Consider the following 56,986-nt stretch of genomic DNA (forward strand, 5'->3'; position numbering starts at 1 on the left):
CAGATTGCCCACGTGTTACTCACCCGTTCGCCACTGATCCACCCCGAAGGGCTTCACCGTTCGACTTGCATGTGTTAAGCACGCCGCCAGCGTTCGTCCTGAGCCAGGATCAAACTCTCCGTGAATGTCTGCCGGTAATCCGGCTGGCACCCGCGTTGAGCGGCACGACGATCAGCGGAATAGGCCGACCCCGTGCACTGCGTCCTCGCTAGTGTTTTTACTACTAAAAGGAATCTCCAACCCCGATCAGTGATCGAGGCCGGGGATGTCAACATATCTGGCGTTGACTTTTGGCACGCTGTTGAGTTCTCAAGGAACGGACACTGCCTTTGAACCGCTTTTCAGCGGAATCTCCGGGTGCTTCGTTCTTTCGTGACCTCAGCGTATCACAGGAGTTTCGATCCGATTTCACCGGACATTCACTCAGCCGTGTCGCTGGATTCACCATCGCCCTGCGGCGACTCGAGCAACCATAGCCCGTCCGGGCCGGACCTCCTAATCGAGCCTCGCCCGTGCTCCGCCGTTCGGGTGGCGACGGCTGCGGACGGGGCGCGCCGGGGCGGCCGTAGGTCTCACTCGTATGCCGTAGAGTGCGGCGCGTCGACCAAGAGGACTAGACCACTTGTGGACCGGAGGGCCCTGACCGGCCTGGCATCGGGACCGCGAGCGGCGCCGAGGTGGCACTGCGGCCATCGGGGCCGAGGTGTGACCAGTCGGGCGGAAGGGACCTTACGTCCCTGGATGTCCGTAGTTGACATGATTTAGGCTCCAGGCGGCATCGCGCCCGCCGCACGTTCGATGTACTCCGCACCTGGGAGGCTCCACCATGACCACTGTGACGTCGCCGCTCGCCGGCCTCGCCATCGGACTCGCCGCCGTGCCCGACCCGGTGTTCGCGGGTGCGATGGTCGGCCCGGGCACCGCCATCGACCCGGTGCGTGAGCCCACGGACGCGGTCGCGCCGGTGGACGGCCTGGTCGTCTCGATGCACCCGCACGCGTTCGTCGTCGTCGACGCCGACGGGCACGGTGTGCTGACCCATCTGGGGATCGACACCGTGCAGCTGAACGGCGAGGGCTTCGAGCTGCTGGTCAGCAAGGGTGACCAGGTCAAGCGCGGCCAGCCGGTGATCCGCTGGAACCCGGCCGCCGTCGAGGCCGCGGGCAAGTCGCCGATCTCCCCGATCGTGGCGCTCGAGGCCTCCGCCGACTCGCTGAGCGGGGTCGCCGAGGAGGGTGACGTCGCCGTCGGCGGCCCCCTCTTCCACTGGAACTGACCGCCCGGTCAACCGAGTTCTGCTAGCTGGAGCGGGACAGCAGTCCCCGGCCCGAGGCGGGCGAAAGGAAACGAAGCAATGAACGAGACGCTGCGCGGCGTAGGTGTCAGCCACGGTGTCGCGATCGGCCAGGTGCGGCACATGGGTACCGCCGTGCTGGAGCCGCCGGCCACCCGGATCCCGACCGAGGACGCGCCGATCGAGCAGGTTCGTGCCCAGCAGGCCGCGGACGCCGTGGCCGCCGACCTGGTCGCGCGCGGAAACCTGGCCGGTGGTGAGGCGCAGGCGGTGCTCGAGGCGCAGTCGCTGATGGCTCAGGACCCCGAGCTGATCGCGGACGTCAGCCGTCGGATCGCGGTCGGCAGCAGCGCCGAGCGGGCCGTCTACGACGCGTTCGCCGCCTACCGCGCGCTGCTCGCCTCGGCCGGCGAGTACCTGGCAGGGCGGGTGGCCGATCTGGACGACGTGCGCAACCGGATCGTCGCGCGCCTCCTCGGCGTCCCGATGCCGGGTGTGCCGGACAGCGACGAGCCGTACGTGCTCTTCGCGCGGGACCTGGCGCCGGCCGACACCGCGCTGCTCGACCCGACGCTGGTGCTCGGCTTCGTGACCGAGGAGGGCGGGCCGACCAGCCACTCGGCGATCCTGGCCCGCGCCCTGGGCGTGCCGGCCGTCGTCGCGCTGCCCGGTGCGACCGAGCTGGCCGAGGGCACTGTGGTGGCGGTGGACGGCAGCTCCGGCGAGGTGCTGATCGAGCCGAGCGCGGACAAGCAGGACGAGCTGCGCCGACTGGCCGCCGAGCGGAAGGCCGCGCTGGCCGCGTCCTCCGGGCCGGGGCAGACCTCGGACGGGCACCGGGTGCCGCTGCTGGCCAACGTCGGCGGTCCGGCCGACGTGCCGGCCGCGCTGGCCGCAGGTGCCGAGGGCGTCGGCCTGTTCCGCACCGAGTTCCTCTTCCTGGACGACTCCAAGAAGGCGCCGAGCGAGGACGCGCAGGTCCAGGCGTACCGCAAGGTGCTGGAGGCGTTCCCTGAGGGCCGGGTGGTGGTCCGGGCGCTGGACGCCGGCGCGGACAAGCCGCTGGAGTTCCTCACCCCGGCCGACGAGCCGAACCCGGCGCTCGGCGTGCGCGGCCTGCGCACGCTGCTGGAGCACCCGGAGGTGCTCGGCACCCAACTGCGGGCGCTCGCCAAGGCGGCCGCCGGCCTGCCGGTGCACCTTGAGGTGATGGCCCCGATGGTGGCCGACCGGGCGGACGCCAAGGCGTTCGCGGACGCCTGCCGGGAGGCCGGGCTGCAGGCGAAGTTCGGCGCGATGGTGGAGATCCCGTCCGCCGCGCTGCGAGCCCGCGCGATCCTGCGGGAGGTCGAGTTCCTCTCGCTGGGCACCAACGACCTGGCCCAGTACACCTTCGCGGCGGACCGCCAGGTCGGCTCGCTGGCCCGGCTGCAGGATCCGTGGCAGCCGGCGCTGCTCGACCTGATCGCAGCGGCCGCGCAGGCCGCCCAGGCCGAGGAGAAGAGCTGCGGAGTCTGCGGCGAGGCGGCCGCCGACCCGCTGCTCGCGTGCGTGCTGACCGGTCTCGGGGTGACCAGCCTCTCGATGGGCCCGGCCTCGATCCCGTACGTGCGCAGCGCGCTCGCCAAGGTGACGCTCGCGCAGTGCCGGCGCGCCGCCGAGGCAGCCAGGGCCACCGACAGCGCGGACGAGGCGCGGGCCGCGGCGCAGCAGGTGCTCTCCGGCGAGTGAGCGGCCGAATGAGTTCGTGTGGCTGAATGACGAAGGGGCGCCCGGTTGTGGGCGCCCCTTCGTCATTCGGGGATCAGCCGCGGCGTTCGCGGCCGAGCTGCTCGAAGAACCGCAGGTGGTCGAGGTTGTCGACCGAGCCGGGGTTGACCGCCTGGTCCAGCGGGGTGCCGGAGAGCAGGCGCTTGACCGGGACCTCGATCCGCTTGCCGGTGAGGGTGTGCGGCAGGCCGGTGACGGCGATCACCTCGTCGGGCACGTGGCGTGGCGAGAGCTGCTCGCGGATCACGGTGCGGATCCGCGTGCGCAGCTCGTCGTCCAGCGCCGCGCCCGGGGCGAGCACCACGAAGAGCGGCATCCAGTAGCCACCGCCGTCCTCCTCCAGGCCGATCACCAGCGACTCGGCGATCTCCGGGAGGCGCTCGACGACCTCGTAGATGTCGGAGGAGCCCATCCGCACGCCCTGGCGGTTGAGCGTGGAGTCCGAGCGGCCGTGGATCACGACGGTGCCGCGCGAGGTGACGGTGATCCAGTCGCCGTGGCGCCAGGTGCCGGGGAACATCTCGAAGTAGCTGTCCCGGTAGCGGGTGCCGTCCGGGTCGTTCCAGAAGCCGGTGGGCATGGACGGGAGCGGCTTGGTGACGACCAGCTCGCCGACCTCGTCGGTGTGCGGCTTGCCGTGCACGTCCCAGGACTCGACGGCGGCGCCCAGACAGGGGGCCTGGATCTCGCCGAGGTGGACCGGCAGGGTGGGGACGCCGCCGACGAAGCAGCTGCACACGTCGGTGCCGCCGCTGACCGAGGCGAGCCAGACGTCCGGCTTGACCTCGTCGTAGACCCAGCGGAAGCCGTCGGGCGGCAGCGGGGAGCCGGTGGTGCCGATGCACCGGACGGCCGACAGGTCCAGGTCACGGCCCGGGTGCAGCTCGGCCTTGCGGCTGGCGATCACGTAGGCGGCGGAGGTGCCGAGCACGGTGGCCCGGCTGCGGGCCGCGACCTCCCAGAGCGCGCCGGTGGTGGGGTGGCCGGGGCTGCCGTCGTACGTCACCACCGTGGCGCCGACCAGCAGGCCGGCGACCAGGAAGTTCCACATCATCCAGCCGGTGGAGGTGTACCAGAGGAAGCGGTCCTGCGGCCCGAGGTCGAGGTGCAGCGCGGCCTGCTTGAGGTGCTCGACCAGGATGCCGCCCTGGCTCTGCACGATCGCCTTCGGCAGTCCGGTGGTGCCGGAGGAGTAGAGCACCCAGAGCGGGTGGTCGAAGGGGAGCTGCTCGAAGACCGGCTCGACGTCGTCGGCGACCAGGTCGGCCCAGTTGAGCGCGGTGTCGGGGGCCGCGGTGCCGAGCAGCGGGACGTGCACGACGGCGCGCAGCGTGGGCAGCTCGCGGCGCAGCTCGGCGACCACCTCGGTGCGGTCGTGGTTCTTGCCGCCGTAGTGGTAGCCGTCCACCGCGAAGAGCACGACCGGCTCGATCTGCTGGAGGCGGTCGAGCACGCTGCGGGCGCCGAAGTCGGGGGCGCAGGAGGTCCAGATCGCGCCGATCGAGGCGGTGGCGAGCAGCGCGACGATCGCCTGCGGGATGTTCGGCAGGTAGGCGCCGACCCGGTCGCCCGGGCCGACGCCCTGGGCGCGCAGCGCGGCGGCGAGCGAGCCGACCTGGCGGCGCAGCTCGGCCCAGGTGAGCGTGACGGGCTGCTCGGTGGTCTCGTCCAGGTGCAGGATCGCGGGGAGCTCGGCGTGCGTGCTGTCCTCGGCGAAGCGCAGCGCGTGCTCGGCGTAGTTGAGGCGGGCGCCGGGGAACCACTGCGCGCCGGGCATCTCGGCGGTGCCGAGGACGGCCTGCGGTGGGGTGCCGAACCGGACGTCGAAGTACTCGGTGACGGCGGTCCAGAAGCGGGTGAGGTCCTCGGTGGACCAGGTGTGCAGGTCCGCGTAGCGGGCGGCGGCCGTGGCATCGTCGGGCGCGGGCGCGAGCGGGGCAGCCGGGGCGCCGTACCGCTCGGCGGCCCAGGTCTGGAAGGCGACCAGGCGGGTGGCGGCGGCCACGGCGGGGTCCGGGCGCCAGAGCGGCGCGTCCGGAGCCGCGGTCACGGGGTCCTGGGGTGGGGTGCTCACGATGGTGGTCTCCCGGCCGGAGGATCGGGCGGGAACATCGCTTGTGGCGCGGCCCGCGTCGGTGCGTGCTGACGGTGCAAGACCCTGCCAGGGAATCGCCTGCCGCGCCAGGGGTTCCGGGACGCGCCGCAGCTGGGAGGGGGTGTGGTGGCGGACCATTGTGCGCGGATGGCGGCTGTGGCAGGCGGCGAAACGCCGCGCGGTGGCAGCGGCAGCGCGCCGGCCGGCGGCCCGTCGGACGGGCCGCCGTGGCGGGGCGGGCGGTCAGGCGGGCGTGAGCCGGCCGAGCGCGAGGGCGGCGAGCAGGGCGGCCGCGTCGCCGAGCACCGAGTCGTCGAAGGCGGCCTCCGGTGCGTGGTTGTAGGGCGCGCTGAACGGGTCAAGATCGGGCGGGCAGGCGCCGAGCAGCAGGTAGGCGGACGGCACCCGGGCGGCGACCTCGGCGAAGTCCTCGGAGCCGGCGATCGGGCGCGGCATCTCGACGTACCGATCCGAGCCCAGGAGTTGCGTGGCCGTCAGGGCGACGTAGTCGGCCTGACCGGGGTCGTTCACGGTGACCGGGTAGCCCTCCTCGATCACCGCCTCGGCGGTCAGGCCGTGCGCCTGTGCCACGCCCTGCACCACCCGCGGCGCCTCCACCAGCACGCGGGCCCTGGCCTCGGCGGAGAACGAGCGGATCGTCGCCTCGAACACCGCCTCCTGCGGGATCACGTTCGCGGCGCTGCCCGCGTGGAAGCTGCCGACCGTCACGATCACCGGGTCGAAGGCGTCGAACCGCCGGGTGACCATGGTCTGCAGCGCGAGCACCGCCTCGCAGGCGGCCGGGACCGGGTCCAGGGCCAGGTGCGGGCTGGAGCCGTGACCGCCGCGCCCACGCAGCGTGACGAGCAGCCGGTCGGAGCCCGCCATGATCGGCCCCGGGCGGGTCGCCACCCAGCCGGTGGGCAGCAGCGAGGCGGCGACGTGCAGCGCGTACGCCGCGATCGGCGGCTCGCCGGCGGCGGTCAGCACACCCTCGTCGATCATCAGCCGCGCGCCGCCTTGGTCCTCCTCGCCGGGCTGGAACATGAAGACGACCGAGCCGGCCAGTTCGGCGCGCCGCTCGGCCAGCAGCCTGGCGGCGCCGACCAGGGCAGCCGTGTGCAGGTCGTGGCCGCAGGCGTGCATCACGCCTGCGACGCGCGAGGCGTACGGGAGTTCGGCGTTCTCCTGGACCGGCAGCGCGTCCAGGTCGGCGCGCAGCAGCACGGTCGGCCCGGGCCGGGCGCCGCGCAGGACGGCGGTGACCGAGCTGAGCGCCTTGCCCAGGGTGACCTCGAGCGGCAGGCCGTCCAGCGCGGCGAGCAGCCTGGCCTGGGTGAGCGGCAGGTCGCGCCCGAGCTCGGGCTCCTGGTGCAGGGCGCGGCGCAGTTCGACGAGCTCGGGCCGCAGGCGGGTGGCGGACTCGCGCAGGGCGGTGTGGTCGACCGGCATGTCGGAACCTCCTGAGGGGGAACGGACTGAGGGGGTACGGACTGAGGGGGTACGCACTGAGGGGGTACGCACTGAGGGGGTACGCACTGAGGGGAATGGAACCACCGCCATGGTGCCCGGCGACCGGGCGCACCGGCACCGCTACTCTGACGCCATGTCGAACTTCGCGCAGCAGGAACGGCGTCGGCTGGCCGAGTTGCTCGCCGCCGCCGGACCGGACGGTCCGACGCTCTGCGCCGGCTGGCGCACCCGGGACCTCGCCGCCCATCTGGTGCTGCGCGAGGCCCGCCCGGACGCCGCCCCGGGCATCGTGGTGCCGGTGCTCGCCGGGTGGACCAGACGCGTCCAGGACGACTACGCGCGGCGCCCCTACCCGGAGTTGGTGCGGCGGTTCCGGTCCGGGCCGCCGCGGCTGTCGTTCTTCGCGCTGCCCGGCGCGGACGAGGCGGCCAACACCGTCGAGTACTTCGTGCACGCCGAGGACGTCCGGCGGGCCGGGCCGTGGCAGCCGCGGCCGGTCGATCCGGCGCTCGCCGAACTGCTGTGGCGGCGCACCGCGCTGCCCGCGCGGATGGAGCTGGGGCGCCGCACGCCGGTACGGGTGGTGCTGAGCCGCCCGGACGGCCGGAACCTGACGGCCGGCGCCAAGCGGCCCGGGACGGTGCGGGTGACCGGCGAGCCCGGTGAGCTGCTGCTCTTCGCCTTCGGGCGCGGCGCGCAGACGGAGCTGACGGTCACCGGTCCCCCGGCCGAGGTCGCCGCGCTGCGGGAGGCCGTCGGACTGCCCGGCTGAGCAGCCGGCGACGCGTCAGCGTCAGGAAGGACGCGTCAGGAGGGCACCTCGGCGACCACGGTGAAGAGCGTGAACGAGGCGAGGAACGGCCCGTCGAGCAGTCCGGCGAACCACGCCCGGCCGCGCTCCTCCTCGACGAAGCCGGCCTCGATGGCCCGCTCCATGTTGCGGCCCAGGGCCAGGATCCGGTCGGCGAGCACGGCATCCCGGAAGATCGGCGTGCTCGCCTCGACCGTGCGGACGGTGAAGCCCGCCTGCTCGGCCAGCCGGGCCAGCTGCCGCCCGATCGTCGCGTTGCGGACCGCCTCCGTGACGGTGAACCGGGTGAACGCACGGCTGGTCTCGAGATCGGCGGCGTCCACCAGCAGGGTGTCCCAGTCGGGTTCGGCCAAGCCGAGGACCGCCCCGGGGCGAACCACCCGGCGCAGCTCGGCGAGTACCCGGGCGGGGTCGGCGAGGTGCATCAGGACACGGTCGACGCGAGCCCGGTCGACGGTGGCGTCGGCAAGCGGCAGCGCGTGCGCGTCACCGGCGCGCAGCTCAACCCATGGCTGCTGGGCCGTGCGGCGGGCTGCCTCGGCGAGCATCTTCGGGTCGTGGTCCACACCGATCACCACGCCCTGCTGACCAGCCGCCTGCCCATCACCCGCCCGGTCACCGACCGCGGCCGCCAGCGCGGGCAGGTCGGTGCCGGGGCCGCAGCCGAGGTCCAGCACGGTGTGGCCCGGTCGGATGTCGAGTTGCCGGAGCAGCCGCTCCTTGTAGGCCCGGCCGGCCTCGGTGGCGGCGGTCTGGGTCAAGTAGGCGATCTGGTCGGGGCGTCGGGCACCGAGGGCCTGTGTCGTCATATCGTCAGCAAACCACAGTGGTGACGGAACTCGGTGCGTTTCGCGGGGCGTTGAGTCCGTGTGCTGAGCATCGTGAGTGTGACGGGGAGTCTGCTGCTGCCGGCCGGGTTGGTCGCGGTGTTCCTGCTGCTAGGGCCTGTCGTCAGACCCCCTTCTGCTCGGCGACGCCATGCACGCCCTCTCGCCGCACCGGGCACAGACCCAAGTACGACCCAGTACGAGGGCCCGCGCCCGGCACGCCGAATGGGGGCACCTCCCGGCCGAAGGCTGGGGGAACGCACCTGACGCCGCCAAGCCGCCCTCCGGGCGACGAAGGGGGTCTGACGACAGGCCCTAGGCGTGGTGCGACGGCTGCTGCGGCGGTGGCGGCCGATCCCGGGCGGTGGTGACGGGCGGGGCGCCGGCGGGGGTGCGACCGAGGAGCTGCACGCGCTGCTCTACGCCGGGAAGCGGGCACAACTGGAGCAGCGGCGGGTGGAGTTGGTGCTGCGCGAGGACGAGGATGCCGGCGCGCCGGGCGGTACCGGCATCGATCTCGACGCCGGTACCGCGGTGATCCGGCGCTAGGCCCTCTCTTTCGGATCTTGCCGGGCGCGCGACGCCGGGCATCCCTCCCCCAGCCTCCGGCCGGGAGGGGCCCCCACGGACGCACCGGCGAAGCATCCAAGTACGACCCAGTACGAGGACGCTCCGCCGGCACGCCCAGCCGGGCGCCCAACACCGCGCGCTGATCCGACAAGATCCGAAAGAGAGGGCCTAGGCGGGCTGAAGGCCGGTCAGTTTGCCGTTGAACCAGGCCTTCGTGATCCGGGTGTGGAACGGGAAGGCGAGCTCGATCGGGGCGTCGATCAGCTGCCAGCCCTCGGTCTCGTCGGTGGGGACGGAGGGCGGCAGGTCGGCGAGGTGCTGGGCCGGGAGCAGCGCGAAGAGGCAGAGGAAGCCGCCGGCGCTGTCGGAGTCGGTCGCGACCAGCGTGACGTCCGCGGCGTCGGCCAGGATGCCGGTCTCCTCGCGCAGTTCGCGGACGGCGGCCTGCTGCCAGCTCTCGCCGTAGTCCACGTAGCCGCCGGGGAGCGCGAGTTCGCCGTAGCCGGGCTCGATGGTGCGGCGGATGACCACCAGGCTCTGGCCGCCGTCCGGGCGGTCGACCGGCAGCAGCGCGACCGTGACCGGCAGCGGGTTGCGGTAGCTGATCTCACCGCAGCCCGGGCAGGTGCGCGGCCAGGTGCTGGTCCCGGGCGGGTAGGCGGTGCCGCACCAGTGACAGTGCGTGCCGGGGCCGAAGGTGCCTGTCCGGGTGGCCTGGTGAGTGGTCATGCGGTGGATGGTAATCCGGTCGGCGGCGGCCGGGCACGCCCGGGCGGATTACGCTGCCGGTGAGGGTGCCGGGAGGAGGCCGCCATGCCGTCAGTGCGCCAGGAGCCGTCGCCGTTCGGGCGGGTGCTCGCGGCCGGGCCGCCGCTGGTGCTGGACGGTGGGCTGTCCAACCAGCTGGTGGCCGACGGGCATGACCTCGGTGACGAGCTGTGGTCGGCGCGGTTGCTCGCGGACGCGCCGGGCGCGCTGCGGGCGGCGCACGCGGCCTATCTGCGCGCCGGCGCCGAGGTGCTGATCACCGCGAGCTATCAGGCGAGCTTCGAGGGTTTCGCCCGGCGCGGCATCGACCGGGCCGGGGCCGAGCGGCTGCTGGCGTCGAGCGTGCGGCTGGCCCGGGAGGCGGGCGAGGTGGTCGCGGACGAAGCCGGTGGGACGACGGTGGGCGGGCGCGGGCCGTGGGTGGCGGCCTCGGTCGGCCCGTACGGCGCGGTGCTGGCGGACGGCTCGGAGTACCGGGGCCGGTACGGGTTGAGCGTGGCGGCGCTGGAGCGGTTCCACCGGACGCGGTTGGAGGTGCTCGCGGCGGCCGGTCCGGACGTGCTCGCGCTGGAGACCGTCCCCGATCTGGACGAGGCGCAGGCGCTGCTGCGGGCCGTCGGCGGGCTCGGGGTGCCGGTCTGGCTGTCGTACAGCATCACCGGGAGCCGCACCCGGGCCGGCCAGCCGCTGGCGGAGGCGTTCGCGCTCGCCGCGCAGGCGCCGGAGGTGGTGGCGGTCGGGGTGAACTGCTGCGCGCCGCAGGACGTGGCGGCCGCGGTGCGGATCGCGGCGGCCGTGACCGGCAAGCCGGTGGTCTGTTATCCGAACAGCGGCGAGCGCTGGGACGCCGGTGCCCGCGACTGGCGCGGCGCGCCGACCTGGCCGGCGGCGCTCGCGCCCGGCTGGGTGACCGGTGGAGCGCGGCTGGTGGGCGGCTGTTGCCGGGTCGGGCCGGCGCGGATCGCCGAGCTGGCGCGGGTGCTGAAGCAGCAGGAGAAGGAGTAGGGGTACGTGGCGCGGCACCGGAGGAGGAATAGGACCAACTGTCCAAAGCACCCCGGAACGCCCCGGTGCCGTGCAGGTGGACCGCACCAAAACGGCCCTTGAACCGGCAGGCAACGTGCAAGGCCAGGGGTGGGCCTGGCAGACTCGGGGCGATGCCCCCCGCGGTCGGCATCACCACGAACTGTTTGACATTGTCGACCGCCTGCCAGTCTGCCAGTGGAGGTCCCCCATGCCCGGCCCGATCCAGTCGCTCTCCCGGGCCGCCGCGATCTTGCGCCTGCTGGCCGGCGGCGAGCGCCGGCTGGGCCTGTCCGAGGTGGCCACCTCGCTCGACCTCGCCAAGGGCACCGCGCACGGCATCCTGCGCACCCTCCAGATGGAGGGATTCGTCGAGCAGGACCCGGAGAGCGGCAAGTACCAGCTCGGCGCGGAGCTGCTGCGGCTCGGCCAGAGCTACCTGGACGTGCACGAGCTGCGGGCCCGCGCGCTGGTCTGGGCGGACGACCTGGCCCGGGCCGGCGGGGAGACCGTCTACCTCGGTGTGCTGCACCAGCACGGCGTGCTGATCGTGCATCACGTCTTCCGGCCGGACGACACCCGCCAGGTGCTGGAGGTCGGCTCGATGCACCCGCTGCACAGCACCGCGCTGGGCAAGGTGCTGCTGGCGTACGACCCGGTGGCGCGCGGCGAGCTGGGCGACGGCCCGTACGAGCAGTACACGCCGCGCACGCTCACCACGGCGCTGGAGGTGGACACCGAGTGCGCGCTGATCCGCGAGCGCGGCTGGGCCGACGCGATCGAGGAGACCTGGGAGGGGGTGGCCTCGATCGGCGCGCTGATCCAGGACCGCCGGCGCAACCCGGTCGGCGCGGTCTGCGTGAGCGGCGCGGTCGAACGGGTCTGCGAGGACGGCTTCGTCCGCTCCGAGCTGGTCGCCTCGGTGCGCGGCGCGGCGCGGGCGATCTCCCGGGACCTGGGCGCCGGGCGGTTCTGAGCCAGCGGGCACCCCTGACCACGTCAAACGCCTGAGGGTGGACAGTCAAACTGTCCACCCTCAGGCGTTTTTGTCCGATTTTGACCGCATCCAACCGGCCGTCTCCATGGTCGAACGCCGGACGCCGAGCCGAGGCGGCCGAGGGAAGGGTCACAGGGAGGTCACCCGCCCTTGACGTGGGCAGTCGTCAGGGTGAAAACTCCCGCATAGCGGTTCGACAATGTCGAACGGTGGCCGTCGGAACGAAACCCCAGGGTGGATCCGTCGCTCGCCGGTCGTCACCCCGGCACCGCGCAGGCGCCTCCCGGGGACGGGCGGCGCACGCAACCGCCGCGGTTCCCCCGTCGCGGCGCTCTCTCCCCCACCGACCTGCCACGGGCCGGCCCCACAGGCCTGTATCCCCGGCAACGGCCATATGGACAAAGGAGTCTTTGTGTCCGCCTTCTCGAACGGCGACATCTTCGTCGGCGAAACGCTCGGCACCGCCGCGCTGATACTCCTCGGTGGCGGCGTCTGTGCCGCCGTCACGCTCAAGAAGTCCAAGGCCCAGAACGCCGGATGGTTGGCCATCACCTTCGGCTGGGGCTTCGCGGTCATGATCGCCGCGTACATGGTCGCCCCCAAGTCGGGCGCACACCTCAACCCGGCCGTCACCCTGGCCCTCGCCGTCGAGAGCGGCGACTGGAGCAAGGTGCCGCTCTACATCGGCTCCCAGCTGCTCGGCGCGATGATCGGCGCCGTGCTCGTCTGGCTCACCTACCTCGGCCAGTTCCAGGCGAACGAGGAGCCCACGCTGGGCATCTTCTCGACCGGTCCCGAGATCCGGAACCCGATCCAGAACCTGCTCACCGAGATCATCGCGACCATGATGCTCTGCATGGCCATCCTGACCCAGGGCCTGACCAAGGGCGTCGGCCTCTCCGGCGTCGGCGTCCTGATCACCGCCTTCACCGTGGTCGGCATCGGCCTCTCGCTCGGCGGCCCGACCGGCTACGCCATCAACCCGGTCCGCGACCTCGGCCCGCGCATCGTGCACTCGCTGCTGCCGATCCCGAACAAGGGCACCTCGGACTGGAGCTACGCCTGGATCCCGGTCGCCGGACCGGTGATCGGCGGCCTCCTGTCGGGCCTGCTGTACAAGGGCCTCTTCTAAGGGCAACGTCCTTCGGGACAGCACCAGCGCGTCACCGCAAGCACTCCACCACCCACCCTCAGAGCCGAGGAACCCGACATGACTGCCACCCCCACGGGTAACTACATCGCCGCGATCGACCAGGGCACCACGTCCAGCCGCTGCATCATCTTCGGCGCCGACGGCCGGATCGTCGCGGTCGACCAGCAGGAGCACTCGCAGATCTTCCCGCAGCCGGGCTGGGTCGAGCACGACGCCGCCGAGATCTGGACCCGGGTGCAGTCCGTGGTCCGCGGCGCGCTGGAGAAGGCCGGCCTGACCAAGGACGACATCCGCGCGATCGGCATCACCAACCAGCGCGAGACCACCGTGCTGTGGGACAAGAACACCGGTGAGCCGGTGCACAACGCGCTGGTCTGGCAGGACACCCGCACCGAGGCGCTCTGCCGCGAGCTGGGCCGCAACGTCGGCCAGGACCGCTTCCGCCGCGAGACCGGCCTGCCGCTGGCCAGCTACTTCGCCGGCCCGAAGATCCGCTGGCTGCTGGACAACGTCGAGGGCCTGCGCGAGCGCGCCCTGGCCGGCGACATCCTCTTCGGCACCATGGACACCTGGGTCATCTGGAACCTCACCGGTGGTGTCAACGGCGGCAAGCACGTCACGGACGTGACCAACGCCAGCCGCACCATGCTGATGAACCTGAAGGACCTGGCCTGGGACAAGAGCATCGCCGACTCCATGGGCGTGCCGATGGAGGTCCTGCCGGAGATCCGCTCCTCCGCCGAGGTCTACGGCCACGCGGTCGGCGACCTGGAGGGCGTCCCGGTCGCCTCGGCGCTCGGTGACCAGCAGGCCGCGCTGTTCGGCCAGACCTGCTTCGACAAGGGCGAGGCCAAGTCGACGTACGGCACCGGCACGTTCCTGCTGCTGAACACCGGCGAGAAGATCGTCCACTCGTACAACGGCCTGCTGACCACGGTCGGCTACCGGATCGGCGACCAGGCCCCGGTCTACGCCCTCGAGGGCTCGATCGCGGTCACCGGCTCGCTGGTGCAGTGGCTGCGCGACCAGCTCGGCATCATCTCCACCGCCGCCGAGATCGAGACGCTGGCCAACACCGTCGAGGACAACGGCGGCGCCTACTTCGTGCCGGCCTTCTCCGGCCTGTTCGCCCCGTACTGGCGCTCCGACGCCCGCGGTGTGATCGCCGGCCTGACCCGGTACGTGACCAAGGGCCACCTGGCCCGCGCCGTGCTGGAGGCCACCGCCTGGCAGACCCGCGAGGTCGTCGATGCCATGCAGAAGGACTCCGGCGTCACGCTGACCGCCCTCAAGGTGGACGGCGGCATGACCTCCAACAACCTGCTCATGCAGAACATCGCCGACGTGCTGGACGCTCCGGTGGAGCGCCCGTTCGTCGCCGAGACCACCGCGCTCGGCGCCGCCTACGCGGCGGGCCTGGCGGTCGGCTTCTGGAACGACCTGGACACCCTGCGGGCCAACTGGCACCGCGCCGCCGAGTGGACGCCGCGGATGGACGACGCCACCCGGGAGCGCGAGTACAAGAAGTGGCTCAAGGCCGTGGAGCGCACCATGGGCTGGGTCGAGGAGGACGACCAGGAGAGCTGAGCCGTACGCCGGCCGGGGCACTGAGCCCCGGCCGGCTCGCGGGTTTTCCGACCCGCGGACTTCCCCGGCCTCCCCGGAGGCCGAACCGCATCACGAGAGGAGACCCGGGTCCGCCCGCACCGCGGCCCCGGAACACACACCATGGCAACCATCCCGACCCTGGGCGCCGAGCGCACCCCCGGCCGCACCGCTTCCCGCGCCGAGACCCGTGAGCTGCTGGGCAAGGCCACCTACGACCTGCTGGTGATCGGGGGCGGCATCCTCGGCACGGCCGTCGCCTGGACCGCCTCGCAGGCCGGCCTCAAGGTCGCGATGGTGGACGGCGGCGACTTCGCGGGCGCGACGTCCAGCGCCTCCTCCAAGCTGGTCCACGGCGGCCTGCGCTACCTGCAGACCGGCGCGGTCAAGCTGGTCGCGGAGAACCACAAGGAGCGCCGCGCGCTGGCCACCGACGTGGCGCCGCACCTGGTCAACCCGCTGACCTTCTTCGTCCCCGTCTACAAGGGCGGCCCGCACAGCGCGCCCAAGCTCGGCGCCGGTGTCTTCCTCTACTCCGCGCTGTCCGCGTTCCGTGACGGCATGGGCCGGGTCTCCACCGCCGCGCACGCCGCGCAGCAGGTGCCCGCGCTGAAGACCGAGGGCCTGCGCTCGGTCGCCGTCTACGGCGACCACCAGATGAACGACTCGCGCGTCGCCGTGATGACGGTCCGCGCGGCCGTCGACGCCGGCGCCGTGGTGCTCAACCACGCCGAGGTGACCGGTCTGCGCTTCACCGGCGGCCGGGTGACCGGTGCCGAGCTCAAGGACCGCCTGGACGGCACCGAGTTCGGCGTCAACGCCCGCCTGGTGCTGAACGCGACCGGCCCGTGGGTGGACCACCTGCGCGCGATGGAGGACGCCGGCGCCGCGCCGTCGATCCGTCTCTCCAAGGGCGCGCACGTCGTCGTCAAGCGCCGCACCCCGTGGCGCGCCGCGCTGACCATCCCGATCGACAAGTACCGCGTCTCCTTCGCGATCCCGTGGGAGGACCACGTCCTGCTCGGCACCACGGACGAGGAGTACACCGGCGACCCGAAGGACGTCCGCGCCACCGACGCCGACATCGACCAGATCATGGACGAGGCCGGCCACGCGATCAAGGACGAGCACCTCGACCGCGACCTGATCACCTACGCCTTCGCCGGCCTGCGGGTGCTGCCCGGCGGCCCGGGTGACACCGCCGCCGCGAAGCGCGAGACCGTGGTGACCGAGGGCAAGGGCGGCATGCTCTCCGTCGCCGGTGGCAAGTGGACCACCTACCGGCACATCGGCCGGACCGTGCTGGAGAAGCTCGCGCACGTACGCGGCACCGGCATCGGCGAGGACATCTCCCCGATCCCGGCCACCGTGCCGCTGCCGGGCGTCGGCGCGCCGAACGCCGTCGCGCACCGCCTGCTGATCGACCGTGAGCCCGGCTCGCGGATGGAGCCGCTGGTCGCCAAGCACCTGGCCAGCCACTACGGGACGCTCTCCTTCGAGATCGCCCGGATGATCGCCGAGGACCCGTCGCTCGGCGAGCCGATCCACCCGGACGGCCCGGACGTCTGGGCGCAGGTCGCCTTCGCCGCCGACAACGAGTGGGCCTACACCGCGGACGACGTGCTGCGCCGCCGCACCACCATGACGGTGCGCGGCTTCGACACGCCGGAGATCGAGCAGCAGGTCACCGACTTCCTGGCCAAGCGCAAGCAGGGCTGAGGGCGATCAGCGAAGGGCTGACAGCTGACAGATGACGTCATCTGTCAGCTGATCGCCGGCGACTGATGCCTGACGCCTGATGACTGGCGACTGACGGGCGGTCACCCCACGCGGGGTGACCGCCCTTCGTCTACTCTCGGACCGTCCCGTTCCTCGCCCCAGGAGGCTTCCGCAAACGTGATCAGGCCACCGCTTCCGCACGACTTCCAGCGCCAGGTTCCGGCCTTCACCGTCACCAGCACCGACCTGCCGTCCGATGGCGGCACGCTGCCCGACGCGCAGGTGCTGGCCGGCGGCAACATCTCGCCGCAGCTGAGCTGGTCCGGCTTCCCGGCCGAGACCAAGAGCTTCGCCGTGACCTGCTTCGACCCGGACGCGCCGACCGGCAGCGGCTGGTGGCACTGGGTGCTGTTCGACCTGCCCGTCTCGGTCACCTCGCTGCCGACCGGCGCCGGCAGCGGCGACCTCCCCGGCCTGCCGGTGGGCGCGATCCACGCCCGCAACGACTACGGCACGCTGAACTTCGGCGGCGCCGCGCCGCCGGCCGGCCACGGCCCGCACCGCTACGTCTTCACCGTGCACGCGCTGAGCGTCGAGAAGCTCGGCCTGGACGAGGACACCTCGCCGGCCGCGGTCGGCGGCACGCTGGGATTCCTCGCGGTCGGGCGCGCGACGACCATGGCGGAGTACGAGAACGAGTAGGCCCTGCCGGGTCGGTGCCGGAGCCGGCGGTCAGCCCTTGGGGGCGGCCGCCGGCTCCAGCACGAAGACCGGGATCACGCGCTCGGTCTTGGTCTGGTAGTCGGCGTAGTCCGGCCACGCCTCGACGGCCCGGGCCCACCATTCGGCCCGCTCGGTGCCCTCGGCCTGACGGGCCACCATGTCCTGCCGGACCGGGCCGTCCTGCAGTTCGACCTGCGGGTTGGCGGTGATGTTGTGGTACCAGACCGGGTGCGTCGGCGCGCCGCCCTGCGAGGCCACCACGGCGTACCTGCCGTCGTGCTCGACGCGCATCAGCGGGGTCTTGCGGATCATGCCGCTCTTCGCGCCGAGCGTGGTGAGGATGATGACGGGCTTGCCGCGCATCGTGGTGCCCTCGGTGCCGCCGGAGGACTCGTACTGGTCGACCTGGTCACGCACCCACTGCTGCGGGCTCGGCTGGTACTGGCCGGTGAGGGGCATGGTGGCGCTCCATCGTCTCGTCGGTTCTGGTTTACCCCATTTGAGCAGCCGAAAGGGGCGGTGGGCCGTTGCCGGGCCACCGCCCCTCGACGTGTCGTGACGACATGTCATCGGGTCGTCAGGTCGTCAGGTCGTCATTCGAGCACAGGTCAGATGATCAGGCTGAGCGGCAGGATCAGCGCGATAGCGGTCACCGAGATCAGCGTCTCCATCACCGACCAGCTCTTCAGCGTCTGGCCGACGCTCATCCCGAAGTACTCCTTGACCAGCCAGAAACCCGCGTCGTTGACGTGCGAGAAGAAGAGCGAGCCGGCGCCCACCGCCAGCACCAGCAGCGCCGAGTGCGTCGTGGACATCCCGGCCGCCAGCGGCGAGACGATGCCCGCCGCGGTGATGGTGGCCACCGTCGCCGAGCCGGTCGCGAGCCGGATCAGCACGGCGATCAGCCAACCCAGCAGCAGCGCGGATATGTGCAGCCGGCCGGCCCAGTGGCTGACCGCGTCGCCGACACCGACGTCGATCAGCGTCTGCTTGAAGCCGCCGCCCGCGCCGACGATGAAGACGATGCCGGCGATCGGGCCGAGCGAGGCGGCGACCGTGTCGGAGATCCGGGCCCGGTCGAAGCCGGCCGCCCGACCCAGCGTCAGCATGCCGACCAGCACGGCGGCGAGCAGCGCGATCAGCGGTGAGCCGATGAAGTCGAGGATCCGCTGCGGGCCGGCCTTGGGGTCGTCCACCACGACGTCCGCCAGTGCCTTGCCGAGCATCAGCACGACGGGCAGCAGGATGGTGGCGAGCACCGCGCCGAACGAGGGGGTCGGACGGCTGCGCTCGGCCTGCACGGTGCTGGTCGGCGGCACGGTGGCGGTCGACTGGGGCGTGGCGGGCTGCGGCAGTGCGAGCGGCCCGACCCAGCGCTCGGCGACGCGGGCGAACAGCGGCCCGGCGACGAGCAGCACCGGCACCGCGATCAGCAGCCCGAGCGCGAGCGTCACGCCGAGGTTCGCCTTCAGCGCATCGACCGCGACCAGCGGGCCCGGGTGCGGCGGCACCAGCCCGTGCAGCACGGACAGCCCGGCCAGGGCGGGGATGCCGACCCGGATCAGCGGCAGGTTCCCGCGCCGCGCGACCAGCAGCACGATCGGGATCAGCAGCACGACGCCGATCTCGAAGAAGAGCGGGAGCCCGAGCAGCGCCGCGATCAGCGCCATCGCCCAGGGCAGGGTGCGCGGCCCGGAGCGGGCCAGCACAGTGTCGGCGACGATGTCGGCGCCGCCCGAATCGGCGAGCAGCTTGCCGAGCATCGCACCCAGCCCGATCAGCAGGCCGACGCTGGTCACGGTGGCGCCGAAGCCGGTCGAGAAGCTCGTCATCAGCTGGTCGAACGGCGCACCGGCCACGGCCGCGAGGAGCCCGGAGCCGAGGGTGAGGGCGAGGAACGGGTGCAGCTTGAGCCTGCTGATCAGCAGCACGATCACGCCGATGGCGAGCAGCACGGCGAAGAGCAGCCGCCCGTCGCTGTGGGTGTGGTGGAGGACGGCGGCCAGGGGCAGGGGTGTCACGCGAGGTCTCCATTGACCGGCCGCAGCAGTGCCACGGCCATCTCGACGAGTTCGTGGGGGGTGCGCAGCGTGGCGTCCGCGCCGGCGTCGGTATCGGTGCTCGCGTCGGCATCGGCGCCGAGGTCCAGCACGATGCCGTGCTCGTCCGCCTGGAGCGGTTCGAGGAGGGCGTACTGGGAGTCGAGCAGCGAGGCCGGCATGAAGTGCCCGGTGCGGGCGGCGAGCCGGGCGGCGACCAGGCGGCGGCTGCCGGCCAGGTGCAGGAAACAGACGGCCGGGCAGGCGGTGCGCAGCGTGTCGCGGTAGCGGCGCTTGAGCGCGGAGCAGGTGACCACTCCCCCGCTGCCGGCGCGTTCGCGCTCGGCCAGCCAGCCACCGAGGGCGGCCAGCCACGGCGCGCGGTCGGCGTCGTCGAGCGGGATGCCGGCGGTCATCTTGGCGATGTTGGCGGCGGGGTGGAAGTCGTCGGCCTCGGCGTACGGCACGTCGAGCCGCTCGGCGAGCAGTCGGGCGACGGTGGTCTTGCCGACGCCCGAGACGCCCATCACCACGATCAGCGGTGCGGCGGGGGTGGTGGGCTCGCCGGGCGCGGCGCTCGCGGCGGCCTCAGCGCCGTCGGCGGGCGCGGCAGCCTCCTGGGGTGGGGAGGTCGGCTGGTTCTCGGCACTGAGAGCCATGGGTTCTGCTCCTGACACGTCGGGCAACGCCGGGTGAAGTCGCTCCCGACGGCTGCGGTGACGTCACTATCGCGCCAAAGGTATGACTTATTCAAGATGCGGACATGAAATCGTCATACTTGTCTGCAAGGTCACGTGGGTCACCCTGCGTACCGGCCGTGAAACGGCCGGTCTAGGGTGGACGGATGGAGATCCAGGGGCTGCCCGGCAAACTGCTCGCCGAGCTCGGACCGGCGATCGCCGCCGGCGAGATCCCCGAGGGGGCGGTGCTGCGGATCGAGGAGCTGGAGGCCCGGTTCGGCGTCTCCCGCACGGTGGTGCGCGAGGCGGTGCGGATCCTGGAGTCGATGCGGCTGGTGGCCTCGAAGCGCCGGGTCGGCATCACGGTGCAGCCCAAGGGCGACTGGGACCTGTTCGACCCGCTGGTGATCCGCTGGCGACTCGCCGGCGCCGACCGGTCGGCGCAGCTGCGCTCGCTCGGGTCGCTGCGGGTCGCCGTCGAGCCGGCTGCGGCGGCCCTCGCTGCGCGGCACGCCACGCCCGACCAGTGCCGCGAACTGAGCGCCTTGGCCGTGGAGTTGACGGTCACCGCACGGGCTGCGGACCTGACCGCGTTCCTCCGACACGACATCGCGTTCCACGCCACGGTGCTGCGCGCCTCGGGCAACGAGATGTTCGCGCACCTGGGGGACACGGTGGGCGCGGTGCTGACCGGGCGCACCGAGCACAATCTGATGCCGCATCAACCACGCGAGTACGCGGTGCGACTGCACCGGGAGGTGGCCGAGGCGATCTGCGCGGGCACCCCGGAGCCGGCCGAGCGGGCGATGCGCACGATCGTCACCGGGGCACTGGAGGAGCTGGCCGCCGAGCTGGCGTAGGCGGCGAAAATCCGGCGTTTGAGATCAACGGAGCCGGGCAGGCACTCGATCGGGGGTACACGGGGTAACCCCACGCAAAAGGGGGTCTCCGATGTCCGCTGCCCGTCGCCGGATGCCGGACGAGGTGCGGTCGGCGCTGGTACGCACCATGGTGTTCTTCGCCTTCACCGTCAACTGCCTGATCATCGCGCTGCTCGCCTCCTTCGCACACACCCCCAAGACCCTGACCTTCGCGCTGGTCGCCACCGGGTTCGGGGTGTTCGGCATCGTCTTCTGCCTCCTGGAGGTGGTGGTCTCCCGGCAGATCGCCGCCCAGCGCAGACGCGGGCCGGGGCGGGACTCGCCGATAGCCGCCAACCGGCAGCCCCGGCCGGCGCGCTGACAGATGGCAGATGGCGAATGACGGCTGACGACAGACGGGTAACAGATAGAAGCTGACAGCTGACAGAATCGCGATTCTGTCAGCTGTCAGCTTCTATCTGTTACCCGTTATCTGTTCTCGCCAGGCTGCCACCCGCCAGCCACCATCGGCCATCGGCCATCGGTCAGCCGCGGTCCCCCACCGCGACCGCGTACTGCGAGTGCCAGTTGCGCTCGGCGCCGAGCTCGCGCGCTGCCTGGTGTGCCCAGTACGGGTTGCGGAGCAGCTCGCGTCCGAGCAGGACCACGTCCGCGCGCCCCTCGGCGATGATCTCCTCTGCCTGGGCTGCCTCGGTGATCAGGCCGACCGCGCCGGTGGCCAGTCCGGTCGCCTCGCGCACCTGGGTCGCGAACGGGACCTGGTAGCCCGGCCCGACCGGGATCTTCGCGGTGCCGACCAGGCCGCCACTGGAGACGTCGAGCAGATCGACGCCGGCCTCGCGCAGGTCCCCGGCCAGTCGCACGGTGTCCTCGGGGTTCCAGCCGTCGCGCTCGTCCTCGGGGTTCTCGGTCAGCCAGTCGGTGGCCGAGATGCGGTACAGCAGCGGCAGTTCGGCCGGCCATACCTCGCGGATCGCCCGGACGACCTGGAGCGGGAAGCGCACCCGGTTCTCGAACGAGCCGCCGTACTCGTCGGTCCGGTGGTTGGAGTGCGGCGAGAGGAAGGAGTGCAGCAGGTAGCCGTGTGCGCCGTGCACCTCGATGGCCTGGAAGCCGGCCGCCAGCGCGCGCTCGGCGGCGGCCCGGAAGGCCTGGACGATCTCCTGGATCTCCGCGACGGTCAGCGCGTCCGGCTCCGGGTGGCTCTCGAACGCCCGGTTGCTCGGGCCGACGGTCCGCCAGGCGCCCTCGTCGCCGGTCAGCGGCGCGCCGCCGACCCATGGCGAGCGGCTGGACGCCTTGCGACCGGCGTGTGCGAGCTGGATCGCCGGCACCGAGCCGTACTCCTTGATCGCGGCCGTCACCCGGACCAGCGCGTCGCGCTGCCGGTCGTTCCACAGGCCGAGGTCGAACGGGCTGATCCGGCCCTGCGGCAGCACGCCGGTGGCCTCGACCATCACCAGGCCGGTCCCGCCGGCCGCCCGGGAGGCCAGGTGCGCGAGGTGGAAGTCGGTGGCCACGCCGGTCTCCGGCCCCTCGGAGGCCGCGTAGTACATGCACATCGGGGCCATCCAGACCCGATTGGGGATGGTCAGCTCGCGCAGGGTGATCGGCTCGAAAAGGGCGGACGCAGGCACAGCGGGCTCCTCACATCGGGTCTCATGTACGAGATTCACCGTACTACGAAACTCTTCGTACTACGAGGGGGCTCATACAATGGGCGGGTGACTAGTGACCGGGTGACCGATGAGACGCTGCTCCCCGAACCGGCGGCCGGGCAGATCCGGCTGGCCGAGCTGCTGCATGCGCTCGCCGATCCGCTGCGGCTGAGCATCGTGCGGGCGCTGGCCGCAGGTCACCAGGAGATGTCCTGCATCGCGTTCTCACTGCCGGTCAGCAAGTCGACCAGCACGCACCACTTCCGGGTGCTGCGCGAGGCCGGGGTCATCCGCCAGCACCGGCGCGGCACTTCGCGGATGAGCACGCTGCGCACCGCCGACCTGGCCGAACTCTTCCCCGGCCTGCTGGACGCGGTGCTGGCCGGCGCGCTCGCCGAAGAGGCCCGCAACCCGGACGAGTTGGCCGACGCGCCCACGATGGGGTGACGGCTTGGGCGTGGTGCAGCAGGCGGTGGTACCTCTGTGCGGGTGATCTCCCTGCGCATCCGCGCGGCCCTCGCGGCCGTCGCTCTCGCCTTCCTGACCGTGCCCACCCCGGCACAGGCCGCCCCCGCCGGGGCACCCAGCTACCTGCTGCTGACGATTCGCGACGACACCAGTGGTAACGAGCGAAGCGTCCAACTGTTCTGCGATCCGGCCGGCGGCAGCCATCCGATGCCCCAAGCCGCCTGCGACGCGATCGAGCCCACCGGCGGCGACCTCGACCTGCTGACCGGGACGCCGGGTGTGCTCTGCAACGAGCTCTACCTACCGGTCACGGCCTTCGCCGACGGCACCTGGCAGGGGCAGGACCTGCACTGGACGCACAGCTTCGCCAATCCGTGCGGCCTGCACACCAAGACCGACCCGGTGTTCCGCTTCTGAGGACGCCCGAATTCCGAGCACCCCCGGACCACCACCCGCACGAACCACCCCCGCACGGGCCTGGCCGGCTCCCCCGGCCAGGCCCACCCCTTTCACGCCCCCGCCCCTCCTGCGCCCGCCCCTCTCCTGCGCCTACCCCTCGACGGCGACCGCCGCAGCCGTCACCGCGGCGAGCCGGTCCAGACAGTCCCGCCAGCCGCGCTCGTGCTCCGCGGCCTCGTCGAGGTCGGCGATCCCGCGATGGGTCAGCGTGAGCAGGGTCGCCGCACCGTCCGCCGTCAGCTCCACCGAGAGCGCACTGACAGCATCCTCGCCCGCCCACTGCCAGCCGAGCTCCAGCAGCCGCTCCCGCCGCACCTCGCGCACCGGTCCGCCGACCGCCAGCCCGTCGCCGGCGATCTCGAAACGGCCGGCACCGATCCGCACCACCGGCGCCAGCCGCGGGGGCCAGAACCAGGCCGCCAGCCGCTCCGGCTCGGTGATCTCGCGCCAGAGCTCCGCCGGGGAGACCGGGAAGTCCTGACTGACACGGACGGTGACGGACATGCGCGCTCCCTGCGTCGACGGCCTCTGCCCCATCACTACCACCTGCCACCGACGGCGGACAGGCCCCGGCGCCCTGACCCGGAGCAACCCACACCCACACCCGCGCCCACACGCCCGGACGGCGGCAGCCGCCGTGCACCCTGCGCGACACACCGGTAGCGTTGTGCTCTGAGTCACATTCCGAAATCCGATCTGACGGACCGTCAATTTGTCTGACGGTTCATCAGTTCTCGTCCCTGGCAATGGACATATGAGCTGACGATCCGTCAGTTATGCGAAGATCTTGGCCAGTTGGCCGTCTTTCCGCAGCTGAAGGCACTCTTGGTTCGGCCCGCCACCGGGCTACCATCGATCGGGTTGTTGTGCTCCGTTCCCGGAACCCACGGCCCGGCCAGGCGGAAAATCCGCAGGTCAGTCCCGGTCCGGCCGGAGCCCCAGGTGGGGGAAGAGGGACGAGGACCGCATGGCAGTCATGGAACAGATCAGCGCACCGGGCGACGAGCGAGAGCCGGTCGCCCAGGTCGCGCCTGCGCCGGCACTGTTCGGAGCCCGATCCGCCCCGGCCCCGCGCACCCTGGTGGACGTGCTGGCCGCCAGCGCCCAGGCGCACCCGAACGAGCCCGCGCTCGACGACGGACAGCAGGTGCTCAGCTACCGCGCGCTGACCGCCGAGGTCGAGGCGCAGCGCCGCAAGCTGGCCGCCGCCGGCGTCGGCCTCGGCGACCGGGTCGGCGTCCGGGTCCCGTCCGGCGGCAATGACCTCTACGTGGCGATCCTCGCCGTGCTGGCCGCCGGCGCCGCCTACGTGCCGGTGGACTTCGAGGACCCGCAGGAGCGCGCCGACCTGGTCTTCGGCGAGGCCGAGGTGACCGCCGTGATCGGCGCCGGGCGCGAGCTGACCGTGCTGCGCGAGGGCAGCGGCCCGGCCGCGCGGCCGACCCCGGAGCACGACGCCTGGATCATCTTCACCTCCGGCTCCACCGGCAAGCCCAAGGGCGTCGCCGTCACGCACCGCAACGCCGCCGCCTTCGTGGACGCCGAGGCCGCGATGTTCCTCCAGGAGGAGCCGATCGGCCCGGGCGACCGGGTGATGGCCGGGCTCTCGGTCGCGTTCGACGCGTCCTGCGAGGAGATGTGGCTGGCCTGGCGCTACGGCGCGTGCCTGGTCCCGGTGCCGCGCTCGCAGGTGCGCAGCGGCGCCGACCTCGGCCCGTGGCTGGCCGAGCAGGAGATCACCGTGGTCTCCACGGTTCCCACGCTGGCCGCGCTCTGGCCGGCCGAGGCGCTCGGCGACGTCCGGCTGCTGATCTTCGGCGGCGAGGCCTGCCCGCCCGAGCTGGTCGAGCGCCTGGTCACCGAGGGCCGCGAGGTCTGGAACACGTACGGCCCGACCGAGGCGACCGTGGTCGCCTGCGGCGCGCTGCTGACCGGCGAGGGACCGGTGCGGATCGGGCTGCCGCTCGACGGCTGGGAGCTCGCCGTCGTCGACGAGGCCGGCCGCCCGGTCGCGATGGGCGAGAGCGGTCAGCTGGTGATCGGCGGCGTCGGCCTGGCCCGCTACCTGGACCCGGTGAAGGACGCCGAGAAGTACGCACCGCTGGAGTCGCTCGGCTGGGACCGCGCCTACCGCAGCGGCGACCTGGTCCGGGCCGAGCCCGAGGGCCTGGTCTTCCTCGGCCGGGCCGACGAGCAGATCAAGCTCGGCGGGCGCCGGATCGAGCTGGGCGAGGTGGACGCGGCGCTGCAGGCGCTGCCCGGCGTGCAGGGCGCGGCGGCGGCGGTGCGGACCGCGCGCGGCGGCAACCAGCTGCTGGTGGGCTACCTGGTCGTGCAGGAGGACTGGGACCGCGAGGCGTCCGTCGAGCGGCTGCGCGCCGAGCTGCCGGCCGCGCTGGTCCCGCTGCTCGCGCCCGTCGAGGAGCTGCCCACCCGCACCTCCGGCAAGGTCGACCGCAATGCGCTGCCCTGGCCGCTGGACCTGCCGGACTCCGGTCCGACCGAGCAGCTGTACGGCACCGAGGCCTGGCTGGCGGAGCAGTGGAGCGAGATCCTCGGCGTGCCGGTGGGCAGCGCGCAGGCCGACTTCTTCGCGATCGGCGGCGGCAGCCTGGCCGCCGCCCGGCTGACCACGCTGCTGCGCACCCGCTACCCGTCCGCCGCCGTGCTGGACATCTACCAGCAGCCGGTGCTGCGCAAGCTGGCCCGGCACCTGGAGCGCTCGGCGCAGGGCGACGGCGCGTCCCGGACGATCGCGGTCACCCCGACCCGGGCCAAGCTGCTGCAGCTGCTGATGCTGCTCCCGCTCTTCACGCTGACCGGCCTGCGCTGGACCACCGCGCTGCTCGCCTTCGGCAACGTGCTGCACCTGTTCGGCGCCTTCCCCTGGGCACCGACGGCCTCCTGGTGGCTGGTCGCGGCCGGCGGCCTGCTCTTCTTCAGTCCGGTCGGGCGGGTCGCGATCGGGGCCGGCGGCGCCCGGCTGCTGCTGCGCGGTGTGCAGCCTGGCAGCTACCCGCGCGGCGGCTCGGTGCACCTGCGGCTGTGGGCGGCCGAGCGGCTCGCCGAGGCGAGCGGCGCGACCGCGCTCTCCGGCTCCTGGCTGGTCCGGTACGGGAACGCGCTCGGCTGCCGGATCGCGGAGGACGTGGACCTGCACGCGCTGCCGCCGGTCACCGGCCTGCTGCGGCTCGGCAAGGGCTGCGCGATCGAGGCCGAGGTGGACCTGTCCGGCTACTGGCTGGACGGCGACCTGCTGGAGATCGGCCAGGTCAGGGTCGGCTCGGGCGCCGTGGTCGGCACCCGCAGCACGCTGTTCCCCGGTGCCCGGGTCGGCAAGCGGGCCGAGATCCTGCCGGGCTCCTCGGTCACCGGCCAGGTGCCGACCGGGCAGCGCTGGGGCGGCTCGCCGGCCGCCAAGCTGGGCCGGGCCGAGCGCGGCTGGCCCAAGCAGCGCCCGCCGCGCGTCGCGCACTGGGCGGCCGTCTACGGCGCGAGCGGCTTCGGGCTGACGCTGCTGCCGGTGCTGGCGGCCGCGCCCGCGCTGCTGATCGCCACGCAGTTCATCTCACCGGACTCCGGGCTCGGCTCGGCGCTGAGCGGAGCACTGCTCTCGGTTGTGCCTGCCGCTCTCGCTTTCGGCTTGACCTACGCCGCGCTGCTGGTGCTGGCGGTCCGGATGCTCAGCCTGGGCCTGACCACCGGCTACCACCCGCTGCACAGCCGGATCGGCTGGCAGGCCTGGGCGGTCAGCCAGCTGATGGACCTGGCCCGCGAGACGCTCTTCCCGCTCTATGCCGGCCTGATCACGCCGGTCTGGCTGCGCCTGCTCGGCATGAAGGTCGGCAAGCGCGCCGAGGTCTCGACCGTGCTCGCGCTGCCCAGCATGACCACCGTCGGCGACGGCGCCTTCCTCGCCGACGACACCCTGATCGCCCCGTACGAGCTGGGCGGCGGCTGGCTGCGGATCGGCAAGGCCGAGATCGGTGACCGGGCGTTCCTCGGCAACTCCGGGATGACCGCGCCCGGGCGCGCCGTGCCGGACCGGGGCCTGGTCGGCGTGCTCTCGGCGACGCCGAAGAAGGCCAAGAAGGGCAGCTCCTACCTGGGCCTGCCCCCGGTCAAGCTGCCGCGCTCCGCCGAGACCGGCGACCAGAGCCTGACCTACGACCCGCCGGCCCGGCTGTTCTGGGCCCGCGGCGTGGTCGAGCTGGCCCGGCTGCTGCCGGTCTTCTGCTCGGCGGCGCTGGCCGTGCTGACCGTCGGCGCGCTCTGCGCGCTCGGCCCGGTGTGGCTGATCGCGCTGCTCTCCGGTGTGGTGCTACTCGCGGCCGGTGGGCTGGCCTGCGCGGTGTCGCTGGCCGCGAAGTGGCTGCTGGTCGGCCGGTTCCGGGCCGTCGAGCACCCGCTGTGGAGCTCGTTCGTCTGGCGCAACGAGCTGGCGGACACGTTCACCGAGGTGCTGGCCGTGCCGTGGCTGATCGGCGCGGTGCCGGGCAGCCCGGTGATGGTGCTGTGGCTGCGCGCGCTCGGCGCGAAGATCGGGCGCGGCGTCTGGTGCGAGAGCTACTGGCTGCCCGAGGCCGACCTGGTCACCCTCGGCGACGGGGTCAGCATCAACCGCGGCTGCGTCCTGCAGACCCACCTCTTCCACGACCGGATCATGCGCATGGATACTGTGATCCTCCGCGAGGGCGCCACCCTCGGCCCGGGCGGGATCGTGCTGCCCGGCAGCACCATCGGGGCCCGCAGCACGCTCGGACCGGCCTCCCTGGTGATGCGTGCCGAATCGGTGCCCGCGGACACGCGCTGGCTGGGCAACCCGATCGAAGCCTGGCAGGCGTAGCAGCATGACCGTTACGGCAGCACAGGGAGCGGACTCAGTCGTGGGCAGCAAGGATCCGTACTTTCCCGACCACGGCGACCCCCGCTACCGGGTGCACCGCTACGAGCTGACCCTGGACTACCGCCCCGGCCCGAACCGGCTGGCCGGCACCGCCCGGCTCAGCGCGCTGGCCGGGCCGGAGCAGCTGCGCGAGTTCGCTCTGGACCTGGCCGACTTCCGGATCGGCCGGGTGCTGGTCGATGGCCGCGCCGCGCACTACACGCACCGCGGCGGCAAGCTGCGGGTCAAGCCGGCCAAGCCGCTCGCCGCGGGCGCCGCGTTCACCACCGAGGTGCACTACAGCGGCAACCCGCGCCCGGTCCGCACCCAGTGGGGCGGCCTGGGCTGGGAGGAGCTGACCGACGGCGCGCTGGTGGCCAGCCAGCCCGTCGGCGCGCCGTCCTGGTACCCGTGCAACGACCGGCCGGCCGACAAGGCCTCCTACCTCGTCTCGATCACCACGCCGACGCCGTACCAGGTGGTGACCGGCGGGCGGCTGCTCACCCGGGCCACCCGGGCGAGCAGCACGACCTGGGTCTTCGAGCAGTCCGCGCCGACCTCCAGCTACCTGGTCGGGATAGCGATCGCGCCGCTGGAGAAGGTGCTGCTGGTGGACGGCGAGCCGGGCGCGGTGCCGCAGACCGGGTACGTGCCGGCCGCGCTGGTGCCCCGGTTCGCCGCCGACTTCGGCCGCCAGCCGCAGATGATGCGCCTCTTCGAGGAGCTCTTCGGCCCGTACCCGTTCGGCGAGTACGCCGTGGTGGTGGCCGAGGAGGAGCTGGACGTCCCGGTCGAGGCGCAGGGGATGGCGGTCTTCGGCACGAACCACGTGGACGGCGCCCGCGGCTCCGAGCGGCTGGTCGCGCACGAGCTGGCGCACCAGTGGTTCGGCAACAGCGTGACCATCGCGGACTGGCGGCACATCTGGCTGAACGAGGGCCTGGCCAAGTACGCGGAGTGGCTCTGGGCCGAGCGCTCCGGCGGGCGCGGCGCGCAGGCGCACGCGGCCGACGCGTACCGGATGCTCGCCGGGCTGCCGCAGGACCTGCGGCTGGCCGATCCGGGCAGGAAGCTGATGTTCGACGACCGGCTGTACGAGCGCGGCGGGCTGACCGTGCACGCGGTGCGCTGCGCGCTGGGCGAGCAGGCGTTCCACCGGATGCTGCGCGAGTGGGCACCGGGCCGGCGCGACGGCGTGGCGACGACGGCGGACTTCATGGTGCACGCGCAGCGGTACGCCGGGCAGCAGTCGCTGGTGGAGCTGTTCGACGCCTGGCTGTACCAGGTGGCGCTGCCCGAGCTGCCGGTGCTGCCGGTGTCGGCGGGCCTGGGGAGGTAGTGCGGCCGGGCCGCGCCACCCTCCCAGGCCCGGGAGAAGTCACGGGCAGTCGTAGCTGAAGGACGCCGAGGCGGAGCGGGCGCTCGGGGTGAGCACCTTCGGGGTGAGCACCTGGAGCGTGGCGGTGGCCGCCATCGTCCCGTGGCCCTCGAAGGTCCAGCGGAGCACCACAGTGGTCTCGCGGCTGCCCTTCAGCACCGGCTGGCTGAGGTCGCCGGAGACGGTGCCGTCGCTGCGCAGCCAGCGGTAGGTGACCGTGCCCGCGCGGCCGTCCGTCTCCAGCGTGCCGACCACCGCCTGGGTGCCGCCGCAGGCCGGGCCGGCCGGGTCGGTGTGCACGGAGATCGCGGTGACCGAGAGCGGTGGCGAGTAGCGCTGCCAGGCCAGGTAGCCGAGGACGGCGAGTAGCGCGGCGAGGGCGAGCAGCAGGGCGAGCGGGCGGCGCCGGCGCTGCCGCGCGGGCGGCGTGCCGTGCCAGAGCTCGGCGACGCGCTCGGGGGTGGCGACCGGCGCCGCCGGGACGCCGGGGCCGAAGCGGCGCAGGCCGTGGGGGTACGACGCGAGGTCGGAGCTGCCCTCGGGCGGGGCGATACGCGTGGCAGCGGTGCCGGCGGCGCCGAGTTCGACGGTCGCGGCCGGGGTGCTCCACGCCTCGTCGGCGAGCAGCGTGGCGCTGTCCGTCTCGTCCGTCGCGTCCGTCCCGGTGGGGGTGGGCTCGGCGAAGCGCACGGTGACCGCCTCGGCATCGACCGCGTCTCCGAGCCGGACGGTGCGGAGCCCCGCCGCCGCCGGTGCGGCGAGGCGGACGGTGGCCGTGGCCGCGGCCGCCTCGGGGAGACGGACCGTCATCTCCTCGCCCGGGGCGCTGTCCGGTTCCACGGGTTCGTGTGGTGCTGTCATTGCTCTGTTCCTGGTTCCTGGGGCCTGAATGCTCAGCGAGGCGGGTTGCAGAGGTAGGCGGGGACCTGTTGGTAGCTGTTCTGGCCCCGGGCGGCCGCCGGGTCCGTCGCCACCCGCAGGCCCCACTCCGGCGCAGTGTCGTAGTAGCCGAAGTTGTGCGGGAAGCTGTGCCGCACCACGGTCTGGCCCTTCGGGAGCGTGATCCGCTCGGTGGCGACGACCTGCGCGCCCGTACCGGCGTCCACCCAGCTGAGCACCAGGACTCCGTCCGCCGCGCCGTTCGTGCGGACCGTGACCGTCCCGGCGGTGCTGGACATGCCGGCGCAGCCGTACGAGTCGATCGACACCGTGAGAACCCGCAGCACCGGCGCCGGCGTACTGGGTGCCGTGCTGGACGGGGTGCTCGACGGTACGGCGGTCGGCGGGCTGGAGGACGGGACCGCCGACGGAGTGGGCGGGACGGTTGCGGAAGGCGTCGCCGACGGGCCGGGGGTGACGGGCGCGGCGGTGGGCGGTGGCAGTGCGGGGGCGGAGGTGGTGGCCGGTGCGGGGGCGGAGGTGGGTGAGGTCGAGAAAGGGGACGAGGGGGAGGAAGTGAGAGAGAGGGAGGGGGAAGGCGAGGGCGAAGCGGAGCGGGACGACAAGAGCGAGGACGAGGGCGAGGGCGTCACCGGAGCGGAGGCGGGTGCCGACGGGGTCGAGGCCGTGGCAGCCGCCGCGACCAGTGGAGCGGCTGGTCCCCCGGTGCTGTCCGGGCCGAGCGAGGTGGTCAGTGCCGGCGCCGGCGCCGTGACCGCGTTCGTCGTCGAGGCGCTCGCGCCCTCCGCCAAGGCGAGCCGGGCCGTTCCGCCGGCCAGCAGCGCGACGCCGACCGCCCCGGCGAGCAGCCGGGTCCGCCGGCCGAGCCGTCGGGCCGTGCCCGCGGTGCCCGCGCTGTCCGTCGCATCCACGGCGTCCACGGCGTCGGCCGCGCCGAGTCGCGTCGTCGCCAGCGCCGTACCGCCCGCGCCCGCGCCGCCTGCGGACGGCAGCAGCAGCGGCAGCAGCGCGACCAACGCGGCGAGCGCCCGGCGGCCGCGCCGCTCCCAGTCCTCGCCGTACCCGGCGGCCGCGACCAGCTCCAGCTGCTCGACGAGCGCGGCCGCACTGGCCGGGCGCTCGTCCGGCGTCTTGGCCAGGCCGGCCCGGATCAGCGGCCGGACGGGTTCCGGCGCGAGGCCGTCGGGGATCGGGCTCTCGGTGTGCTGGACGGCCAGTTCGGCGAGCGTGGTGCCGCTGTACGGCTTCGCGCCGGTGAGGCACTCGAAGAACGTCGCGGTGGCCGCGTACACGTCGGCGCTCGGCGAGGCCGGCTCGCCCGCCCACTGCTCGGGCGCCATGTAGACCGGGGTGCCGGCGATCTCCGGGGTCTCGCCGCTGCGGGCGGCGATGCCGAAGTCCACCAGCTTCGACGAGCCGTCGGCCGCGACCAGCACGTTCTCCGGCTTGTAGTCGCGGTGCACGACACCCGCCGCATGGGCCGCCGCCAGCCCGAGCAGCGAGCCCTTGAGCACGACCAGCGCCGCCTCCGGCGTGGTCGCGCCCTCCTGGCGGAGCAGCGCGCGCAGCGCGAGGCCGTCCACCAGCTCCATCACGATGGCCGCGCCGTGCGCGCTCTCGACGTACTCGTACAGCGCGGCCACGTGCGGAGAGCTGAGGCCGCCGAGCAGCACGGCCTCGGAGCGCAGTGCGCTGGTGTCACCGACCGCCGCGCCGAGGTACTTGATCGCGACCCGGGTGCCGGTGGCGTCGTGCCGCGCGAGCAGCACCCGCCCGCTCGCGCCCGCGCCCAGCTCGCGCTCGTGGGTGTAGCCGGGCAGCGTCCACGGTCGGCGGTCGGCGGGGTCCGCCGCACTGCCGTCGGTCAGGCCGTTCATCGTTCGTCTCTCCGGTCGTGCTGGTCGGCGCCGGGGCAGGTGCGCCGGGTCTGTCGGGGCCGCGAAATGACGCGGCGTAGCCAGCGACGTGCACCGTACGGCCCCGGGTTCCCGCTCGACGATGATCGGAGATCACGATTCGGCAGCTTCGTATGCGGCCTCATTTCCCTTCGTGTGCTGCCTGGTTGGCCTGTTCCGGGGCTCGCTAGCCGATCGTGGCCAGGCGCGGCAGCAGCCGCTCGGCGAGCAGCTCGGCGAAGGTGACCGGGTGGCGGTCCGGGACCACCTGGATCTCGGTGACGCCGAGCTTGGCGTAGCCGTCCGCGTCGGCGAGGAATCCGTCCAGGTCCTCCAGCACCGGGCGGCGGGAGGCGACCACGGTCTTCTCGATGGCGTCGTAGTCGCGCCCCTCGGCCGCGCAGTGCGCACGCAGCACGTCGAGCTTGTGGGTGACCTCGTCCACGCCGGTGCCGAACAGGTTGCAGGCGTCCGCGTACTTGGCGACCAGCCGCAGCGTCTTCTTCTCGCCGCCGCCGCCGATCATGATCGGCGGGCGCGGGCGGGTCAGCGGCGCCGGCACGCAGAGCGTCTCGGCCAGCTGGTAGTGCTCACCCTGGTACGGCCCGTTGTTCTCGCTCCACATCTGCAGGCAGATCTGCAGCGTCTCCTCCAGCCGCTCGAAGCGCTCCGCCACCGGCACCACCGGCACGCCGAGGCCGCGCTGCTCGCGCTCGTACCAGGACGCACCGATGCCGAGCCGGGCCCGGCCGCCGGAGAGCACGTCGAGGGTGCTGACGATCTTCGCCAGTAGTCCCGGGTGCCGGTACATCACACCGGTGACCAGCAGCCCCAGCGTCATCCGCTCGGTCAGCGCCGCGAGATACCCGAGCGTGGTGTAGCCCTCCAGCATCGGCTCCTCGGCCGGGGCCATCTGCTCCATCTGGAAGTAGTGGTCCATCACGGTGAACGAGGAGACCCCCGACTCCTCGGCGATCCGGGCGGTCTGCGCCAGCGTCGGCGCGATCAGGGCGGGGTCGGCGGGAGTGGAGTAGTTCCAGTAGTGCAGGCCGAGCTTCATGTCCAACCTCCGGAGAGAGCGGGATGGGTGGCGTGGGTGGGGTCGGGTCCAAACGCCCAATGTGTCATATCACCCGAACGAGTGATGGCTTATCTGATCGACCGTCAACTCTCCTATGAGCTGAGCATGATGAAGCCACCACCGCAATTCTCCCCCGCACGGCAGCCTGCCCGGCTCGACCGGGCCACAGTGTCGTGCGCAGATCCCTGAGGAGTAGCTGATGTCCGCACAGCAGGACGGCCAGGCGGAGCAGCTCGACGGCAAGAACATCGCCGCGGATCCACTGAGCACCGCGCCGATCATCACCGTCCCGGTCCACCAGCGGGACACGGAGTGGGAGTTGCCGAACGGCTTCGCCTGGATCTACTACGGCGAGGGAAGCACCGGCATCGAGCGGCCGGTCATCATGGCCGACGGCTTCAACCTGGGCCGGAGCGACCTGCAGTGGCTCGCCCAGGGCCTGGAGACCGGTATCTCCACCGACTCCGAGCTGCCCTACAAGTTCCTGAGCGCGCTGCGGCAGCAGGGCCGCACGGTGATCCTGATCGGCTTCAACGAGCGGACGGCGAAGATCCAGGACAACGCCCAGGCCGTGGTCGCCGCCATCATGCGCACGAGGGACGAACAGCTGGACGACGCGCGCCTCGCGGTCGGCGGCTTCAGCATGGGCGGCCTGGTCACGCGTTACGCACTGCTCAAGCTGGAGCGGCAGCGAGTGGACCACAAGACCGCGGTGTACTTCTCCTACGACACCCCGCACCGCGGCGCCGTCATCCCGATCGGCCTGCAGGCCTTCGCGCACTTCATCCCGACCGCCAACGACTTCGCCAAGCAGATGAACAGCGACGCCGCGCGGCAGCTGCTCTGGCGCCACTACGACAGCGCCACCGACACCGTCCGGGTGGACCCGCTGCGCACCGCCTTCCTCAAGGAGCTGGACGACCTGGGCGGCTGGCCGGCGATCCCGTTCAAGATCGCGGTCGCGAACGGCAGCGGCGACGGCACCGGCGTCGACGTGCCGCCCGGTGACGTCGCACTGAAGAGCACCGGGCAGATCGCGTTCCCCGGCACCACCTTCTTCACCCAGGCCGCCGGCAACGACGTCACGGTCGCCGAACTGCGCCGCCTGATCCCGTTCAAGACCAAGACCGTCAAGACCACCGCTCTGCCGGAGCTGGACGGCGCGCCCGGCGGCACGCTCGACTCGTACAAGATCGTCGCCAACGCGCTCACGGAGAAGGGCGGCAAGGTCGAGCTGAACCACCCGACGGTCTGCTTCGTGCCCACCGTCAGCGCGGTCGCGATCCGGGACATCGACCGGCAGGAGGACCTCTACGCGAAGGTCGACGCCATCGACTCCGGCGAGAGCGAGCTGGACGAGTTCCGCTGCTCGTCCGGCACCACCGGGCACACCATCATCACCGAGGAGCTGTGCAGCTGGCTCATCGCGCGCCTGCCGTCCTGAGTTCCGACGGCAGTTGACTGCCACCGCCACACCGCGCCCGCCCGGACCACGTCCGGGCGGGCACCATCCGTTCTCGGCAGCCGCCTGGTTTGGCGACCGCCGATCGGCTGCCGTACAACTGTCTGATGCCCTCCTACACCCTGCACCACCGCTACCTCGCCGCCCGCACCTCCGCGCCGAGCTACCCCGAGGTCGGCGCGAGCCGGTTCGCCGCGCTGCCGGAGGGCTACTCGTGGGTCCGCCGCCGGGTGCACCTCGGGCAGGGCCGGGAGGTGCTGGAGCGCGCCGGGGCGTACGTGCTCGGCTGGGGCGCGCAGCTCGGCTCGGGGTTCGCGGTCTATCCGCCGCAGTCGCGCGCGGCGGCCGGCGCCACCGTACTGGTGCGACTCAGCCTGCCCGGCGTCCGGCTGCCACGACTGGTGATCCCGTGCCGGGTGGTCTGGACGGTCGAGCAGGACGACCGGATCGGCTTCGCGTACGGCACGCTGCCCGGGCACCCGGAGTGCGGCGAGGAGGCGTTCGTGGTGAGCATGGACGCGGCGGGCGACGTCTGGTTCGAGGTCGTCGCGTTCGCCCGGCTCGACGCCTGGTACGCGCGGTTGGGCCGCCCGGTGGCGGCGGCGCTCCAGCACCTGGCGATCGAACGGTATCTGCGGGTGGTGGCGCGCGCCGTCGCCGCGTGAACGATGACCTGACGCTGCGTCAACTACCCGTGGGTGCGGGCCTGCCGAGCTGCCAGACCTGCCAGTCGGCGGCCAGCCAGGCCTCCGGCAGGACGGCGTTGCGCACATCGACCAGGGTCCGGCTGTTGACCAACGGCGCCGCCTCGCGCGGCAGTTTGGGGTCCTCGGTGTACTCGGGCCACTCGGTGCCGAGCAGCACCAGGTCGGCGCCGGTCACCGCCTCGAGGGCGCTGGGCGCGTAGTCGAACCGGGGGTGCAGGCGGCGTGCGGCCGCGAGCGCCTGCGGGTCGTGGATCCGGATCGCGGCCCCGCGCTCGTGCAGCCGTTCGGCGAGCCGCAGCGCGGGCGAGTCGCGGACGTCGCCGGTGCCGGCTTTGAACGCGGCGCCGAGCAGCCCGACGGTCAGCCCCGCCAGCGAGCCGGCCGCAAACGAGCCGCCGGCCGCGCGCTCGACCAGGGCGGCGGCCGCTTCCAGCCGCCCGCGGTTGACCTCGTCGACCGCCGTCAGCAGCGCGGCCGCGCGGGTGGCGCCGAGTTCGGCGACCCGGTGGGTGAACGCGCCCACGTCCTTGGGCAGGCAGCCGCCGCCGTAGCCGATCCCCGGCCGCAGCCCGCCGTGGCCGATCCGCCGGTCGATGCCCATGGTGTGGGCGACCTGCTCGACGTCGGCGCCGGTGAGCTCGCAGACCTCGGCCATCGCGTTGATGAACGAGATCTTCGCGGCGAGGAACGCGTTCGCCGCCGACTTCGCGAGCTCGGCGGTGGCCGGATCCGTGACGATCAGCTCGACCTCGCCACGCTCCAGGATCGGCCCGAACACCGCTTCGACCGCCTCACGGGCGCGGGCCGAGGAGAGGCCGACCAGGATCCGGTCCGGGAACAGCGTGTCCTCGACGGCATGGCCCTCGCGCAGGAACTCCGGGTTCCAGACCAGCTCGACCAGCCCGGCCGCCGGGTGCGCGTCGATCAGCCGCTGCAGCCGCGCCACCGTGCCGACGGTGACGGTCGACTTGCCGACGATCGTGCACGGCTGCTCGATCAGCGCCAGCAACGCCTCGATTACGCCGACGAGTTGCCCGGTGTCGTAGCCGAAGCCGTCCGCGCGCAGCGGGGTGCCGACCGCGATGAAGTGCAACTCGGCGTGGCGCACCGCCACTTCGAGCTCTTCGGTGAACCGAAGCCGGCCACTGGCGGTGTGCTTGGCGAGCAGGTCGTCCAGCCCCTCCTCGTAGAAGTGGGCGGAACCACCGGACAGCACACGGCACTTGTCCGGGTCCGTCTCGACGCCGACCACCTCGTGGCCCAGTTCGGCCATCGCTGCCGCGTGTGCGGCCCCGAGCTGACCGCAGCCGATCACCGATACCCGCATGGGAGTGAACATCGTTGTCCCCCAGAGACATTGACGCACTATGGGCGCGACGCACCATGGACGCGCAGTCGCGTGGGACGACGCTAGCGGCCGTCGTGGGGGTCGGCGAGCGGCCCGCCCGGGCGTCACTCGAAAGGGGACACCCGGGTGGAGAGGAAGCCGTCGATCAACGCCGCGATCTGCGCGCTGTGCGTCTCCAGCGCGAAGTGGCCGGTCGGCAGGAGGTGCACCTCCGCCTCGGGCAGGTCGCGCAGGAAGGCGGTGGCGCCCGCCGGGCCGAAGATCTCGTCGTGCGCTCCCCAAGCGGCGAGCAACGGGACCTGGCTGCGGCGGAAGTACTCGTGGAACTCCGGGTAGAGCGCCACATTGCTGCCGTAGTCACCGATCAGCTGGAGCTGCACGCGGTCCAGCCCCGGCCGCTGGAGCAGGGCGATGTCGTGGCGCCAGGCGTCCGGGTTGAGCAGGCTCGGGTCGGCGATGCCGTGGGTGTACTGCCAGATCACGCCCTCCGCCGACTGGGTGGCCCGCACCGGCGCCTCGGTGACCGGGTTCCGGTCGGCCCAGTAGGCGCGGATGTCCGCCCAGGCCTCGGGGACCAGGCCGTCCTCGTACGCATTGCCGTTCTGGGTGACGATCGCGGTGATCCGCTCGGGGTGGGCGAGCGCGAGCCGCAGACCGATCGGCGCGCCGTAGTCCTGCATGTAGAGCGCGAACCGGGTCAGGCCCAGCTGCTCGGTGAACTCGCCGACCAGCGCGGCCAGCCGCTCGAAGGTGTAGTCGAACTCCTCGACCTGTGGGGCGGCCGAGTAGCCGAAGCCGGGGTAGTCCGGCGCGATCAGCCGGTAGCGGCCGGCGAGCAGCGGGATCAACTCGCGGAACATGTGCGAGCTGCTCGGAAAGCCGTGCAGCAGGAGCAGCACGGGGGCGTCCGGCGCGCCGGCCTCGCGGTAGAAGATCTCCTGGCCCTGCACGGTGGTGGTGCGGTAGTGGATCTGCGCGCTCATCTTAACCCCTCAAGACGCTTTTCCCGGTTAGCCGATGGCACCAGCCAAGCACTCCACCTACTAACCTGTCAATCGTTGATCAGAGGTTAGGCGTCGGCTATTGTTGAGACACCGGCGAACGAACACCAGTAGGGGGACCCACCATGACCCGACCCAGCGTCACCTATCTCGGCGGACCGACCGTGCTGCTGGAGTACGGCGGGCTGCGGATCCTCACCGATCCGACCTTCGACGCCCCGGGCGAGTACCCGATCGGGGAGCGGATGCTGGTCAAGACGGCCGGCCCGGTACTGACCGCCGAGCAACTCGGCGTCGTGGACCTGGTGCTGCTCTCGCACGATCAGCACCCGGACAACCTGGACGCCGGCGGCCGCGCCTACCTGGCCGCGTCGGGGGCCACCGTGCTCAGCACCGCTTCCGCGCAGCAGCGGCTCGGCGGCGCGGTCCGCGGCCTGCCGAACTGGGAGACGGTCGAGCTGCCGCGGCCGGACGGCGGCGTGCTGCGGGTGACCGGGGTGCCGGCCCAGCACGGGCCGGACGGCACCGAGCACCTGGTCGGCGAGGTCACCGGGTTCGTGCTGGCCGGCGAGGGCCTGCCGACGGTGTACGTCAGCGGCGACAACGCCTCGCTGCCGGTCGTGCGGCAGATCGCCGAGCGGTGCCCGGCGCCGGACGTCGCGCTGCTCTTCGCCGGCGCCGCCCGCACCCCGCTGGTCGACGGGCAGCTGACGCTGACCAGCGCGGACGCCGCGACGGCGGCCGAACTGCTCGGCGCCGGCCTGGTGCTGCCGGTGCACTTCGAGCACTGGGGGCACTTCACCGAGGGCGCGGACCGACTGGTGGCCGCGTTCGAGCAGGCCGGCCTGACCGGGCGGCTGCGGGTGCCGGCGCCGGGCGAGCGGATCGAGCTCTGAGCCCGACCAGGCTCTTGAGCCACGCGGCACCCGGGCGGACGAGCCCGGATGCCGCGTTCGGGTGCCGCGTTCGGTGCTACTCGGCTGCCGCCTGCGCCACCGGCTCCGCCGGGCGCTTGAACATCCGGGTGGCGGTGATCTCGCCGTGCACCGTCGGGCCGTCCGGGTCCTGCGGCGCCGGCAGCCCCGGACGCAGGTGTTCCTCGACCGAGATGTACTTCAGCCCGGCCCGCAGGTCGGCGTCGTTGCGCAGCCGGATCACCAGCGGGAACTCGGCCAGCGCCGTGGTGTCGAAGAGGCCGGTGGTGTAGATCAGCTGGACGCCCAGCGCATCGGCGACCGCGCGCTGGAGCTCCAGCAGGTAGGTCGCGTTGGCCCGGCCGATCGGGTTGTCCAGGAAGAGCGTCCCGGCGTGCCGCAGCTGCGACTGCCCCCGGTCGTTCGCCCGCAGCGCGGCCATCGTGCAGTAGAGCGCGATCGCCGCGGTGAGCAGCTGGCCGCCGGAGAAGACGTCGGACATCTGGCCGACGCTGACCCGCTCGGCGCGCAGCACCGCGTCCGGCTTGAGGATCTCCACCGAGACGCCCTTGGGCCCGATCGCCGCCGCCACCCCGCGCAGCAGCAGCGACATGCCGTCACGCCGTAGGTCGTTGTTCTTGCGGAGGGCCGAGCTGGTCGCCTCGTCGATCACCTCGCCGAGCCGCTCGGCGAGGACCGTCTGGTCCGGGTCGTCGAAACGGATCCGCAGGAACTCCTGACCGGACCACTCCCCCAGCCCCTCCGGCAGCCGGGAGAGCCGCTGGGCGGCGCGCAGGGTGGCGAGCGAGCTCTCCACCAGCCCGCGCAACCGGTCGACGATCGAGCCGCGGTTGCGCTCCAGCTGGGTCAGCTCGTCGCTGAGCACCCGCAGCCGCGGCGCGAACGCCCCGGCCCAGGCGGCCGCGTGCTCGGGCAGCGCGGCCGCCGGCAGCTCGCGGATCTGCTGGCGGGCCGGCGTGCGGACGGCCTCGTAGCGGGCCGCGTTGGCGTGCCGGACCAGCGCGTCCGAGGCGTCCCGGACGGCCAGGTCGGCGGCGGTCAGCTCGGCCGAGGCGGTGCGCAGCGCGCGGCGGGTCTCGGTCGCGGCGGTGCGCGCGTCGGCGAGCGAGTCCAGGTACGGCTCGGTGGCCTGCTCGCCCTCCTCCGGCGCGTGGTCCCGCAGGCCGTCGCGCAGCAGCGCCGCCGCCTCGTCGAAGTCGGCGGCGGCCGACTGCGCCGACTCCAGGGTGCGCAGCAGCTCGCCGTGCTCGATCCGGGCGCTCTCCAGCAGCTCGCGCCGCTCGGCGAGTTCGCCGGTGGCCACGCGCAGCAGCTGCTGCGCGTGCTCGGGGTCGGCCGGGACCAGCTCCTCGGGCAGCTCGGTGTGCGCCTCGCCGGAGGCCGGCGCCGAGCGCTCGACCTCGGCGCGCAGCCGGCCGAGCTGCTCGCTGGCCACCGCCGAACGCGCCTCGATGGTGGCCACCAGCTCCTCGGCGCGGGCGGCGGCGGCCTGGCGGGCCGGGCCGTCGGCGCCGTCGGTGCTGGTCAGCAGCTCCTCGGCGCGGCTGCGCACCTTGTTGGTGAGCCGGTTCAACTCGGCCTGGGCGGAGGCCTCGTCGCTCTCCGCGCGGGCCTGCTCGGCGCGCAGGTCGGCGCCGACGCCGACCTTCTCGTAGAGCTGGGCGGCGGCCCGGTAGGCCTCGCGCAGCGCGGGCAGCGAGGCGGTCGGCAGTTCGTCGGTGACGGCGACCGTGCCGGAGAGCTCGGCGCGCTCGGCGCGCAGCGTGCGGGCGGTGCGGCGGGCGTCGTCGGCGGCGCGCTGGGCGGCCCGGCGGTCCTCGTCACAGGCGCGGGAGCGCTCGGCGCAGGCCAGCTGACGGCGGTCGCACTCGGCGGCGTCCTCGGTCAGCTCGCGCACCTGGCGGTTCCAGCCGGCCCGCTCGCGCAGCCGGAACGCGAGACCGGCCAGCGCGTCGGCGCGGCGGCGGACCTGCTGGGCGGCCTCCCGGCGCTCCTCGTACGCGGCCGCGACGGTGACCCGCTCGGCCTCCGCCTCGGCGTGCTCGGCCCGGGCGGCGGCCAGCTGGGCGCCGGCGAGCTCGGCCTGCTCGGCGACGGCCGCGACGGTGTCGGCGAGCTCGGTCAGCGTGCCGGGCGGGCAGGAGGACTGCCAGGAGGCCAGCCGGGCGGCCAGCGCCCGGTCACCGCCGAGCCGGGCGGCCAGCTCGCGGATGTGCTCCTCGCGCGCGGTGGCCCGCGCACGCAGCTGGTGGCGCTCCTGGTCGGCGGCGGACTCGTCGTGCATCGCCGGGTTCGGCGGCACCAGGAAGAACGCCGGCTCGTCGGTGACCGGCGCGATCAGCGAGGCGGCTGTGCCGACGGCGACGGTCGAGCGCGGCAGCAGCGCGGCGGCGGCGAGCGTCTCGCGGGCCCGCTCCAGCGAGGACGGGTCGGTGACGACGACGCCGTCCACCAGCTCCGGGCGGGCCGCCAGGATCCGCTCGTGGTCCACCGGGTCGACGGACTGCGCGAGGTAGCGCCAGCCGGGCAGCGCGGGCACGCCGTGCTCGCCGAGGTACTCGACGGTGGCCAGCACGTCCGGGCCGGGCGGCAGCAGACCGCCGTCACCGAGCGCGGCGAGGATCCGGGAGTCGTCGGCGGCGGCGGTGCGCAGGTCGAAGAGGGTCCGCTCGGCGGAGGCGATCGCGGTGTCGAGCAGCTCGGTCAGGTCCTCGGCGGCGCGGTCCAGGACGGCCGGGGTGAGGCGGTCGTCGGCGCGCTCGTCAGCCGATGCTCCGTCTGATCCGTCGAAGTCGTCCCCGTCGTGCCCAATGCCGTCGTGGTAGGGACGCAGCGAGAGCAGTTCGGCCAGCCGCGGCTCGGCGGCCAGCCGGACGGCGGTGCGCTGCTCGGCGGCCAGCGCGCGCTGGGCGGCCCCGCGGGCGTCGACGGCCCGCGCGGCGGCGAGTTCGGCCCGGCCCTCGGCGGCGGCGGCCTCCCGGGTCCGGGCGGTGGCCTGCTCGGCGGCAGACCTGGCCTGCTCCAGAGCGGCGGTGGCGGCCTGCTCGGCGTCGGCGGCGTGCAGCGCGGCGCGGGCCGGGTCGATGTCGGCGGCCGCGTCGATCCAGCCGGCCTCGACGGCGGCCGTGGTCTCCCGCTCCACCTCGGCGAGCCGCTCGCGCAGGTGCCCGGCCTCGGACCTGGCCTTCTGCGCGGCGGTCGCGGCCGCGAGGCCGTCGCCCTGCGCCTGGGCGCCGTCGGCCTGCAGCTCGGCGGCCCGGTTCTCCTCGCCCTCGGCGATCTCCTCGGCGGTGCCCGCCGCGGCCTCCAGCGCGTGCGCGAGCGCACCGGCCGCCTGCGCCCTGGCGGCGAGCGCCGGTGCGGCGTCCAGCTCGGCCTCGCGGATCGCGGCGGAGACCCTGGCTGCCCGGTCGGCGGCGGCGCGGTGACGCAGCACCGCCTCGGCGGCCTGCCAGGCGGAGTGCAGCGTGCGCGCGTCCAGCAGCTCGCGGCGCAGGCCGGCCGCCTCGGCGGTGGCGGCGGCCAGCGAGAGCGTGGCGTGCCGGTGGGTGAGCTCGGCGGTGATCAGCGAGTGCCGGGTGCGGTCGGCCTCGGCAGCGGTCACCGCGCTCGCGGCGGCGGCCACCTCGATCGACAGGTCCTGGGCCCGGCCGCGCTCGGCGCCGGCCCGGGCGGCCAGCGCCTGGGCGAGCCGGCGGGTGCGGCGCTCGGCCGAGCGGTGCGCCTCGCGGACCGACTCGCGGGCGCCGGTCACCTCGACGATGCGCTGCAGCAGTTCCAGCGAACCGGCCGTGAAGTCGCGCTCCGCGGTCAGCTCGGCGCGCCGGCCGAGCTTGGCCGCGAAGCCGTGCACCAGGTCGGCCAGGCCGTCGGTGTCCCGGGTGTCGGTGACCGCGCGCAGCAGCAGGTCGGTGAAGTCGGCGTCGTGCTTGACCGCGAAGAGGCCGGCCGCCTCGCCCTCGTCCGCGTTCATCTCGCGCTGGTAGCGGAACAGCTCCGGGTCCAGACCGAGTTCGCCGAGGTGCTCGGTCCACCGGTCGTGGCCGTCCTCGAAGGTCAGGTCGAGGTACGGGTAGGCCTTGCCCGCCTCGGTGAGCGCGTCGCGGAAGCCCTTCATGGTGCGGCGGCGGCCGCGCGGCCGGGCGGTCGGGTCGCCGAGCGCGGCCCGCTCGGCGACCGGCAGCGAGTCGAGCGTCAGGCCGGGGCCGGGGCGGAACGAGTACCAGGTCTCGGCGAACTTGCGCGGGTCGGAGGAGACCTGGCGGCCGCGCCACTCGCTGACCTTGCCGACCACGATCAGCTCGCCGGTCACGGTGTGCTGCCACTCCAGCGCGACGTGCCCGCAGTCGTCGGCCAGCAGGAACTTGCGCAGCACGCCGGAGCTGGCGCCGCCGAGCGTGTTGCGGTGGCCGGGCAGCATCACCGAGAAGATCAGCTTGAGCAGGACGGACTTGCCGCCGCCGTTCTCCAGGAAGAGCACGCCGGCGGGCGCCGGGCGGCGCTGCGGGCCGGCCGGCTCCTCCCCGAACAGGCCGGGCTGCCGCGGGGCCGGGTTGGCCACCGGCTCGCCGACGCCGCGCAGGTCCAGCACCGTGTCGGCGTAGCGGGCGCCGGCCGGTCCGATGGAGTAGAGGCGGACCCGGTTGAGCTCGTACATGAAGTCTTGGCCTTACAGGGTGTCAGGAGACAGCCGCGCTGGTGAGCGGCTCTGTCAGGAGGCAGCAGGGGCAGAGGCAGCAGGGTCGAAGGCAGCGGGGTCAGAGGGAGTGGAACGGCAGGCCGGCGTCGGCGACCAGCTCTTCGCTGTGGTCGGCGGGCAGCAGCGTGGCGCTGCCGTCGCCGACCGGGACCACGCCGAGGTCGAGCAGCTCGGCCATCGCGGCGCTGCCCGCCAGGTCGCGGACCTGGAGCTGGTACCGGGCGGTGGTGCGGTAGGTGCCGCCGGCGTCGTCCGAGGCCTTCTGCAGGAAGCCGGAGTCGACCAGGAAGGCCACCGCCTTGCCGGTGATGCCGATCGTCGAACCGGAGAGCCGGCGGGCGTCCTTGGTGGCGCCGGTCGCGGAGCGCCGGGCCCAGACCCGCCAGGCCGCCTCCAGTCCGGGCGCCTCGCTGGCCGGGTCGGTGTTCGCGCCGTCGGCCTCGGCCTGCTCCTCCAGCCTGCGGCAGGCCTGCCGGACGAACGCGTCCACGCCGTTCACGGTGATCCGGCCCAGGTAGCCGTCGTCGGCGAGGTCGGCCGGGCGCGGGAACGCCATCGCGGCGACCGCGAGGTGGGCCAGGCCGTGCAGGAACCGGTCGGTGGTCTCGGACGCGGCGCGGCGCGAGTAGTCGCCCATCCGGACCGCGAAGACCGAGTCCTCGGCGGCGGCCAGCGCCATGCCGGCCCGCGCCGAGACCTCCAGCACGACCAGGCCGAGGCCGGTCGCGACGGCGTCGGCGAGCCGGGCGAAGAGCGGGTCCTCGCGGTAGCGGCGGACCAGCTCGGTGTACTCGGCGTCGCGGGCCGGGAGCAGCTTCGCCTGGAGGCCGAAGGAGACCAGCCGGGAGGCGTCCGCGACATCGCCGGGGGTGAGCGCGGCGGGGGCGGCGGCTTCCTGGGGGACGGTCACGGGTGCTGCTCCTTGGTACGGGTGAGGGCTTGTCACTGCGCGGCCTGCCGGTCTGCTGTCGGCTGGCGGATCGTCACGGCCTGCCGGTCTGCTGTCGGCTGGCGGATCGTCACTGCGCGTCCTGCCGGTCCGCCGCCATCCCGACCGCGTCCAGCAGCGCGCTGCCGACGATCAGGTCCGCGCCGCCGAACTCGGGGTCGGCGAGCGTGGCGCCGTCGTCCACCGCGAAGAGCAGCCGCTCCTCGCCCTGGCGGTACGCGGTGCCGACCGGCGGGCTGGCCGCGTGCACGGCGAGCAGCGCGACCAGGTACGGCAGCTCCGGGTCCTGCTTGCGGGCGTCGGCGAGCAGTCCGGAGAGCCGGCGCGGCGCGTCGGCGGGCAGGTCGAGCAGTTCCAGAGCAGCCTCCAGCTGCGCGTCGGAGAACCGGCTGTCGTCGGGGGTGGCGACCAGGTCCGGATCCGGCAGCTCGGCGCCCAGGTGCTCGCGCTCGACCGGCGGGGTGAGCAGCAGTTCGACCAGGTCGGTGACCCGGACGGCGGTCGGGTTGCGCAGTCCGGCGCCGTGCGCGAAGAACGCGTCGGTGGGCCGGATCGCCTGCTCTATCGGCAGCCGCAGGACCGGCGCCAGCAACTGCCCGTACAGGTCCACCCCGGCCCGGGCGGCCGGCGCGGCGAAGGCCTGCCGGTCCTGCTCGGCGCGGAACAGCGGGCCGGCCTCCAGCAGCCGGGTCTGCAGCTGGGTGTGCCGGCGGATGCAGTCCTTGACGATGTCGACCAGCTCGGCGGCCTGCCGCTTGTGGTCGGCGCTCTCGGCCTCGTCACGCGCCTTGCGGATGTTCGTGAGGATCGCGTTCTCGTGCCGGTAGCGGTCGGCGATGTGGTCCAGCGCCTCCGCGATCAGGTCCGGCACGGCCTGCATCCAGTCGACGGCCCGCACGTTGCGCCGGGTCGCCTCCAGCACCCGGCGCAGCGTCTCGGCGTACTGGACGGTGCGGTAGCGGGCCTGTTCGGCGGCGAGCTGGGCGTCGGCGAGGCGGCCGCGCCGGATCAGCACCTCCAGCTTGACCTCGGCCGCGATCTGCGCCGACGTGACGTCGGTGTCCAGCGCGCCGACCAGGACGTTGACCGCCTCGTCGGTGGTGCGCAGGTAGACGCCGCCGTCCGGGCCCGGCACCTCCTCGATCAGCTTGAAGTCGTAGTCGCGCCGCAGGTAGGCGCCGTCCGCGCCGAAGGTGCCGTAGACCGCGCGGAAGCCGCGGTCCACGCTGCCGACGTTGATCAGCGACTCCAGCACCCAGCGGGCCACCCGCTGGTGCTCGGTGGCCGGCCGCTCGGGGTGCTGGGCCGCGACCCGGGGCAGCAGGCGGGCCTGGACCAGGTCCCGGTCGGCGCCCGCGTCGAAGTCCATGTTCAGCGTGACCAGGTCGATCGCGGCCAGACCGACCTCGGCCATCGCGTAGCCGCCGTACTCGCCGGCCAGGTTCACCTTGCGGTTGTCCAGGTCGTGCAGCGGGGCGGTGCAGGCCAGCGCCTTGAGGCGACGGGCCAGGCCCTCGTCGGCCGCCGGCCCGGGCGCCGGGCGGGCGTGCCCGACGGGCGGCCTGAGCTCGCGCTCGGCGGGTTGATCGGCGATGACGGTCATGAGGGACAAGATTAGGGCCCCGGACCGTCAAGGTCCGAAACGGGAGCAGTCGTCACGCTTCGTCCTGGGGTACACGAGCCGCCCAGGGGCGCGGGCCGGGGCGGCCGCCGGAGCGGGAACGGCGGCCGCGGCGGAGCGGGTCGACGACGCGGGGCGACGCGGCGCGGCGCGGCGCGGCGGCGTGAACCCGGTGACGAGCGCGCTGCGTATGCAGCAGTGAGGGCCCGTACGCGAGGGCCCGCCTCCGAATGCCTTCTGCGGGTTGCCCGCGGAAGCCGTGCACCGGGCATTCCTGACAATGCCCGAAAGTGCAGGAAGGCCGAGCCGATCGGGCATTCCGCTGTTTCGGCATTCCAGCATTCCGGCATTCCGGAACTCCGACCCCGGGCGATCCAGCCGAAGGCGCACATGCAAAAGCACCGGAGTCCGGCTCCGGTGCTTTCCGATGAATCCACTGCCTCAGTACTTCGTGCGCTCCCAGCCGAAAGTTCCGCTCGCCGGCGGCCCCACGGGGGAGGCGGGGCCGCCGGCCGCAAGCGGCGACTGATTAGCAGATCGCGCAGGTGGTGAGGGTGTGGTAGGTGAAGCCGGCCTCGGCGGTGGGCTCCTCGTCGACCAGCGGGGCCTCGGTCAGGTCGATGTCGAAAAGGTCCTCAACGGTGATGGCAGACATGGTGTGTCTCCTGTCGTTCGCCGGTGGTACCGGACTTCCTGACGAACCGATCCGGTTCGCTTGCCGAGGATGCTAGGCATTTCGACGGCGGGCCGTCAACGGGTGATCCGGAGCTGTTTTTCGGGCGTTCACGAAATTCTCTCCGACCCCTCCCCCATGGCTGTCGGCGGTGTTATAAATGCCCTTTCGGTGCAGCCCTGACGGCCCGTCGATCCGGCGCGCCACGGGTGGGTGAGGGGAGTCCGGGTGGTCCAGGAAGCGACGGCCGGTGCGCGTGGCGGCCGCGAGCGCGGTCGGGGCGGGGCCGCTCGGGATGGGGCCGCTCGGGGCGGCGTCTTCCGGAGCACCGGTGACGTGCTGCTGCGCGTCCCCCTGCTGAGCCGCGACCGGGTGCGCGACACCTGGCACGCGCCCGCCGCGGACGCCGACCGCACGGAGGTCGAGCGCTATCTGACCGAGCTCGCCGGGCACGCCGCGTTCCGCGAGGCGGTCGAGGTCTCCAGCCCCTCGCTGGCCGGCCTGCTGGACCGGGTGCTCGCGGGCGAGCGGCTCCCGCTCGCCGACCTGCGCGGCGCGGTCGGCTCGCTGACCCGCTACCGGCTGCGCGCCGCCACCCGGCCGACCCCGTTCGGGCTGATGGCGGGCGTGCTCTGGGCCGGTTTCGGCCCGCAGGCCGTCGGCCGCCTCACCGGCGGCGGGCAGCGCGGCGTGCGGCCCGACCGTCGCCGGCTCGCCGAGCTGGTGGCCCGCTGGGAGCGCGACCCGCAGCTGCTGGCCGAGCTGCGGGTGGTCGCCAACAACCTCTGTTTCGTGCGCGGTGACCGCCTGGTCCTGCCGTTCACGCCGGACGCGGCCGAGGCCGGCCCGGCCGGCACCGACGGCGCGGCCGCCGGTGCCACCGCCGGCCGTTCACCCGTGAACCGCACGCTGCGGTACACACCGGTGGTCCGCGCGGCGCTCGCCGCCGGCCGCCGGCCGGTGCCGCTGGCCGAGCTGGAGCGCACGCTCGAGGAGCAGTTCGCCGGCGCTCCGGCCGGCGCGATCCGCCGGCTGCTCGGGCAGCTGGTCGCGGCGGACGTCCTGCTGACCGAGCTGCGCCCGCCACTGGACACCGAGGACGCGCTGGCGCACCTCGCGAAGGTGCTGCCGCCGACCGCCGAGGCCGCCCACGAGCGGGTGCAGGCGGCGCGGCAGGCCGTGGAGGAGTACCGGCAGGCCCCGCTCGGCGCCGGCCGCCCCGCCTGGCGAAGCGCGCTCACCGCACTCGGCGGGCCCGGCGGGCTGCAGGTGGACCTGCGCCTCGACGGCGAGGTCGTGCTGCCGGAGGCGGTCGCCCGCGAGGCCGAGCGTGCGGCGGACCTGCTCTGGCGGCTGTCGCCGGACCGGCCGGGCCGACTCGCTCCGTACCACGCGGAGTTCCTGGAGCGGTACGGCCTCGGCACGCTCGTCCCGCTCACCGAGCTGCTCGACCCGGACCGCGGCCTCGGCGCACCGGCCGGCTACCAGCTGCCGCCCGGTCACCGCGGCGCGCCGCCGGAGCCCGCCCGGGCGGCCGACCGCGAGCGGCTGCTGCTGCGCCTGGTCACCGAGGCGGCGGCGACCGGCGCGCGCGAGATCGTGCTGGACGAGCAGCTGATCACCCGGCTCGCCGGACCGGCCGGGTCGGACCAGGCAGCACCGGACCAGGCGCCGCCCTCGCTCGAGCTGCTGGTGCAGCTGGTCAGCGCCTCGCCGCAGGCGCTGGACGCCGGCGAGTTCACCCTGGTGCTCTCCCCCGTCCCCGCCACCCCGCAGGCCGGCTCCGCCGTCGGCCGGTTCGCCTACCTGCTGCCGCAGTCCGAGCGGCTGCAGGCGGCGGTGCGGGAGCTGCCCGGCCACCGGCCCGGCGCGCTGCCCGTCCAACTGCACCACCAGGTCGCGGACCACCGGCACGGCAACGTGGCGCAGGTGCCGAGCTGGCTGGAGCACCGGCTGGCGATCGGCACGTACGACGACCCCGGCGAGCCGGGCGCGCTGGACCTCGCGGACGTGCTGGTCGGCGCGGACACCGAGCGGTTCCGGCTGGTCTGCGGCCGGCTGGGCCGCGAGCTCAGCCCGGTGGTGCTGCACCTGCTGAACCGGGAGATCGGCGCGCCGAACGCGGCCCGGTTCCTGGTCGAGGCGGCCGACTTCGGCAACCGGCAGTGGCGGCCGTGGGACTGGGGCACCGTCAGCGAGGCCCCGTTCCTGCCCGCGGTACGGGCCGGGCGCACGGTGCTCAGCCCCGCGCAGTGGCGGCTCGACCCGGCCGAACTGCCGGACCCGCGCCGGGATCCGACGCTCTGGGACGCGGCGCTGCGCGAGTGGTGCGCCCACTGGGGCGCGCCGGAACACCTGCAACTGATCCTGGCCGACCAGCGGATCCCGCTCAACCTCGCCGCCGAGGCGCACCGGGAGCTGCTGCGCTCGGCAGCCGCCCGGGCCGGGCGGACCGGGCGGGTGCTCGTGCTGCAACAGCCGCCGGGCGGGTCGGACGTGACCGGCGGCTGGCTGCGCGGGCCGGACGGCGCGGCGCACGACGCGGAGCTGGTGCTGCCGCTGGTGGCCCGAGCCCCGCACCGGGCGCCGCAGGCACAGACACAGTCACAGCCCGGCCTCGCGGAGCCGCTCCCCTACCAGGCCCCCGTAGTGCACTCCCCCGGTGGCGAGTGGCTGTACGCCCGGCTGGCCGGATCCGCCGAGCGGCAGGAGGAGTTGCTGACCCGCCACCTCGCACCGCTGCTCGACCGGCTGCCGGCCGCCGTGGACCGCTGGCACTTCGTCCGCTACCGCGACCCGGCCCCGCACCTGCGGCTGCGCTTCCACGGCGCGCCCGAGGCGCTCCACGGCGAGCTGCTGCCGCAACTGCACCGGCTCATCGAACAGTTGCGCGCGGCTGGTCTCGCGCAGGGGCTGACGCTGGACGAGTACGCGCCGGAGACCGCGCGCTACGGCGGCCCGGCCGTGCTCACCGCCGCCGAACGGGTCTTCGACGCCGACAGCCGGCTGGTGCTGCAGCTGCTCGGCGCGGCCGACGCGAGCACGGGCGCGGGCACGGAGTCCGATCCGCTGCTCGCGGCCGCCGGCGAAGTGGTCGAGCTCGCCCGCGCGTTCCACCACGGCACCGGGACGGACTGGGCGCACTGGCTCTGCACGACGTACGCCAAGCGGGAGGAACACCACCGCGCGTTCGCGCAGCGCCGACGGGCGGCGCTCGCGGCGATCACGCTCGCCGGGGCCACCACCGGCCCCGAGCTCGCCACCCGCGCCGAACTGCACGAACGCCTCACCACCTACGGGCGGTTGCTGGCCGAACAGCGGCGCGCCGAGCCCGGCCCGACACTGGCCGCCGTGGTCCACATGCACCTCAACCGCCGCTTCGGCACCGACCGGCGCACCGAGGCACGGGTGCTCGCGATCGCGCGCGGCGCCGTCCGGGCGCAGCTCGACCGGCTCGGACAGGCCCTGGGTGCGTCACAGGGGGACCGACCGTGATGTCCCTCGATCCGCACCTCGCCGGCGACCCGCCGGGCGCCGCCGAGTCGGTCCGGCTGCTCGCGGCCCGGCTGCTCGACCCCGCCGCGGTCGCGGCCGCCGGCGCCGGCTCGGCCGGCGCCACGACGCACTCCACGACGCACCCCGCGACACGCCCCGCGACACACTCGGCGTTCCACCCGCTCTCGCTCGCCGACGGGCACCCGGGCGTCGCCCTGCTCTTCGCCGAACTGGCCCAGCGCGACAGCTCGTTCGCGCCCGCCGTGCACGGCCACCTGAGCGCCGCAGCGGCGGCGCGGGCCGGCCGGCCGCCGCGCGAGCGGCTCTTCCTCGGGATCCCGGCACTGGCGTTCGCCGCGCGCTGCGCCGTCCGGCGCGAGGGCGAGTACGCGGCACTGCTCAACGCCGCGGACCGGCAGGTGGCCGCGCTGGCCGAGCGGATCCTCGACGCCGACCGGGCCCGGCTGGCCGCCGGCGAGCCCGGGGCGGCGATGGAGACCTACGACGCCGTCTCGGGCCTGGCCGGCCTCGGCCGCTACCTGCTCGCCTGCGGGCCGGCGCAGCCCGTCACCCGCCGGATCCTCGACCACCTGGTGGCGCTCACCCGGCCGGTCCGGGCGCACGGCCAGCTGGTCCCCGGGTGGTGGACGCCGGACCCGGTGCTGCTCGCCGACCCCGGCCGCCACCCGCGCGGCCACCTCAACCTGGGCCTCGCGCACGGCATCCCGGGCCCGCTCGCGCTGCTCGCGATCGCCTGGCGGCAGGGCGTGCGGGTGCCCGGCCAGCAGGAGGCGATCCGGACCGTGGCGGACTGGCTGCTGGCGCGCCAGGAGCAGGACGGGCACGGGCCGTACTGGCCCACCGTCGTCCCGTTCGAGCGCGAGGTGGCGGCCGGCGACCGGCCGCCGTCCGAGGTCGCCCGGGCCGGCTGGTGCTACGGCGCGCCCGGGATCGCACGGTCCCTCCAGCTGGCCACGCTCGCGCTCGGCGAGCCGCGCTGGGAGCAGGCCGGTCTCGCCGCCGTCCGCTCGGCGCTGGCCCGGCCCGCCGAGCAGCGCGGGATCGCGGACGGTTCGCTCTGTCACGGCGCGGCGGGGCTGCTGCGGGTGGTGACGCTGCTGGTCCGCGACGCCGAGCCGGGCACCGCCGACCCACTCGCCGACCCGCTCGTCACCGAACTCGCCACCGAACTCGCCAGCCAACTCCCCGGGCTGACCGCCGACCTGCTCGCCCGCGCCGACCCGGCCAACCCGTACCTCTGGGCCGCCCAGGGCCCGTTGCACCGCCCGGGGTTCCTGGACGGCGCCGCCGGCTGCGCGCTGGCCCTGCTCGGCACCCGGCCGGACGCGGCCCTGCCGTGGGACGCGGCGCTGCTGCTGGACTGAGCCAGCTGGGCACCCCGGAGGGCCGCGCATCCGAGAAAGTTGAACACGTTCAAAACCGGGGCTAGAGTCCCTCTCGCCGGGCGCCGCCCCGGCGAGAGGGGGTACCGATGACCACCGAGGCCATCGCGCTGCGCACCGTGCGCCGCTGGTTGTGGATCTTCATCGTCGGCCTGGTCCTCAGCGGCCTGACGGCGTTTCCGCTGCGCGCCGAGACCGGCTGGCTGGCCGCCGCCGCGCACCACCTGCCCACCCCGCCACCACTGCTCGACTGGCTGGAGCGGATCCGCACCGGAGTCTCCGACACCGCCGCGCGCTACCCGTTCCTCGCCTACGGCACCGACTGGCTCGCGTTCGCGCACCTGGTGATCGCGGGCGCGTTCTGGGGCCCGCTGCGCGATCCGGTGCGCAATGTCTGGGTGGTCCAGTGGGCGCTCGGCGCCTGCGCCGGGATCATCCCGCTCGCTCTCATCTGCGGCCCACTGCGCGGCATTCCGCTCTACTGGCGCTTTGTCGATATATCCTTCGGCCTCTTCGGCGCGATCCCGCTGCTGCTGGTCCTGCGCGGCATCCGCCGGCTGGAGCACGCCGTGGTGTAGCTCGCATCGGCCGGACGGGGGAGGCCCGGTCCGGTGATGCCCGGCGACGGGGTGGCCTCGGCGAACCGCGTGTCGGCGCAGGCCCTACGATCCCCTCAGGTATCCGCAGCAGCAGCTCTGGGAGGCAGGCGGCCGTGACCGGTACGGTGATCGATCTCAACGCGGACCTCGGTGAGGGGTTCGGACGCTGGACGCTGACCGACGACGAGGCCCTGCTGTCGGTGGTGACCAGCGCCAACGTGGCCTGCGGCTTCCACGCGGGCGACCCGTCCACGATGCGGCGGGTCTGCGCCCTCGCCGCCGAGCGCGGGGTGCGGATCGGCGCCCAGGTCTCCTACCGGGACCTCGCCGGCTTCGGACGGCGCGCGATGAACGTGCCCTCGGAGGAGCTGGCCGACGAGATCGCCTACCAGATCGGCGCGTTGCAGGTCTTCGCCCGGGCCGCCGGCTCACGGGTCAGCTACGTGAAGCCGCACGGCGCGCTGTACAACCGGGTGGTCTCCGACAGCGAGCAGGCCGAGGCGGTGGTCGCCGGTGTGCTGCGCGCCGGCGCGGTCTGCGACGGGCCGCTGCCGGTGCTCGGCCTGCCCGGTTCACGGCTGCTGACGGTGGCCGAGGGGGTCGGACTCCCCGTGGTCACCGAGGCGTTCGCCGATCGCGCGTACACCTGGTCGGGCACGCTGGTGCCGCGCAGCGAGGCGGACGCGGTGATCGACGACCCCGAGGCGGTGATCGCGCGCGCGGTCGGCATGGCCCGGGACGGCCTGGTCACCGCGATCGGCGGCGAGCCGGTCGCGGTGGACGCCCGCTCGCTCTGCGTGCACGGGGACACCCCGGGCGCGGCGCAGCTGGCCTGGCGGGTGCGCGGGGCGCTGGCCTCGGCCGGAATCCGAGTGGAGGCCTTCACGTGATGACGCATGATCAGCCGATGATCACTCAGGTCGGCTCGCACGCACTGCTGGTGGAGCTGAGCGGCGCCGAGCAGGTGGCCGCGTGGTACGCCCGGCTGCGCGCCGAAGAGGCGGCGGGCACGCTCGGCGAGCTGACCGAGATCGTGCCGGCGGCCCGTACCGTCCTGCTGGACGGCGTGCCGCGGCCCGCCGTGCTCGCGCAGGCGCTGCGCGGCTGGACGGTCACGCCGGGCGCGGCGGCGCAGGGCCCGCTGCTGGAGGTGCCGACCCTCTACGACGGCGCCGACCTCGACGAGGTGGCGGCCCTCTGGGGCACCAGCCGGGCGGAGGCGGTGGCGATCCACACCGGGATCGAGTACCGGGTCGCGTTCTGCGGATTCGCGCCCGGCTTCGGCTATCTGACGGGACTGCCGCCCGAGCGCGCGCTGCCGCGCCGGGCCACGCCGCGCCCGGCGGTGCCGGCCGGGTCGGTCGCCGTCGCCGGGCCGTACACGGGGGTGTACCCGCGCTCCTCGCCGGGCGGCTGGCAGTTGCTCGGGCGCACCGCGCTGGCGCTCTGGGACGCCGAACGGGAGCCGGCCGCACTGCTCGCGCCGGGCGTCCGGGTCCGCTTCGTCAGCGTGAAGGCGCTCTGATGGCGCATCGGATACTCGTGGTCCGCCCCGGCCCGCTGACCACCGTGCAGGACCTCGGCCGACGCGGCGTCGCGCACCTGGGCGTGCCGCGGGCCGGCGCGCTCGACCAGCCCGCGCACCGGGCGGCGAACCTCCTGGTCGGCAACCCGCCGGGCGCGGCGACCCTGGAGACCACGCTCGGCGGCGTCACGGTGCGCGCGGTGGCCGGGCCGCTGCTGGTCGCCGTCACCGGCGCCCCGGCCCGGATCCGGCTGGACGGACGGCCGGCGGCCTGGGGCAGCGCCGTCCACCTGCCCGCCGGCGCCACACTGGACGTCGGACCGGCCGACTTCGGGGTGCGCAGCTACCTGGCCGTCCGGGGTGGCATCGCGGTGCCGCAGGTCCTCGGCAGTCGGTCGGCCGACCTGCTCTCCGGTCTCGGCCCGGCACCGCTGCGCGCCGGCGACCTGCTGCCGGTAGGGCCGGCGGTCGCTGCACCGCCCGGGGTTGACGTACCGTCCGTCCCGGAGCTGGTCCCGCTGCCCGCCCCGCCCGCCGAGCTGGTGCTGCGGCTGCGCCCGGGCCCGCGCGCCGACTGGTTCAGCCCGGACGCGCTGCGCGCGCTCGCCGCCGACCGCTACCACGTGGCCTCGGCCGGCAACCGGATCGCGCTGCGGATCGAGGGGCCGGCGCTGGTCCGGGCCCGCAGTGGCGAGCTGGAGAGCGAGGGCATGGTGCTCGGCGCCGTTCAAGTGCCGCCGGACGGCCAGCCGGTGGTCTTCCTCGCCGACCATCCGACCACCGGCGGCTATCCCGTGATCGGCGTCGTGCCCGAGGCCGATCTGGCAGCCGCCGCGCAGGTCAGACCGGGTGCTCCGGTACGGTTCGTGCTCGTCAGGGGGTGACCGGCCAGGGCCTGGCCCGGGCCGGGCGCCCGGTACGAGGAGGGGACAGGTGACCGCACCGATGGAGCTGCTGACGATCGGGGCCTTCGCCCGGGCCTGCCGGCTCTCGCCGAAGGCGCTGCGGCTCTACGACGAGCTCGGCCTGCTGAAGCCCGCCGAGGTGGACCCGGTCTCCGGCTACCGCTACTACGACCCGGCGCAGCTCGAACGCGCCCGCCTGGTCGCCTGGCTGCGCCGGATCGGACTGCCCCTGGCCCGGATCCGCCGGCTCTGCGAGCTGACGCCCGGTCAGGCAGCCGAGGAGCTCAGCGCCTACTGGGCGCAGGTGCTCAGCGAGACCGCGGCCCGTCAGGACCTGGTCACCTTCCTCGTTGACGAGCTCAACGGAAAGGCCCCCACCGCGACCGCCGGCGCCCCGGCCCTCGCCCTGCGCTGCGCCGCCCGCAGCGACGCCGGCCTGGTCCGTCCGCGCAACGAGGACACCGCGTACGCGGGCCGCGACCTGCTGGCCGTCGCCGACGGCTACGGCGGCCCGGGCGGCGAACAGGCCGCCGGCGCGGCGATCGACGCGCTGAAGCGCTTCGAGGGCGGCGCCGCACCGGCCGACCTGCTGAACGCGCTGGACGAGACGCTGCGCGCCACCACCGCCGAACTGCCGGCCGGCACCGAGAGCGGCAGCACCCTCACCGCACTGCTCTGGTCCGGCTCCCAGCTGGCCCTGGTGCACATCGGCGACTCACGTGCCTACCTGCTGCGCGAGGGCGAGCTGTTCCAGATCACCCACGACCACACCCTCGTCCAGTCGATGGTGGACGACGGCCGGCTGACCCTCGCCGAGGCCGCCTCGCACCCGCAGCGCACCCTGCTGCTGCGCGCGCTGGCCGGCGCCGGCGACACCCGCCCCGACCTCTCGCTGCACGCCGCACGGGCCGGCGACCGCTACCTGCTCTGCTCGGACGGGCTGAGCGCGGTGGTGCCGAGCGCCCACCTGCACACCGTGCTCGGCACCGTCCAGGAGCCGGAGCAGGCCGTCCAGCAGCTGATCGCGCTCGCCAACCGGGCCGGCGGCCCGGACAACATCGCCTGCGCGGTCGCCGACGTGGTGGCGCTCTGAGGCCGCGCCGCTCCCGACGGTTTTACGCCTACCGCTCGCGGGAGGTCAGGCGGCCGCGGACGGCCGCGTGGACCTCGGCCTCCTCAGCGGGGTCGGCGGCCAGCCGGCGCAGGCGTTCGAGGACGCGGGCGTCGCCGGTGGTGACCACGTGCCGGGCGGCGAGTTCGCGGGTGGTCTCCTCGCAGTCCCAGAGGCACTCGACCGCCGGGCCGCTCGCGAAGTCGTGGTCGGTGCGGGCCAGAGCCTGGGCCGCGCGGCCGCGCAGTTCGGAGGAGGCCGCCTCGGCGTAGACGTGACGCAGCGGGCGGACGGCGTCCACGGCGGCCAGCCGCCCCACACCGTCCACCAGGGTGCCGAGTCCGGCGCCGCGGACGCCGTGCACCCGGAGCCAGCGGCGCAGGCCGGCGACCACGGTGGCGCCGTCGGACGGCTCGCCGATGTCGGCGAGCAGCAGCACGGCGGCCTCGCCGAGCGCGCTGTCGGCGCCGCCGGTGGCCGGGTCGGCCCAGCGGCGGGCCTGGGCCAGCGCGCGCGGACCGCGCATCCGGGCGCAGGACTCCAGGGCGGCCCGGACGATCCGCCGGTCGGCGTCGGCGGCGGCCGCCTCGATCAGCTCGGGCAGCGCCGGGTCGTCCTGGTCGACGAGGTGACGCAGCGCGGCCCGGCGGGCGCCCTCGTGGCCGTCACGGGCGGCGGACAGCAGCGCCTCGCGGTCCTCCGGACGGGCCACGGCGGCCAGACAGCGGGCAGCGGCGGCGGCGCGGCGGTCGACGGCGGCCGGGTCGGGGCGCAGGCCGGTCTCGGCCTGGTCGGCCCAGGCGAGCACATCGGCCACGCTCCAGCCCGGGGTGACCGTCTCGCGGCCGAGCTGGCGCTGCCAGAGGTCGAACGGGGACTGCTCACTCGCCGTGGCGATCCGCGGGTGGTGCGCGGCCCAGAGCCGCCACGGCTTGGGCTCGTAGGCGGCACGGATCGCGGCACGCAGCTCGGTATCGCCCTGCGGGTCCTGCGGGAAACGGGCCAGCACGGCGGGGGCGAGCGCGAGCAGCGCCGCGTCGTCGTCGCGCAGCGCCAGCTCGTCCAGCGCCCAGGCCCAGTTGCCGCCGGTCGCCGCGTAGGAGCGCAGCAGCAGCAGCGCGTCGCGCCGGCCGTAGGCGGCCAGGTGGCCGAGGACGGCCAGTGCCAGGCCGGTGCGCGCCTCGTCGAGGTCGAGCAGGTCGTCGGGGTGGTGCAGGTGCCGCTCGATGCCGCCGAGCGGGGCTTCCAGCTCCATGTAGACGCGGGCGTAGTAGAGGGAGCGGTTCTCGACCTGCCAGTCGGCGCGCGGGTCGCTGGTCACGCAATCCTCGAGTGCGGCGATCGCTTCGTCACGGTCCGCAGCGAGCGCATGCAGCTGCCCGTCGCCGCGTCCTCTTTGCA

The 56,986-nt window shown here is 73.9% G+C and carries 45 protein-coding genes and 1 rRNA gene (1 of these 46 cut by a window edge); 26 read left to right on the forward strand and 20 right to left on the reverse strand.

What is annotated here, in order from left to right; translation table 11 throughout:
* Positions 1-125, reverse strand: a 16S ribosomal RNA gene (locus AC060L_RS30200); the annotation flags it as partial.
* Between the two features lie 701 nt (positions 126-826).
* Between AC060L_RS30200 and AC060L_RS30205 the strand changes: the two genes are divergently transcribed.
* Together AC060L_RS30205 and ptsP are read left to right on the forward strand one after the other, a co-directional pair.
* Positions 827-1,276: a PTS sugar transporter subunit IIA gene (locus AC060L_RS30205; protein WP_483802134.1), complete on the forward strand. Its 450-nt coding sequence runs from the start codon at positions 827-829 to the stop codon at positions 1,274-1,276.
* Positions 1,277-1,354: 78 nt separating this feature from the next.
* Complete coding sequence (ptsP, locus tag AC060L_RS30210) at positions 1,355-3,025, forward strand: phosphoenolpyruvate--protein phosphotransferase (protein WP_483802135.1); 1,671 nt, start codon at positions 1,355-1,357, stop codon at positions 3,023-3,025.
* Between the two features lie 73 nt (positions 3,026-3,098).
* Here the strand turns inward: ptsP and AC060L_RS30215 are convergent, their stop codons facing one another.
* Together AC060L_RS30215 and AC060L_RS30220 are read right to left on the reverse strand one after the other, a co-directional pair.
* Positions 3,099-5,138 (reverse strand): acetoacetate--CoA ligase, encoded by a 2,040-nt coding sequence (locus AC060L_RS30215; RefSeq protein ID WP_483802136.1) that lies wholly within the window; start codon positions 5,136-5,138, stop codon positions 3,099-3,101.
* A 264-nt stretch (positions 5,139-5,402) separates the two neighbouring features.
* Complete coding sequence (locus AC060L_RS30220) at positions 5,403-6,611, reverse strand: M20 metallopeptidase family protein (protein ID WP_483802137.1); 1,209 nt, start codon at positions 6,609-6,611, stop codon at positions 5,403-5,405.
* Positions 6,612-6,765: 154 nt separating this feature from the next.
* Here AC060L_RS30220 and AC060L_RS30225 point away from each other — a divergent pair, with 154 nt between their 5' ends.
* A complete protein-coding gene (locus AC060L_RS30225; protein WP_483802138.1) occupies positions 6,766-7,404 on the forward strand; it encodes a TIGR03085 family metal-binding protein in 639 nt (212 codons plus the stop codon).
* Between the two features lie 35 nt (positions 7,405-7,439).
* On the opposite strand, the gene AC060L_RS30230 is transcribed toward AC060L_RS30225, so the two are convergent.
* Positions 7,440-8,252, reverse strand: a complete 813-nt coding sequence (locus AC060L_RS30230; RefSeq protein WP_483802139.1) for a methyltransferase domain-containing protein — start codon at positions 8,250-8,252, stop codon at positions 7,440-7,442.
* A 339-nt stretch (positions 8,253-8,591) separates the two neighbouring features.
* Between AC060L_RS30230 and AC060L_RS30235 the strand changes: the two genes are divergently transcribed.
* Positions 8,592-8,819: a DUF6191 domain-containing protein gene (locus AC060L_RS30235; protein ID WP_483802140.1), complete on the forward strand. Its 228-nt coding sequence runs from the start codon at positions 8,592-8,594 to the stop codon at positions 8,817-8,819.
* A gap of 189 nt (positions 8,820-9,008) precedes the next feature.
* Here the strand turns inward: AC060L_RS30235 and AC060L_RS30240 are convergent, their stop codons facing one another.
* A complete protein-coding gene (locus tag AC060L_RS30240) occupies positions 9,009-9,569 on the reverse strand; it encodes an NUDIX domain-containing protein (RefSeq protein ID WP_483802141.1) in 561 nt (186 codons plus the stop codon).
* Between the two features lie 84 nt (positions 9,570-9,653).
* Between AC060L_RS30240 and mmuM the strand changes: the two genes are divergently transcribed.
* The 6 genes from mmuM to AC060L_RS30270 all read left to right on the forward strand — a co-directional run bounded on the left by mmuM (position 9,654) and on the right by AC060L_RS30270 (position 16,807).
* The gene (gene mmuM / locus AC060L_RS30245) at positions 9,654-10,613 is read left to right on the forward strand and encodes a homocysteine S-methyltransferase (RefSeq protein WP_483802142.1); all 960 of its coding nucleotides are present in this window, start codon (positions 9,654-9,656) and stop codon (positions 10,611-10,613) included.
* Positions 10,614-10,842: 229 nt separating this feature from the next.
* Positions 10,843-11,607 (forward strand): IclR family transcriptional regulator, encoded by a 765-nt coding sequence (locus tag AC060L_RS30250; RefSeq protein WP_483802143.1) that lies wholly within the window; start codon positions 10,843-10,845, stop codon positions 11,605-11,607.
* A gap of 415 nt (positions 11,608-12,022) precedes the next feature.
* Entirely contained in the window at positions 12,023-12,760 is a 738-nt protein-coding gene (locus tag AC060L_RS30255; protein WP_483802144.1) for an MIP/aquaporin family protein, read from the forward strand.
* Positions 12,761-12,838: 78 nt separating this feature from the next.
* Positions 12,839-14,368 (forward strand): glycerol kinase GlpK, encoded by a 1,530-nt coding sequence (gene glpK, locus AC060L_RS30260; RefSeq protein WP_483802145.1) that lies wholly within the window; start codon positions 12,839-12,841, stop codon positions 14,366-14,368.
* Positions 14,369-14,509: 141 nt separating this feature from the next.
* Positions 14,510-16,105: a glycerol-3-phosphate dehydrogenase/oxidase gene (locus AC060L_RS30265; RefSeq protein WP_483802146.1), complete on the forward strand. Its 1,596-nt coding sequence runs from the start codon at positions 14,510-14,512 to the stop codon at positions 16,103-16,105.
* A 177-nt stretch (positions 16,106-16,282) separates the two neighbouring features.
* Positions 16,283-16,807, forward strand: coding sequence for a YbhB/YbcL family Raf kinase inhibitor-like protein (locus tag AC060L_RS30270; RefSeq protein WP_483802147.1), 525 nt, complete (start codon positions 16,283-16,285; stop codon positions 16,805-16,807).
* Between the two features lie 30 nt (positions 16,808-16,837).
* On the opposite strand, the gene AC060L_RS30275 is transcribed toward AC060L_RS30270, so the two are convergent.
* The 3 genes from AC060L_RS30275 to AC060L_RS30285 all read right to left on the reverse strand — a co-directional run bounded on the left by AC060L_RS30275 (position 16,838) and on the right by AC060L_RS30285 (position 19,394).
* Positions 16,838-17,287, reverse strand: coding sequence for a nitroreductase family deazaflavin-dependent oxidoreductase (locus AC060L_RS30275; RefSeq protein WP_483802148.1), 450 nt, complete (start codon positions 17,285-17,287; stop codon positions 16,838-16,840).
* Between the two features lie 149 nt (positions 17,288-17,436).
* Positions 17,437-18,849, reverse strand: a complete 1,413-nt coding sequence (locus AC060L_RS30280; RefSeq protein WP_483802149.1) for a GntP family permease — start codon at positions 18,847-18,849, stop codon at positions 17,437-17,439.
* Complete coding sequence (locus AC060L_RS30285) at positions 18,846-19,394, reverse strand: gluconokinase (protein ID WP_483802199.1); 549 nt, start codon at positions 19,392-19,394, stop codon at positions 18,846-18,848. Before AC060L_RS30285 ends, AC060L_RS30280 begins: the two co-directional genes overlap by 4 nt.
* A 317-nt stretch (positions 19,395-19,711) precedes the next feature.
* Between AC060L_RS30285 and AC060L_RS30290 the strand changes: the two genes are divergently transcribed.
* Both AC060L_RS30290 and AC060L_RS30295 read left to right on the forward strand, forming a co-directional pair.
* Positions 19,712-20,407 (forward strand): FadR/GntR family transcriptional regulator, encoded by a 696-nt coding sequence (locus AC060L_RS30290; RefSeq protein WP_483802150.1) that lies wholly within the window; start codon positions 19,712-19,714, stop codon positions 20,405-20,407.
* A gap of 91 nt (positions 20,408-20,498) precedes the next feature.
* Positions 20,499-20,789 carry a hypothetical protein gene (locus AC060L_RS30295; protein ID WP_483802151.1) on the forward strand — a complete coding sequence of 97 codons (291 nt, stop codon included), beginning with the start codon at positions 20,499-20,501 and terminating at the stop codon, positions 20,787-20,789.
* A gap of 163 nt (positions 20,790-20,952) precedes the next feature.
* Here AC060L_RS30295 and AC060L_RS30300 read toward each other — a convergent pair whose 3' ends face one another.
* Complete coding sequence (locus AC060L_RS30300) at positions 20,953-22,065, reverse strand: NADH:flavin oxidoreductase/NADH oxidase (protein WP_483802152.1); 1,113 nt, start codon at positions 22,063-22,065, stop codon at positions 20,953-20,955.
* Between the two features lie 87 nt (positions 22,066-22,152).
* Here AC060L_RS30300 and AC060L_RS30305 point away from each other — a divergent pair, with 87 nt between their 5' ends.
* Both AC060L_RS30305 and AC060L_RS30310 read left to right on the forward strand, forming a co-directional pair.
* Positions 22,153-22,533: an ArsR/SmtB family transcription factor gene (locus AC060L_RS30305; protein ID WP_483802153.1), complete on the forward strand. Its 381-nt coding sequence runs from the start codon at positions 22,153-22,155 to the stop codon at positions 22,531-22,533.
* Between the two features lie 42 nt (positions 22,534-22,575).
* Positions 22,576-22,971 (forward strand): SSI family serine proteinase inhibitor, encoded by a 396-nt coding sequence (locus AC060L_RS30310; protein WP_483802154.1) that lies wholly within the window; start codon positions 22,576-22,578, stop codon positions 22,969-22,971.
* A 132-nt stretch (positions 22,972-23,103) separates the two neighbouring features.
* Here AC060L_RS30310 and AC060L_RS30315 read toward each other — a convergent pair whose 3' ends face one another.
* On the reverse strand, positions 23,104-23,517 hold the full coding sequence (locus tag AC060L_RS30315; RefSeq protein WP_483802155.1) for an SRPBCC family protein: 414 nt from the start codon (positions 23,515-23,517) through the stop codon (positions 23,104-23,106).
* Between the two features lie 463 nt (positions 23,518-23,980).
* Here AC060L_RS30315 and AC060L_RS30320 point away from each other — a divergent pair, with 463 nt between their 5' ends.
* Both AC060L_RS30320 and AC060L_RS30325 read left to right on the forward strand, forming a co-directional pair.
* Complete coding sequence (locus AC060L_RS30320; protein WP_483802156.1) at positions 23,981-27,859, forward strand: Pls/PosA family non-ribosomal peptide synthetase; 3,879 nt, start codon at positions 23,981-23,983, stop codon at positions 27,857-27,859.
* Positions 27,860-27,863: 4 nt separating this feature from the next.
* A complete protein-coding gene (locus AC060L_RS30325) occupies positions 27,864-29,237 on the forward strand; it encodes a M1 family metallopeptidase (RefSeq protein ID WP_483802157.1) in 1,374 nt (457 codons plus the stop codon).
* 39 nt (positions 29,238-29,276) lie between these two features.
* On the opposite strand, the gene AC060L_RS30330 is transcribed toward AC060L_RS30325, so the two are convergent.
* From AC060L_RS30330 to AC060L_RS30340, 3 genes are all read right to left on the reverse strand, one after another.
* Complete coding sequence (locus tag AC060L_RS30330) at positions 29,277-30,137, reverse strand: hypothetical protein (RefSeq protein ID WP_483802158.1); 861 nt, start codon at positions 30,135-30,137, stop codon at positions 29,277-29,279.
* Positions 30,138-30,169: 32 nt separating this feature from the next.
* A complete protein-coding gene (locus AC060L_RS30335; protein ID WP_483802159.1) occupies positions 30,170-32,053 on the reverse strand; it encodes a protein kinase domain-containing protein in 1,884 nt (627 codons plus the stop codon).
* 205 nt (positions 32,054-32,258) lie between these two features.
* On the reverse strand, positions 32,259-33,131 hold the full coding sequence (locus AC060L_RS30340) for an LLM class F420-dependent oxidoreductase (protein ID WP_483802160.1): 873 nt from the start codon (positions 33,129-33,131) through the stop codon (positions 32,259-32,261).
* Positions 33,132-33,351: 220 nt separating this feature from the next.
* Here AC060L_RS30340 and AC060L_RS30345 point away from each other — a divergent pair, with 220 nt between their 5' ends.
* Both AC060L_RS30345 and AC060L_RS30350 read left to right on the forward strand, forming a co-directional pair.
* A complete protein-coding gene (locus tag AC060L_RS30345) occupies positions 33,352-34,596 on the forward strand; it encodes an esterase/lipase family protein (protein WP_483802161.1) in 1,245 nt (414 codons plus the stop codon).
* 125 nt (positions 34,597-34,721) lie between these two features.
* Complete coding sequence (locus AC060L_RS30350) at positions 34,722-35,279, forward strand: DUF1990 family protein (RefSeq protein ID WP_483802162.1); 558 nt, start codon at positions 34,722-34,724, stop codon at positions 35,277-35,279.
* Between the two features lie 19 nt (positions 35,280-35,298).
* Here the strand turns inward: AC060L_RS30350 and AC060L_RS30355 are convergent, their stop codons facing one another.
* Together AC060L_RS30355 and AC060L_RS30360 are read right to left on the reverse strand one after the other, a co-directional pair.
* Positions 35,299-36,660 (reverse strand): UDP-glucose dehydrogenase family protein, encoded by a 1,362-nt coding sequence (locus tag AC060L_RS30355; protein ID WP_483802163.1) that lies wholly within the window; start codon positions 36,658-36,660, stop codon positions 35,299-35,301.
* Between the two features lie 113 nt (positions 36,661-36,773).
* A complete protein-coding gene (locus tag AC060L_RS30360) occupies positions 36,774-37,652 on the reverse strand; it encodes an alpha/beta fold hydrolase (RefSeq protein ID WP_483802164.1) in 879 nt (292 codons plus the stop codon).
* Positions 37,653-37,795: 143 nt separating this feature from the next.
* Here AC060L_RS30360 and AC060L_RS30365 point away from each other — a divergent pair, with 143 nt between their 5' ends.
* Complete coding sequence (locus AC060L_RS30365; protein ID WP_483802165.1) at positions 37,796-38,566, forward strand: MBL fold metallo-hydrolase; 771 nt, start codon at positions 37,796-37,798, stop codon at positions 38,564-38,566.
* A gap of 76 nt (positions 38,567-38,642) precedes the next feature.
* On the opposite strand, the gene AC060L_RS30370 is transcribed toward AC060L_RS30365, so the two are convergent.
* The 4 genes from AC060L_RS30370 to AC060L_RS30385 all read right to left on the reverse strand — a co-directional run bounded on the left by AC060L_RS30370 (position 38,643) and on the right by AC060L_RS30385 (position 46,529).
* Positions 38,643-43,262, reverse strand: coding sequence for a hypothetical protein (locus AC060L_RS30370; protein ID WP_483802166.1), 4,620 nt, complete (start codon positions 43,260-43,262; stop codon positions 38,643-38,645).
* 100 nt (positions 43,263-43,362) lie between these two features.
* The gene (locus AC060L_RS30375) at positions 43,363-44,214 is read right to left on the reverse strand and encodes a hypothetical protein (RefSeq protein ID WP_483802167.1); all 852 of its coding nucleotides are present in this window, start codon (positions 44,212-44,214) and stop codon (positions 43,363-43,365) included.
* Positions 44,215-44,323: 109 nt separating this feature from the next.
* Complete coding sequence (locus AC060L_RS30380; RefSeq protein WP_483802168.1) at positions 44,324-45,856, reverse strand: hypothetical protein; 1,533 nt, start codon at positions 45,854-45,856, stop codon at positions 44,324-44,326.
* A gap of 547 nt (positions 45,857-46,403) precedes the next feature.
* A complete protein-coding gene (locus tag AC060L_RS30385; RefSeq protein WP_483802169.1) occupies positions 46,404-46,529 on the reverse strand; it encodes a hypothetical protein in 126 nt (41 codons plus the stop codon).
* 354 nt (positions 46,530-46,883) lie between these two features.
* Between AC060L_RS30385 and AC060L_RS30390 the strand changes: the two genes are divergently transcribed.
* The 7 genes from AC060L_RS30390 to AC060L_RS30420 all read left to right on the forward strand — a co-directional run bounded on the left by AC060L_RS30390 (position 46,884) and on the right by AC060L_RS30420 (position 55,567).
* On the forward strand, positions 46,884-50,042 hold the full coding sequence (locus tag AC060L_RS30390; RefSeq protein ID WP_483802170.1) for a lantibiotic dehydratase: 3,159 nt from the start codon (positions 46,884-46,886) through the stop codon (positions 50,040-50,042).
* Positions 50,042-51,427, forward strand: a complete 1,386-nt coding sequence (locus AC060L_RS30395) for a lanthionine synthetase C family protein (RefSeq protein ID WP_483802171.1) — start codon at positions 50,042-50,044, stop codon at positions 51,425-51,427. Before AC060L_RS30390 ends, AC060L_RS30395 begins: the two co-directional genes overlap by 1 nt.
* A gap of 107 nt (positions 51,428-51,534) precedes the next feature.
* On the forward strand, positions 51,535-52,023 hold the full coding sequence (locus AC060L_RS30400) for a hypothetical protein (RefSeq protein ID WP_483802172.1): 489 nt from the start codon (positions 51,535-51,537) through the stop codon (positions 52,021-52,023).
* Positions 52,024-52,157: 134 nt separating this feature from the next.
* Complete coding sequence (locus tag AC060L_RS30405) at positions 52,158-52,934, forward strand: LamB/YcsF family protein (protein ID WP_483802173.1); 777 nt, start codon at positions 52,158-52,160, stop codon at positions 52,932-52,934.
* A 17-nt stretch (positions 52,935-52,951) separates the two neighbouring features.
* Positions 52,952-53,569: a 5-oxoprolinase subunit B family protein gene (locus AC060L_RS30410; protein WP_483802174.1), complete on the forward strand. Its 618-nt coding sequence runs from the start codon at positions 52,952-52,954 to the stop codon at positions 53,567-53,569.
* A complete protein-coding gene (locus AC060L_RS30415) occupies positions 53,569-54,453 on the forward strand; it encodes a 5-oxoprolinase subunit C family protein (protein WP_483802175.1) in 885 nt (294 codons plus the stop codon). The genes AC060L_RS30410 and AC060L_RS30415 overlap by 1 nt, the downstream gene beginning before the upstream one ends.
* Before the next feature lie 61 nt (positions 54,454-54,514).
* Positions 54,515-55,567: a MerR family transcriptional regulator gene (locus AC060L_RS30420; protein ID WP_483802200.1), complete on the forward strand. Its 1,053-nt coding sequence runs from the start codon at positions 54,515-54,517 to the stop codon at positions 55,565-55,567.
* Between the two features lie 28 nt (positions 55,568-55,595).
* Here AC060L_RS30420 and AC060L_RS30425 read toward each other — a convergent pair whose 3' ends face one another.
* On the reverse strand, positions 55,596-56,986 hold the 3' portion of the coding sequence (locus AC060L_RS30425) for a HEAT repeat domain-containing protein (protein ID WP_483802176.1). It continues 46 nt past the right edge of the window; only the last 1,391 of its 1,437 coding nucleotides appear in the window; its start codon lies off the right edge, out of view; it ends in the stop codon at positions 55,596-55,598.

Source organism: Kitasatospora sp. NEAU-69, from assembly GCF_057158765.1.

Bases quoted from the DNA above. Each gene is read 5' to 3' on its own strand.
- AC060L_RS30275 (WP_483802148.1), bottom strand. From the start codon at position 17,287: ATGCCCCTCACCGGCCAGTACCAGCCGAGCCCGCAGCAGTGGGTGCGT.
- AC060L_RS30370 (WP_483802166.1), bottom strand. From the start codon at position 43,262: ATGTACGAGCTCAACCGGGTCCGCCTCTACTCCATCGGACCGGCCGGC.
- AC060L_RS30205 (WP_483802134.1), top strand. From the start codon at position 827: ATGACCACTGTGACGTCGCCGCTCGCCGGCCTCGCCATCGGACTCGCC.
- AC060L_RS30290 (WP_483802150.1), top strand. From the start codon at position 19,712: ATGGAGATCCAGGGGCTGCCCGGCAAACTGCTCGCCGAGCTCGGACCG.
- AC060L_RS30340 (WP_483802160.1), bottom strand. From the start codon at position 33,131: ATGAAGCTCGGCCTGCACTACTGGAACTACTCCACTCCCGCCGACCCC.
- AC060L_RS30360 (WP_483802164.1), bottom strand. From the start codon at position 37,652: ATGAGCGCGCAGATCCACTACCGCACCACCACCGTGCAGGGCCAGGAG.
- AC060L_RS30295 (WP_483802151.1), top strand. From the start codon at position 20,499: ATGTCCGCTGCCCGTCGCCGGATGCCGGACGAGGTGCGGTCGGCGCTG.
- AC060L_RS30400 (WP_483802172.1), top strand. From the start codon at position 51,535: ATGACCACCGAGGCCATCGCGCTGCGCACCGTGCGCCGCTGGTTGTGG.
- AC060L_RS30325 (WP_483802157.1), top strand. From the start codon at position 27,864: ATGACCGTTACGGCAGCACAGGGAGCGGACTCAGTCGTGGGCAGCAAG.
- AC060L_RS30345 (WP_483802161.1), top strand. From the start codon at position 33,352: ATGTCCGCACAGCAGGACGGCCAGGCGGAGCAGCTCGACGGCAAGAAC.
- AC060L_RS30285 (WP_483802199.1), bottom strand. From the start codon at position 19,394: ATGGGCGTCTCGGGCGTCGGCAAGACCACCGTCGCCCGACTGCTCGCC.
- AC060L_RS30240 (WP_483802141.1), bottom strand. From the start codon at position 9,569: ATGACCACTCACCAGGCCACCCGGACAGGCACCTTCGGCCCCGGCACG.
- AC060L_RS30225 (WP_483802138.1), top strand. From the start codon at position 6,766: ATGTCGAACTTCGCGCAGCAGGAACGGCGTCGGCTGGCCGAGTTGCTC.
- AC060L_RS30410 (WP_483802174.1), top strand. From the start codon at position 52,952: ATGATCACTCAGGTCGGCTCGCACGCACTGCTGGTGGAGCTGAGCGGC.
- AC060L_RS30265 (WP_483802146.1), top strand. From the start codon at position 14,510: ATGGCAACCATCCCGACCCTGGGCGCCGAGCGCACCCCCGGCCGCACC.
- AC060L_RS30395 (WP_483802171.1), top strand. From the start codon at position 50,042: ATGTCCCTCGATCCGCACCTCGCCGGCGACCCGCCGGGCGCCGCCGAG.
- mmuM (WP_483802142.1), top strand. From the start codon at position 9,654: ATGCCGTCAGTGCGCCAGGAGCCGTCGCCGTTCGGGCGGGTGCTCGCG.
- AC060L_RS30315 (WP_483802155.1), bottom strand. From the start codon at position 23,517: ATGTCCGTCACCGTCCGTGTCAGTCAGGACTTCCCGGTCTCCCCGGCG.
- glpK (WP_483802145.1), top strand. From the start codon at position 12,839: ATGACTGCCACCCCCACGGGTAACTACATCGCCGCGATCGACCAGGGC.
- AC060L_RS30320 (WP_483802156.1), top strand. From the start codon at position 23,981: ATGGCAGTCATGGAACAGATCAGCGCACCGGGCGACGAGCGAGAGCCG.
- AC060L_RS30365 (WP_483802165.1), top strand. From the start codon at position 37,796: ATGACCCGACCCAGCGTCACCTATCTCGGCGGACCGACCGTGCTGCTG.
- AC060L_RS30330 (WP_483802158.1), bottom strand. From the start codon at position 30,137: ATGACAGCACCACACGAACCCGTGGAACCGGACAGCGCCCCGGGCGAG.
- AC060L_RS30350 (WP_483802162.1), top strand. From the start codon at position 34,722: ATGCCCTCCTACACCCTGCACCACCGCTACCTCGCCGCCCGCACCTCC.
- AC060L_RS30415 (WP_483802175.1), top strand. From the start codon at position 53,569: ATGGCGCATCGGATACTCGTGGTCCGCCCCGGCCCGCTGACCACCGTG.
- AC060L_RS30420 (WP_483802200.1), top strand. From the start codon at position 54,515: ATGGAGCTGCTGACGATCGGGGCCTTCGCCCGGGCCTGCCGGCTCTCG.
- AC060L_RS30335 (WP_483802159.1), bottom strand. From the start codon at position 32,053: ATGAACGGCCTGACCGACGGCAGTGCGGCGGACCCCGCCGACCGCCGA.
- AC060L_RS30230 (WP_483802139.1), bottom strand. From the start codon at position 8,252: ATGACGACACAGGCCCTCGGTGCCCGACGCCCCGACCAGATCGCCTAC.
- AC060L_RS30220 (WP_483802137.1), bottom strand. From the start codon at position 6,611: ATGCCGGTCGACCACACCGCCCTGCGCGAGTCCGCCACCCGCCTGCGG.
- AC060L_RS30255 (WP_483802144.1), top strand. From the start codon at position 12,023: ATGGACAAAGGAGTCTTTGTGTCCGCCTTCTCGAACGGCGACATCTTC.
- AC060L_RS30355 (WP_483802163.1), bottom strand. From the start codon at position 36,660: ATGTTCACTCCCATGCGGGTATCGGTGATCGGCTGCGGTCAGCTCGGG.
- ptsP (WP_483802135.1), top strand. From the start codon at position 1,355: ATGAACGAGACGCTGCGCGGCGTAGGTGTCAGCCACGGTGTCGCGATC.
- AC060L_RS30380 (WP_483802168.1), bottom strand. From the start codon at position 45,856: ATGACCGTCATCGCCGATCAACCCGCCGAGCGCGAGCTCAGGCCGCCC.
- AC060L_RS30385 (WP_483802169.1), bottom strand. From the start codon at position 46,529: ATGTCTGCCATCACCGTTGAGGACCTTTTCGACATCGACCTGACCGAG.
- AC060L_RS30250 (WP_483802143.1), top strand. From the start codon at position 10,843: ATGCCCGGCCCGATCCAGTCGCTCTCCCGGGCCGCCGCGATCTTGCGC.